Raw genomic sequence first — 57671 nt, forward strand, 5'->3', positions numbered from 1 at the left:
CCGGCCCGTGAATAGCACTGACAAACACAGGGTCATACAAGGCGGCCAGCAACAGGCCAACAACAGCGGCGTTGATGCCCGCCATAGCCTGGCGCATCGCCGGATAACGGCTAAGCTGCTGCCACCACGGCAGTGCCGCAAACAGCAATAAAAATGCCGGCAGAAAAATGGCCACAGTGGCTAGCAGCGCACCGGGTAACAACGACGTTGCCGATACCGCCCCCAGATAAGTCGCCAGGGTAAACAACGGCCCGGGCACAGCCTGCGCTGCGCCATATCCGGCCAAAAATGCCTCATCTGACAAAAAGCCTTGCGGCACCAGTTCAGTTTGCAACAAAGGTAATACCACATGACCGCCACCGAACACTAGAGCCCCTGCCCGATAAAAGCTGTCAAACAAACTTAGCCAACTGTTGTTAGTTAGCTGAGCTAACAGCGGCACTGTCGTAAGCAATACCACAAACAGCAATAAACAAAACAGCGCACCGCCTTTGCCGGTTGTTGGCATTGCCTGAGGTGATGCCGGCGGCGGTTGCGGTAGTATGGCTTTACCAATGATAGCCGCCAGTAACATAACCGCTATCTGCACCAGTACGCCGGTCAACAGCAACATTAACACCGCGCTTAGCAATGCGATACTGGCCCTGGCAGGGTCCGGACATAAACTCTTACCCATGCCCCACAAGGCTTGCGCCACCACCGCTACCGCGACAATTTTTAAGCCACTTAGCCACAGCGTATCTGCGCTTTGTGCAAAACCAAGATAAACAAAGGCAAAACTGAGCATAAGTATGGCTGAGGGCATGGTAAACCCTAACCATGATAACAAGGCACCGCGATAGCCGGCTGCGTTAAGCCCTATAGCAATACCAACCTGAGAGCTGGCAGGGCCGGGCAAAAATTGACATAAAGCCACCAGCTCAGCATAACGTTGCTCGCTGTACCACTGCAGCTTTTCGACAAACTCGTGACGGAAAAAGCCCAGGTGTGCCACCGGACCGCCAAAACTGCTGCAGCCCAAGCGAAAAAAAATCAGAAATAGCTGCCACAGTGAGACAGAAGCGGACACAGAGGCGGACGAAATGGTCAAAATATGCTCCATGCGGTGGATTTAAATTACAATGCTTCAGGCCAAGCCGATTAAGGTTATGCCAGTGTCAGCGCCCTGTGCAAGTAAATATAACAATGTAATAAAAACAAAACCCCGCGACGCGGGGTTTGTATAACGTTGATAACAGCTTAGTTTTTGCCGTATTTTTCTGCCAGGTACAGCCAGGTTTCCAGCACCGTATCTGGGTTAAGCGATACGCTGTCGATACCCTGCTGCATTAACCAAGCGGCAAAATCTTCGTGATCCGATGGGCCCTGGCCGCAAATTCCAATATACTTGCCTTTGGCTTTGCAAGTTTTAATGGCCATTTCCAGCAGCTTGTATATGGCCGGGTTACGCTCGTCAAACAAGTGTGCTATCAGGCCACTGTCCCGATCCAACCCCAGCGTTAACTGAGTTAAATCGTTTGAGCCAATCGAGAAACCATCGAAGTATTCCAGAAACTCTTCTGCCAGCAAGGCATTAGATGGTAGTTCACACATCATTATTAAGCGCAGGCCATTATCACCACGCTTTAAGCCATGCTCGGCCAACAAATCAATTACCGCACTGGCTTCGCCTAAGGTGCGCACGAACGGGATCATTACCTCTACATTAGTAAAGCCCATCACATTGCGTACCCGCTTTAACGCTTCAACTTCTAACGCAAAGCAATCACGGAAGTCTTTCGAGATATAACGCGAGGCGCCACGAAAGCCGAGCATTGGGTTTTCTTCATGTGGCTCGTACTGGCGGCCGCCGACTAAGTTAGCGTATTCGTTCGATTTAAAGTCTGACATCCGTACTATGACTTTTTGTGGCGCAAAGGCACAGGCCAGTGTGGCAATGCCTTCGGTCAGCTTAGCGATATAAAACTCGACCGGATTGGCATAGCCGGCAATCATCTCACTGATAGTGGCTTTAAGCTCAGGTGTTTGGTCAGCAAAATTAAGCAGCGCTTTTGGGTGCACGCCTATCATACGGTTAATTATAAACTCCAACCGTGCCAGGCCGATGCCGGCATGTGGCAACTTGGCAAACGAGAACGCCCGCTCCGGGTTGCCCACGTTCATCATTATTTTTAAATCCAGCTTGGGCATTTGGTCAACCCGGCTGCTTACCACTTTGTATTCCAGCTTGCCGTCATAAATAAAGCCGGTATCGCCTTCAGCACAGGACACGGTAACCTGCTGGCCAGTGCTAATTTTACTGGTAGCATCACCACAGCCAACTACCGCCGGAATACCCAGCTCGCGTGCGATAATGGCAGCATGGCAGGTACGGCCACCGCGATTGGTAACAATGGCTGAAGCCCGTTTCATAATCGGTTCCCAATCCGGATCAGTCATGTCGGTTACCAACACATCGCCCGGCTGAATTTGGTCCATCTGCTCAATGCCTTTTAGCACCTTGGCGGTACCGGCACCGATGCGCTGGCCAATGGCGCGGCCTTCTACCAGCACTGGCGCTTTGGCCAGCAGCTGAAAACGCTCCATACTGTTGCTGTCTTCACGGCTTTTTACTGTTTCCGGCCGTGCCTGCACGATATACAGCTTGCCATCGTTACCGTCTTTGGCCCATTCGATATCCATTGCCCGGCCATAATGGTTGGCGATGATCACCGCTTGTTTTGCCAGCTCTTCTACCTCGGCATCGGTTAGTGAAAACTGCCGGCTACGCTCAGGCTCTATATCAACTATTTTGACCTGCTTGCCGTGGCCTTGCTCGCCGGAATACACCATCTCGACTTTTTTACTGCCTAAATTGCGTTTAACCACCGCCGGGCGCCCCGCTGCCAGCGTTGGTTTGTGTACGTAGAATTCGTCCGGATTAACGGCGCCTTGCACCACCATTTCACCCAAGCCGTACGATGAGGTAATAAACACCACCTCTTCAAAACCAGACTCGGTATCGATACTAAACATCACGCCTGATGCGGCTAAATCTGAGCGCACCATTTTTTGCACACCGGCAGATAAGGCTACGCCACGGTGGTCATAACCCTGATGCACGCGGTAAGAAATAGCGCGGTCATTAAATAATGAAGCAAAAACGTGTTTAATAGCGACAATCACCGCATCATAGCCACGCACGTTTAAAAAGGTTTCCTGCTGGCCGGCAAAAGACGCATCTGGCATATCTTCAGCGGTAGCAGATGAGCGTACGGCAAAAGACACGTCCTGAGCCGCATCGGGGTGTAGCTGCTGATATGCCTCGCGAATGGCCTGCTCTAACTCCGGCTGAAACGGTGTGTCGATAACCCATTGGCGTATTTGCGTGCCGGCTTTAGCCAGGGCCGTAACATCGTCGACATCCAGACCGTCAAGCAGCTGATAAATGCGCTCGTTAACGCCGCTTTGTTCAAGAAATTGGTTAAAAGCATAGGCTGAGGTGGCGAAACCGCCCGGCACCTGTACACCGGCATTGGCCAGGTTACTGATCATCTCGCCAAGGGAAGCGTTTTTACCGCCAACCCGGTTTACATCGTGCATCCCCAGGTTTTCATACCAAATCACAAATTCTTGCACAGTTCATCTCCAATTTTTGTCGCGTGGCGTGTAAGCTTACAGCAAGCATTACAAGGCGGGATGATTTTACACCGGCGCCGGAATGAATTAAAACCCTAATTTTCAATGTAATTTTATAACTACAAATGGAGCATCTGTGCGAACAGCCTTTTATATATCAGACGGTACCGCCATCACGGCAGAAGTGTTTGGTCATGCCTTACTTACACTTTTTCCTGCACAATTTGAACACGTTACCATTCCATTTGTTGAAACCAGTGATATGGCCGAACAAGTAAAGCAGCGAATTAACGATCGTTATAAAACAACGGGACAGCGGCCGCTGATCTTCCAAACCTTTGTAGACGATGCGCTGCGGCAAATAATTAACAGCAGCAATGGCATCTGCTACGATTTTCTCAATACCTTTGTTGAACCCATACAGCGCGAGCTTGGCGTGGCGCCGGTACCTAAAACCCACCGTACTCACAGTATTCACGAAAAAACCTATGATTTTCGTATCGATGCCGTCAACTATGCGCTGGCTAATGACGATGGCTCTAACCTAAAAAACTTTGATCAGGCTGATATTATCCTGGTGGGTGTTAGCCGCTCGGGTAAAACCCCCACCAGCCTGTATTTAGCCCTGCAATACGGTATTAAGGCGGCAAATTACCCTTTTGTTGAAGAAGACATGGAACAGCTGCGCCTGCCAGAGATGCTAAAACGCAATAAAGCCAAGCTATTTGGCTTAACCATTACACCAGAGCGGTTAAGCCAAATTCGCGAGCAGCGCCGGGCCAACAGTCGTTATGCCTCACTGCGCCAGTGTCAGCTTGAGCTGGCAGAGGTAGAGAATTTGTATTTGCACGAGCAAATCCCGTATTTAAACTCGACACATTTATCTATTGAAGAGATCTCAGCAAAAATCATTGCCAAAACCGGACTGAAACGGCATAAGTATTAAGCTTTAAGGCCGGCCTGATGTAGCAGTTCGTCAATTGGCAGTGCAGCTTCGCCGCTTTCCAGCCGTTTTATTTGCTCAACCAACACACTGTTTACCGGTGCCGCTATTTGCTGAAGTTGTGCCATGCGCACCACTGCACCGTTTAAAAACATAATTTCAGTACGCTTATGGCTGCGAATATCATCAGACATTGATGAGCGGGCGTGCGCATCTATAGTCAGCATTTTTCCGGCAACGTGGCGAAACACCGCGGTAGGTAAGCGTAAAAACCAGGGTAACAACACATTGGGAAGTGCCGTGTAAGCTAGTGGCTTAACGCCAGCGTTGCGACAAATAGATAACCACTCCTGCATAGCTGCAGCCAGTAGCAAACGCCATTTTCGGTCAAGTAATTGTTGCAATAGCGGTAAACCGCTAATGGCATTTAAAGCATTATTTAAATTTAACAATAATTTACCGTATTCTGCTGCAGTTATGTTGGCGCATAACTGTACCGGCAGTTTTAACTGTTGCAGCGTCTGAATAATATAATTTACTACTCCGTAGCTGTTTTGCTGCCAGACAATGGCGCCAGCACTAGCACGATGGAATTGGCCAGCGCTGCTTTTTACCACATTAAAGGGTACTATGGCACGCACTACCGGATTGGCTAAATCCTGATTTAACATCTCGCCGATACCAATACCATTTTGCATTGCAACCACCGGCACATCGGGGCGTAAAAAGCGTTTTAGTTGGCTCAGCATCGGCACCAGTGCGGTAGCTTTTACCGTAAGCAACACCACATCGCACTCAATTAAACTGTTAAGCGAGCTGTAAAAGGCAACCGGCTGGGCAAAATAACTGTGGTGATCAAACGAAGTGACACTTAAGCCATGGGCAGCCAGTTCCAATGCCATAGTTTCACGACCGAAAAATTTCACATCGAGTGCATTGTCCTGACATAAGTGGGCACCTAAATAGCAACCGATGCTTCCTGCCCCCACTATGCCGATACAATAACGCTGACCAGCCGTAGAAAGCTGGCCAGCGTCTTGAGCCTGTTCTGATAACACTTACGCTCCTGTGAGCGCGTGATTATTTACGCGCTGTGCGTAGAGTATCGGCAATCAGGAAAGCTAATTCCAGTACCTGGTCAGCATTTAAACGTGGATCGCATTGGGTGAAGTAACGTTTACCTAAGTCATGCTCACTTAAGCCATAAGCGCCACCGGTGCATTCCGTCACGTGCTCACCGGTCATTTCCAGGTGAATACCCCCGGCATGGCTGCCCTCAGCCTTGTGTACGGCAAAGAAATTACGGATCTCACGCAATATGGCTTCAAAATCACGGGTTTTATAGTTGTTGCTGGCTTTTACTGTATTGCCATGCATCGGATCTGAGCTCCACACTACGCTGCGGCCCTCTTGCTGCACGCGCCGAACTAATGCCGGTAACTTGTCAGCCAGTTTGTCGGCGCCCATACGGGTGATTAATGTTAAACGACCGGGAATATTGTTCGGGTTTAACGCATCAATCAGTTTAATCAGATCGTCAGGTTGCATGCCCGGGCCAATTTTCACCCCAACCGGGTTATGGATGCCACGGAAAAACTCGATATGAGCGTGATCTAACTGCCGCGTGCGCTCGCCTATCCACACCATATGCGCTGAACAGTCATACCAATCACCAGTGAGTGAATCACGGCGGGTTAACGCTTCTTCATAATTTAACAGTAGCGCTTCATGTGAGGTATACAGCTGAGTTTCGCGAATTGATGGCGAGTTTTGTCCTGTTATACCGCAAGTCTCCATAAAGCGTAATGCTTCCTGAATACGCTGAGCCACATCCTGATAGCGATCCTTTAGCGGGTTAGACTCTACAAAACCCATGTTCCACTTACTTACCTGATGCAAGTCAGCTAAACCACCTTGGGCAAAGGCACGTAACAAGTTTAATGTTGCAGCAGAGTGGTGATAGGCGGTAGTCAGCCGATTAGGATCAGGCTGTCTGGCCGTATCAGTAAACTCAAAACTGTTAACGATATCACCGCGATAACTGGGCAATGACACGCCGTCGATGGTTTCGAAATCGCTGGAGCGCGGCTTAGCATACTGGCCAGCCATGCGAGCGACTTTTACTACCGGCAAACCACCGGCAAAGGTTAATACCACAGCCATCTGCAGTAAGACCTTGAAAGTATCTCGAATTTTCGGTGCATTGAAATCGTTAAAGCTTTCTGCGCAGTCGCCGCCTTGCAGCAAAAATCCCTGTCCCTGAGCAACCTGGCCGAGCTGACTAAACAGATCGCGTGTTTCCTGAGCAAAAACCAGAGGTGGATATTTATGTAACTGCTGTTCAACACGATTGAGTAAATCACGATCTTTATAGCTTGGTTGCTGTTGGATCGGTAGGTTGCGCCAGCTTTGAGGCGTCCAGGTGGTCACGATGATTTTCCTATGCTTAATAACCTGCCCAGCAAGTTATAGACTTCTGGACGTAAATTCAATGCTGACTTTGGCATAATTTATGACTTTTTCGGTCTTAGTACCCGAACACACTGCTTTGAGTAGTTAAACCTGCAACTTGGACTGGCTAAGTTCAGCAAGTAAACCGTCACACCCCTGCTCTATCAGGTTAAGTACCAGCGTGAAACCTTTGCCACCACCGTAGTATGGATCAGGCACCTCTTGCAATGCTGGATAGCGCGGGTTGTATTGCATAAAAAGTTGTAGTTTATGCTGCAACTGCTTAGGGCAGCGGCGCTGCAGTTCGAGTAAGTTAGCATTGTCCATGGCTAAAATTACATCATAGTAGTCAAAATCGCCGTCTTTAACCGGCCGCGACGTAATACCTTCGAAGCGATACCCTACAGCATTACCTTCACGCACACTGCGCGGATCAGGCTTTTCACCGCGGTGCGATGCACTCGTGCCGGCCGACTCTATTTCTATGTCAATGTTCAGTGCTTGAGCCTTATGCCTCATCACCGCGTGCGCTGTGGGAGACCGGCAGATATTCCCCAGACACACGAACAGAATTTTCTTTGCCATCGCAGATCATCCTTAATTTTAATGATGCTTATGCTACCACAGCAGCAATTAAAGGTTAATTGTTGCAATATGTTAACCGTAGGTTCAGTATACGTTTTTGCCGACATGGAACTTGAGCATTTTTCGGAGAGAAGTAAATGGATAAGTTTGTCAAACTTATCGTGCTGACAGAACAAGACAATATGCACAATATTGCAATATTAGCCGAGTCTGTTGGCATTAATGTGCAGCAACAAAGCCGGTTACAGTTTCAACAAACTAGCGTAATTAAGGCCGGCACCTTGTTAGCCTGTCCTTACCAAAATAATGATTTAAACAAAAAAGGTATTTCAACTGAGTTGCAGAACATATTGCAAAAGGCTCCACTGTTTTTTTTCCAGGCTGAACGCAGTTTGCTCAACCCGACGCAGGCACTGCTCAAAGGTGTCAGAGGCGTAATATACCGCGATGAGCAACTTGACCGGGTGTTAACTGCGTTAAGAACCATGATGGATGGCCAGCTCTATTATGCCAGACCTGTTATGTCAACCTTGTTAGATGAGCTGCTGCGGGAAAGGCTGCATACGCTAGCTGAACCTGGCAAAATTTTAGACAACAACTTGCTGACCAGACAGGAGAAAAAAATTATCCAGTTGGTCGCTGAAGGTGCGCGAAATAAAGAAATCGCCGACAATCTCAATATCAGTGCACATACTGTTAAAGCCCACATGTCGGCTATTTTTCGTAAAACCCAGGCCCGTAACCGCGTGGAATTGTTGCGCTGGTTACAGCAACCTGGGCGCACGGATCACCCCGCGTCGCTCAGATTTTCCTGAGCTTCAGCGCGCCAGAAGCCACGTTGCTGCCCTTGTTTTATTAATTCAACAACGGCAGTTTCTATAGCTTGTTTAACACAATATTGCACCGGCTCATTAGTTGAATACCCGGCTTCAGCTTCAGCCAACCGGTTTAGCGACACATAACGAAACAGACCAGCACGTAATTCTTGCGAAAACACCTTTTTATTGCTCGATACCGACAACAATACCTGGCCGGTGTGAACATCAACCGCACGCAAATAAATAGTCACCTGATCTTCACGGTATAACTCAGAGGCTCCTACACCAAAATATTCAGCGCCCAGCCCACCGGTGGTAAGGTTGGTTTCATAACTGATAATGCCACCTTCGAACAATAAACGTGCGTCCTTTAATGGTGGTAATTCTGTTGCCTGCTTGGCAGAGGCATAAATTTTACGTTCGGTAAGCAGGTTTTGTAATCCCTCACGCTCTAACGGGGCAAACCAACCCGATTCCAGCAATATTTGCGTCAACATTGAGGTTGCGCCTTGTGTTACAGCGGTAGAGAAACTCGACACATTACCTTGCGGCTTGTACTGCCCAGTTTGATCACGAAAAATATACACCGATACCGGTATGGCCACTTTTGGCTTACTGGTCTGTTGCATGGTATGCATTAGCGTGCTGGTTTGATTAATACTGGCGGGCGTTATATTAAGATCAGGTTTTGACAGCAACGAACATCCCTGAAGTAAGGTTATCAACGCAAAAAAAACAACTCTCATTTAGCCTCCTATCGCGGGAATAGTGATAAGAGTAACTTCACCGGTTTCCAAATTAGTAATATTGACAATCACACTGCCGTCGGTGTCTGTAATAACCTCAATCATGAATTCGCCGGTGTTGTATACACCTTCAACCAATTCGCCATCGGCAATGCGCCGCGTTAATGAATTAATTATGTTGCGTTCTAGCGCATCACGGAATTTATCGACAAAAGAAGCCTCAGTTCGCTCTGCAGAAAAAGCATTTTGGCTTTGGGCTTTTTGCAGTAAGAAATTACCATTTAGTGCATTGCCGCCGAAGCTGGGGTTTACCGGTTCATACACCAGTTCAGTGGCACTGCAAGGCAAGCTCAGCAGCAATAATGCCATACTCATCCACTTCATAAACATCCTTCTACATCTTAGGTTGGTGATCGCCCAATATCTTGGCGGTTTGAATATTAGCCAGTTCATTAATACTCAGTAATATTGCTTGCTCTGCCATATGTTTCACATCGTTATACCGGCGGCCAAAGTGAGTCTGATATATTTTTGTTTGATTCATTTCAACCCACAAATAAGTGCCTGCCTGCGGATAAACCTGTTCAAAGATGACAACCGTAACACCTTCCGTTGCTGGCATGTCACGCCAATAACCGGCGTAGTGATACAGGAAGTCCTTCCCAAATCGGGAAATAGTACGGTCAAGTACCAGGCCATCAAGTTCGATATCATTCGCGTAGGTCGGAATGTAAAGCAGCGGCAACAACAATAATATGCATATCAATTTCATTGGTTAGCTCTAACAGAAAAATGCCCCGGTCAGAAATCCCGGGGCCAATACTTAGTTCTGTGCTATTAGTTCTGTGCTATGAGTTCTGTAATACTAATTCTGTACTACTACGGCTGTGTTAAAATCTCCGGTCTGAGTCACTGACATCAAATTACCCTGACCAGTTTGTCCACCTAGTACAAGGTTATCGTTGCCCAGCTGAGTAATCGACACCAATCCACTGTCACCGCCTAATGCAAAATAGCCATTGTCACCAGCCACCCAGTTACCGTTGCCGGACTGAAGAATATCAAGGCTGTTATTGTTCCCGGCGACTAACATATCAACAAGGTTAATATCACCGTTTTGTTCAACTGCAATTGCATTCGCTGAGACCTGTTGCTCACTGGTGAGCAGTAACTGGTTTTCATTGCCAGATTGATCGACAAACAGATCATTGTTATCACCGATAATATCAATAATGGCATTATTGCTGTCGCCAAATTGCTGAACATTAGCAATATTAGCGGCGCCAGACAGTGCAACACCGGCGACATTATCGTTACCACGACTATATACAGTGACCGCATTGGCGTTACCAATTAATGCCATATCAGTGCTGTTACCATCACCGCTTTGGCGGATCTCTACATTGTGACCATCACCTTCAGTAGTAAACGTGGCCATATTTACATTACCATCCTGCCAGATATCTACCTGATTATCATTACCGGTCAAGCCCAGTGGCGCGTCTACTAAATTGCCATCGCCACGCTGATCAATAAGCACCAAATTTTGCTCTCCGGCCAACGGATCCAGTAAAAATTGGTTAGCATTGCCATCCTGATTTACGTCAATCAGGTTGTCATTTCCACTTACGTCATAAGCGATAAAAACGTTACTATCGCCGCTTTGTTGCACAAAAGTGCTATTGTTGTCTCCGGTGAGGCCAACAATCCCCGCCACGTTGGCATTACCCATTTGTTCAGATTCAAAGGTATTGCGACTACCTGACAAATTAAACATACCCGCTTCATTATTATCACCGGTTTGAATGCTGAGTAAGCTATTTTCATCGCCACTAAAACCAGCATTAGCCCAGTTTGCCGAGCCTTGTTGATTAATGTCCGTCTGATTCAACTGGCCGCTAAAGTTAACAAAAACTTCGTTAACATCCCCCATTTGCACACTGGCTACGTCATTGTTGTTGCCGGCAACAATTGTCTCAGCCTGATTATAAAAACCATCTTGAACCGCTGTTACTGTGTTGGCCTCACCGGAAACATCAATAAATGCAATATGCCAATCATTTAACTGCTCTGTCCTTATTTGGTTGCTACTGCCGTCAACTAATTGGTAGGCTTCCAGCCAAACACCATTCTGCATAGCAGATGACGTATTCGCTGCACCATTTTGCTCAATCGCTACAACACTAATCTCACCACTTTGCGTCACTTCAGCCAGATTACCTTCAGCTGCTGCAATGGATGTTTGACTAATAACAACTTCATTACTCTGCGCTGCAGCTGGCGCAGACATGACCAATGCAACGGCCAACCCCAATAGATGTTTGCGTGAAATAGTAACTTTCATATATTGCTCCCTGATTTTTTTATTTCCAGGCGACAAAACATCGCCGGATGTTTTAGTACTGCACTATAGATATCGCTTCACCGGCTCCGGTCTGCTCAACCGTTAAGTGCCGACTGCCCCACTGCTCAACTTGAATAAAGTTGGTGTCCCCACGCTGTAAAATAAACGCGCTGTTGTGACCACCTGATTGTTTCAGGTGAGCTTGATGCCCTGAGCCCTCTTGTCGCAATAATAGTTGGTTCAATACACCTTGTTGCAGCAAGACAGCGAAGTGCGCATCACCAGATTGCGACACGAGAGCAGTATTCAGCTCACCATACTGAGCAATAGTTGCCACACTAGCTAATGCTTGTCGTTCCAGCATTGAACTCAATTGAACAGATAACTCGGCTTGCGTCTGACAATGCGTTAACAACAAGCACAGTGATACAACGGATTTATATACAACTTGCACAACAGCCACCTTAAGTCGGTATAACGAAATCTAGGCTAAAGCACCCGAAAAAAGGCGCAATAGGAGTAAATAACTAATTTTACATTTTATTATTACATAGGTTAATTTTTAATATAGTTATATATCAGCAACATAACCATTTTCATTCACATTTAATCGGCCTACCAGGTTAGTACTTTAGGGCTATTTTTACTTGTTTGTTTATTATTTGTTAATATTCATGCTATTCATAATTAGTGCTAAAAAGCATGAAATTTATAAAATTAATTAATCTGGGGTGGTTATGAGCAAGAAAAAAATACTTACAATAGCAGTTGCTGCGGCATTGCTTACAGGCGGCGCAGCTGCACAAAACGTTACAACAGTCAGCAATAATGATGTGCTGGTAATGTTTAAACCCGGCGTGTCAAAACAGCAGCGTGAAGCAGCGATAAAACAGCACGGTGCCAGCTTGCGACAGCTCGACGCGCAGGGCCGTGATGTCAAAATGCGCTATGTCGCAGATGGCCGCATCATTAAAGTAACAACACCAAAAAACACCAGCCGAGATGCGTTGATTAAGAAGCTGGCATCACACCCTGCAATTGAGGTTGCCGAACCTGATTTTCCGCTGCGGGCTCTGGCAGTGCCAAACGACTCAAGCTTCGGTGAATTGTGGGGGTTATTGAATACCGGGCAAAGCGGCGGCACCGCAGGTGCGGATATTAAAGCCACGGATGCCTGGGATATTTCTACCGGTAGCCATGACGTTATCATTGGTATTATTGATACTGGCATGGATTACAATCACCCTGATCTGATTGATAACCGCTGGGTCAATCCTGGTAACCTGCCAGGTAGCACTTACGGCTATTCCGCATTAAATGCAGAACTGGATCCGATGGACAGCGATAGTCACGGAACACACGTTGCTGGAACTATCGGCGCATCAGGCAATAACGGTGTTGGTGTAGCCGGTGTTAACTGGAATGTAACACTGTTACCTTGTCAGTTTTTAGGGCCCAGTGGTGGCAGTACTGCTGGCGCTATTGAATGTATCAACTACTTTACCGATCTTAAAGTCAATCATGGCGTTGACATAAAAGCGACGAACAACTCCTGGGGTGGCGGCGGTTTTTCTGAAACATTACGTGCCGCGATCCAGTCTGGTGGTGACGCTGGTATCCTGTTTATCGCCGCGTCTGGCAATGATGGTGGTAACGCTGATTCAGCACCTATGTATCCAGCAGCTTATGATTTGGATGTGATTGTCTCAGTAGCCTCAACTGACAGAAACGATAACATGTCTGGTTTTTCTAACTACGGCGCGACGTCTGTTGATTTGGCGGCGCCAGGCTCAGATATTTTATCCACGGTGCCCGGCGCCAGCTATGCATCTTACTCTGGCACATCAATGGCATCTCCACACGTCGCAGGCGCTGCGGCCTTACTATGGTCTGTAAACCCAGATCTTAGCGCCGCCGAAATGAAAGCCATTCTGATGAACTCAGGCGATAGCTTGCCGGCACTGGATGGCAAAACGGTGTCAGGAAAACGCATAAATTTGGCCAACGCCATGCTGGAGGCGGATCCAACGCCGTCCTTCAAACTTACACTGTCGCCACGTAGCCAACAAATTACTGCTGGTGAGAGTACGCAGTATACCCTCGACATCGGTAATATCGCTGATTGGATGGGTGAAGTCGCACTTAGCCTGGATGTAGCGCCAGAACTTAATGGCGTAAGTTTGTCGGCATCAACTGCCCAGCCAGGTCAAAGCTTGACACTCGATGTTACCACCACAACTGAAACAGCTTGGGGTAGTTATCAGTTCACTGTGACAGGTACTGACTCAGCAACAGGTGAATTGGTTAAATCCGTTAATGCCAGCCTGAATGTATTACCACAAGGTCTGCAAGACTATCCTTACAGTAATGACACTGTTATTGCTATTCCAGATAACGATGCAGCGGGTATTAGCAGTGTGATAAATGTGCCACAGGCAGGCGCCGTGTTTGGTGTTAATGTCGGCGTTGATATTACTCATACCTGGCAAGGTGATTTACTGGTAATGCTGCGCTCTCCTACCGGAACTGAGCACACGTTACATAATCGTACCGGCGGCAGCGCAGACGATTTGGTGCAAAGCTGGCAAGTAAGCAGCTATAATGGTGAGAGTATGCAAGGCGATTGGACACTACTGGTATCTGACAACGCAGGCATTGATACTGGCGCGTTGAACAGCTGGCAGCTAACACTGACCGCTCTGTCTGACGATGGCACACCACCAGGGCCTATTGCTCCTACAGCAGATTTTAGCTATGTTAGCAGCGGACTTAATGTCAACTTTACCGATTTATCTACTGATCCCGATGACGATATCAGCATCTGGAGCTGGCAGTTCGGTGACGGAAATACCTCTTCTGCAGCTGCACCGCAGCACAGTTATACCGCGGCGGGTACGTATCAGGTAAGTTTAATGGTTACAGACAGTACCGGGCTTACTGACACCCTGGTGCAAGCTGTCAGCGTTACGGCTTCTGATAATGATCTTGCGTTAACACTGCACCGCTCAGTACGCACGCGTACAGGCTCAACTATTGTAGACCTGCGCTGGACCGGCACCGCTGATACTGTAGACATTTACCGCGACAACCAATTGGTAACGTCAACCGATGCCAATGGCCGTTATCGCGATCGGTTTAATTCACAAGCTGCTACAGTTAGCTATAAAATTTGCCTGGCAGGCACTGATAGCTGCTCTGCCGATCTATTGGTTAATTTTTAACGTACACCTGTAGTGCCTTCAGAAAAGCGGCTTCGGCCGCTTTTTTTATGGTTGAAGTTATATCGTTCGCAGGTACTATTAGAACAGCTATAAGTAATCAATAGCGCTAAGGAGTTAGGGTGTTAACACAGCTACATCTTGTTGAACAAAACCTGAATCAGGTGATCTTGGGTAAAAGTAGCCAGGTGCGACTGGCATTATGTTGTTTACTGGCTGAAGGGCACCTGCTGCTGGAAGACTTACCCGGAATGGGCAAAACTACCCTAGCCCATGCTTTGGCCAATAGTTTGGGTTTAAGTTATCGTCGGGTGCAATTTACCAGCGATTTGCTACCAGGTGATTTGGTCGGCATGAACATTTACGATACCCGGTCACAACAATTTCATTTTCAACCAGGGCCGGTATTCAGCCAGGTACTGCTGGCCGACGAGATTAATCGTGCCAGCCCAAAAACACAAAGCGCGCTGCTTGAAGCGATGGAAGAAAAGCAAGTCTCTATTGACGGTGAAACACGCGCTCTGCCCAAACCTTTTTTTGTTATTGCCACACAAAACCCGCTGTTTCATGCAGGCACCTCGGCGTTACCAGAGTCACAACTGGACCGCTTTATGTTCCGCTTGTCACTTGGCTTCCCCGACAAACAAGCCGAGCACTTATTGCTCCAGCGCGACAGCAGTACTTCCCGATTAGAACTACTGACTGAACAACTAAGCGCCGAGCAATTAAAAACCCTGCAAGCGCAAGTGCCTGAAGTAACGGCATCAGATCACCTGCTCGATTATCTATTATCGTTGGTACATGCCAGCAGACACCGCAGTGATATGTTGCCATTGTCGCCCCGCGCCTCTAAAGCCATATTACGAGCCGCCAAAGCGTTCGCACTCATAAATCAACGTGATTTCGTTAGTGCCGAAGATGTACAACAGGTTTTTCCGTACGTAGCCGAGCATCGGCTAGACCCCGCTTCGGCGGCACAAGAAAGTCGTTTAAGCCAATTATTGCTGCAACAGACACCATGCCGGATCTAACAATTAAACAGCGACTTTATCGTTATTACTGGCGGTTTATTGAGCGCTACTTACAAAAGCGCCAACCAGCAGCAGCGCACGTTACGCTGGTGCAAAAACTGATTTTTATTTTACCAACACGCTACGGTTGGTGGTTTTTATTTTTAATCTGCCTGTTATATCTGCTGGGAACAAACTATCAAAACAACTTGATTTTATTACTCAGTTATCTGCTGCTGAGCCTATTTTTGCTTAGCATAGTGCTCAGTTATCAAAATTTAAGCGGTTTAACACTACATTGCCCTACTGCAGCCGAAAGTTTTGCTGGTGGCAAAGTTCAGCCTGCTATTAGCCTAAACTCGGACAAACCGCACTATATGTTGCAGCTAAACCTGCTGCCTCAACGTGAGGAAGTCTTGCTTGCTGAGTTGCCCGCGGCGGTTACGCTAAGTTTAAATGTTTCCAAGCGAGGCCGATATGTATTACCCAGGATCAGAGTTAGCAGCCAGTATCCGCTAGGTCTGTGGCGGGCTTGGAGTTATGTTGCACTACAACAACATTTTTGGGTGTATCCTGCTGCAGATGGTGATAGTGCTGCACTGCAGCACGCCACAGAAGACAAATCAGAACCGGCCAAAAACGAAAGCGGTGATAACCTAGCAGCGTACCGCAGTGGCGAAAGCGTGCGTCATCTGATTTGGAAGAGATTAGCCCGCGATCCGACCAATCCGGTGGTGAGGCAACAGCAAAACAGTATGTATTCTGAGCCAGATTGGGTCGTTGTACCAGCGTTATCCGGCGAAGCGTTAGAACATGCCCTGCGCCGCGCTTGTCTGCAATTGCTTAAGCTGGAGCAAAGTGGCAGCCGTTATGGCTTAAAGTTGCCAGCGCTAACGGTACCGCAAGCACAAGGCCCACTGCATTTACAGCGCTGCCTGCAGGAGCTTGCATTATGTTAGGGCAGAAACGGTTATTGCTAATCTGGTCTGGTATTCAGTTTGCATTATTAGTGTTACTGCAACAAGCCTTCGCTGGCTGGGTCAGCGCTATTTTTTTACTGTTGATATTGTACCGGTTATTCAGCGTGCTGCAGGCAAAGCGGCCTGTTAGCTTGCTACTGGTCAATATAGTTGCTGGCATTATCGCCGTAGGTTTTTTTCTGCAGTTAAAACAAGCCGGTGTATTACATTTTATGTTGCAAATATTGCTGCTTGCGGCAACGGCACGATTGTTAGCACTGCAGCATTTATATGAAGCCCGCCAACTGGTTTGGGTGCATTATTTTCTGCTGGCTAGCTGCTTTATCCTACACCAGGATATGGTTGTTGCTGTATTTATTTTATTGGTAGTACTGGCTAACCTTTATAGCCATTTCCGCCTATTTTCGCCAGCTTCAGCCAGGTTAAACGGTGTACAGCTTAGCCGGGCGATGTTAATAATTCTGCCACTGTGGCTGGCGATGTTTTTGTTATTTCCACGCCTTCCACCTTTTTGGCAAATTCCCAACACCAATGTTGCCAGCACCGGTCTGAGTGACAACCTCGACCCCGGTAGTATTGAAAAGCTGGTACAGGATGACAGCCTGGCATTTAGAGTTGAATTTGATACCGGCCTGCCGGCGCGGCAGCTATTGTATTGGCGGGCTCGCTTATATGAAGATTTCGATGGCCGAAGTTGGCAGGTAAATAGCTGGCGAAAAGATGCCAGCCGCAACAGGTATAGTAGCCGTATTAACAACAATAATTCTGCCGTGCAGCGTTATCGTATTATTGCCGAAGCTAGCCAGCAAAGTGGTTTGTTTGCTTTGGCAACGCCGGTTGGCAGTAGTCAAAATGTGTTTATCGCCGCTAGCGGCATGCTAAGCAGCCTAAAGCCTGTTAGCCAGCGTCTAAGTTATCAGGTTAGCAGTGTACTGGATCCCATAGCCCGGCTATCTGAACAAGAACAACTGATGAACTTGCGCTTGGCGCCAGGTAATCCGGCAACCGAGCAATTTGCTCATTCACTAAAACAACAATACCCACAACCAGCGGCATTGGTACAAGCATTAGCCGAGCATTTTAGCCAACAGCCGTTTTTCTATAGTCTTACCCCACCGCGATTGGGCGCCAACAGTGTCGATGGTTTTCTATTTGACAGCCGTACCGGCTTTTGTAGCCATTATGCTTCGGCTAGCGCCTTAATCTTGCGCTACGCTGGTATTCCAGCACGAGTCGTTGGTGGCTATCAAGGCGGCGTGTGGCACCCTCAGCAAGGTTATTTGGCGGTTCGTCAGCGTGAAGCGCATGCCTGGGTCGAGTATCTGGATAATGGCGTTTGGCAACATTTTGACCCTACGGCAGCTGTGGCACCAGAGCGGATCCTCAATAACCTGGACAGTATATTGCCAGATGACGAACGCGCGCTACTATATGCCGGCTGGCGTCAACTTGAAATGCTGCAGACATTGAGACTGCAACTGATGCATTTAGACTATTACTGGTCGGTTTGGGTGCTGGGCTTTAATGACACTAGCCAGCAAGAATTATGGCGAAACATAAAGCAACACTTACCGACAATCGGTTATGTCCTACTCCTGTTGCTGATAGTTGGCCTGTTAGGCGGGGTAATATTTACTGTCCGCTCCCGCAAACCCAGCCATGACCATTTAGCCAGCCAGCTGTTGTATAAACAATTAGCCGACGTGTTGTCCAACAAACCGTCTGCGCAACCAATATCGAGTTATTTACGCCATGTTGCGAAAACTCATCCGGCGCATTATGAATGGCTAAACCAAGTAATTACTCTGTATGAACAAGCCGTGTATCAAAACAATAATGTAGCGCTACAGCAGCTAAAAAACGTGCTGCAGCGCCAGCATACTGAATTAAGAGATTTGCGACGTGCCATTAAGAATACGTAGTGCAGTTTGCAAATGTTCGGCACAATGAATGCCTAGATCCGTTAGATAGCCCCCATCATCTTGTGTAACCAAGCCTTTTTCATGTAGGCGCTTAATCGCTTGCAGCGTATTTTCGTCAGCTGATTTGTGTACTTTAATCCCCTCCATAGCGCTATCGAGATTAAACAGGGTTAACACGCGGATTTCAGCATTAAGTAACGGTGATATTGGCATAGGTGAGTTCCTGCTCTGTTGTTTTACACAACATAGCTGGCCTGCTGCCAAAAGCAAAGCATTGAATAGAAAAAGTTAGCATGAAAAAGCCCGGCGACATCGCCGGGCAGTGCGTGCTAAGCAGCTATTTTCAGCATTATGGCAGGATATCCGCGCCGATCGGCGTGGTTAAAGGCTGAGCTTTAAGTGGCGACACCGGCTGATTTTGCAACTGTTGTTGTAAATAACCAATAGCACGCTCTAGTTGACTATCAGTACCGTTGAAATGTGCATACGGCAGGTTATCTACCGCTATATCAGGTGTTACGCCGTAGCCTTCAATAATCCAGCGACCGTCCAATGCAAACTGCGCCGTTTCGGCAACTCTGGCCATACCATTATCTGCCAGGCGGTTGCGGCCAGACAACCAAACGCCGGCGCCGGCCGTACGTTTCCCGATAAGTGGGCCAAGGTGCTGTGCCTTTATACCAGCGGCAAAGGTTTCGCCGTCAGAATAGGTTAGCTGATCGGTTAACACCACTAAATGTCCGCGGAATGCTTGCTGCATATTGGTATAAGCAGCGCCCTGAGTAGGCTGCCAAAACGCCCAAGCACGACGCAGCAGCTTTTCAATTATCCAGCTATCGATATTACCGCCGCGATTACGCCGCACGTCAATAATTAATCCGGGTTTATCATAATGGGCATAAAATTCGCGGGCAAAGTTAGCAATGTCATTTGGGCCCATGGCATACAGATGCAAATAACCAAACTGGTTATCACTAGCCAGCACTACCTTTTGCTGGTTGCCAGACACCCAATCCTGATAGCGCAATAAGCTGTCATAGCCGCTGCTAACGGGTTCTACCATAGTTTGCCACTGCAGTTTGTCACGCGTTAAATTCAGCAAGACCGGCTTACCCGCTTGATTGCGCAGCAAATTGGTTAGGGATGCTAGCGTCGTTACCGTCTGACCATTCACCGCAGTAATAATGTCCCCGGCTTTAGCCGCAACACCTGGCTTGGCCAACGGTGCTGCTTGGGCCGGTAACTCGGTATCAGTACGATAAATATGTTTGATGAGCAAGCCACCCTTGGTGGGTATAAGTTCGGCGCCCAGGCTGGCCGCTTTCGCTGTTGAATCATCAGCGCGATACTCACCGCCACGCACCTGTGAGTGCAGTACATTTAACTCACCCATCATTTGGGCGAAAATATCATCCAGCTCATGCCGATCGGTTACACGTTGCAACAACGGTTGATATTTGGCTTTACTGGCGTTCCAATCCAGACCCCGCATACCTTTATCAAATAAAAAGTCGCGATGCATGCGCCAACCATCGGCAAACATTTGTTGCCATTCCTCTACCGGATCAATACTTAACTGCCAACTGGCGACATTCAGTTTTGCTTTATTCAACTCTGACGTCACTTTAGCTGCTGCTTCTACGACATACATGTCACCGGCACCCTGGCCGCTATGTTTACGCATAAACAGCTTTTTGCCGTTAACCGCCAACTGATAATCACTGACGTCACTGGCAAACACCTCAGCTTTTGCCTCCGTCTGGCTAAACTCAATTTGCTTAAGTACCGGCTTAGCACCAACGCTGGCGTCGCGGTCCAACACATACAGTCGCTTGTCATTCAGCGCCAACTGCTGATAATTGCCGGCTGCAACCGGCACCTGCCACAGTCGGCTGCTTATGCCATTCCAATCAACCCGGCTAGCCTTTTTCGCTGTCAGGCTTGTTTTAGCCTGAGCATCATCGCAGCTAACAACTTCCTGTGCTGGTTGAAACGCAAAGCACGCTTGCTGCTTCAAACTAACAGCAAACACTTGACTACGTTTGTCAAACATTGGTCCTAGGTTACGATCGCCCCACGGATGACCTGGAGTGGCGATAAGCTGGCGGTTTGAAATAAAATACAACCAAAGGCCATCAACGCTAAATGCCGGAGAAAAAGCATCATACTTTTCCGAAGTGATCACTGCACTTTGCTGCTCTAGCACGCTATAAAGCACGACTTGTGACCGGCCTTGATCTGCCGGATTCAAGGTAAATGACAACAATTTGCTGTCAGCGGACCAATTAATATCATCATAACCAGACAGTCCAATACCACCTTGGTAGACCTTGGTGTTGCGGCCGGTTGCCAGGTTTAACAGCCACAGATCGCCATTTTTATCATCATGTGCCAATTGCTCGCCATCAGGTGATAACTTTAGCTGCCAGCGCCAAACACGGCCATCTGAGGTTAATTGCTTTGCATTGTCTGAGCCGTCAGCGGCAAAACGCCAAATTTCATTCTCACCGCTGTGGTCATTGATGGCGTATACCCAGTTGCCATCTTTAGACAACACGGCTTCGCGAGAACGGCTACCAGCCGGCGTACTTATTTGAACCAAACGTTGCTGACCTGGCTGCACCACCGCAAGTTGGCTGCGCGCTGTTACCACAACTTTGTCACTGTCGTCATGCTGAGTATGATAATGCGCTGAATTAAAATACTGTAATGGCTTAGCGATAATACGCTCTCGCTGCTGTACTAAGTCAGATTGGATCTGTAGTGGCAAACTACGACTTTGGCCGTTATCGAGTTGCAGCAGCTGCAAATCAGCGCCTAATTGGTATAACACCTGACCGTTTGACACACTTATGCGGCCAATACGCCAGTCTTTGTGAAAGCTATGCTGGGTTATATCGTCACCATTGCCAGCCACAGACCATATATTGCTATTACCATCGGCGTCACTGACAAAGTAAACCCGACCTTGATAAAATACTGGCTGGCTGATATTACCATTGTGATCTGCAGCCAATCGGACAGCTTCGTTCTTGCTTCCCAGTGCCCATTGCCACAACTCACCCATAGCACCACCACGATACACTTTGGTGTTGTCACCGGTAAGTTGAATGCCAAAGCGGCCAAAAAACACCTGACCACCCTGCTCATCAATAGAACCGCTTGCCGCATCGGCAAGTGGCAGTGTATCGGCCACTAAGGTTTGTGGATCTACCGTCTTTAGCAGCCAATAATTAGCCGGCCCTGCCGCACTGTCAGTAGCATATAAAATACGGCCATCCGTTAACCATTGCTGGATCCGCACCCTGCTATTTTCATAGCTAATGCGTTTTGCGACGCCTCCGGACAGCGGCATCAAATAAATTTCGCTGGCACCATCGTAATCCGCTACAAATGCCAGCTGTGTGCCATCAGGCGATATCAATGCTTGGGTTTCTTCAGCCATATGGCTGGTTAGCCGGCGGGCATTGCTGCTATTGATGCTGGCTTGCCATAAGTCGCCTTCAGCAGTAAAGACCAGTTGGTCTTGTTGCAACACGGGCGAGCGGTAATAACCTTGTACAGCATACAATGGCAAAGACAGCATGCTAAACAATGCCGTACTAAGCAGGGAGTAACGCAATTTCATAGTGGCCTCGTTTTTTATTTAGTGTTTGTTATGAGTACGTTGCGGCTTCACGTTAGCAGAAGCGGCAACGTACACCAAATAAAAACGGCCAGCTGTCAGTTATTACTGTTCAGCTAATACATCGGCCAATGCTTTAATACACAGCGCGACATTTTCCCGCCGCGCGCCGTAGCCCATCAGGCCAATACGCCAGGCTTTACCCGCTAAATCGCCAAGGCCGGCACCTATTTCCAAATTGTATTGCTCAAGCAACTGTTTACGCACAGCGGCATCATCTATGCCGGGCTGAATATACACACTGTTTAGCTGTGGCAAACGATACTGCTCTGCCACCACAAATTTAAGCCCCAAATCTGCTAAGCCTTGTTTTAGCAATTGGTGCATATCGCGATGCCGTTGCCAGCTTTGCTCAAGACCTTCAGCGGCTAACAAGCGCAGTGACTCGTGCAAGGCATATAGCGCATTTACCGGTGCAGTGTGGTGATAACTGCGTTTGGTACCGCCACTCCAATAGCTCATCACCAGGCTTTGATCTAAAAACCAGCTTTGCACCGGCCGTGTGCGCGCTTTTATCCGCGCCACCGCTTTGGCTGAAAACGATACCGGTGATAACCCAGGTACACAGGATAAGCACTTCTGGCTGCCAGAATAAATCGCGTCAATACCCCATTCATCGACACGCAGTTCAACACCACCTAAAGAGGTAACCGCATCAACGATAGATAAACAAGCATATTGCTGCGCCAGGGCACACAACGTTTTGGCGTCGGATAGAGCCCCGGTAGAGGTTTCGGCGTGCACAAAGGCTAAATATTTTGCCTGCGGGTTGGCTTTTAATGCTGCATCTACCTGTTCAGGGTTTACTGGCTCGCCCCAGGCATTATCCACCACTATTGCCGTGGCACCACAGCGTTCAACGTTTTGGCGCATTCGCTCACCAAACACCCCATTGCGGCACACAATAACCGTGTCGCCCGGCTCCAACAAATTGACAAAGCAGGTTTCCATGCCAGCACTTCCCGGTGCCGAAACGGCGAGTGTCATCTCATTGCGGGTTTGAAAGGCATATTGCAGCAACTGCTTTAACTCATCCATCATGCCAATAAACAACGGGTCCAAATGCCCGACTGTTGGCCTGGCTTGAGCAGCCAAAACTTGCGGGGACACATCAGATGGCCCCGGGCCCATCAAAATACGTTGTGGTGGCAAAAAAGCGCCGATTTTCGGTGCCGGTATCAAAGCCTGTCGCATAGTCACTCCGAGTCAATATTTTTGCTTACCATAACAAAATGGCCTGCCGATACTAGTGTTGTTGCGCTATGGCCGCTATTCAAACGATTAATAGTGCCGCTAAAGCTGCCGTGTACAGTATAATACGCGTTTTTCGCCCCGCTGGAGCCCTATAATGAGTGCACTACCCGCTTGCCCAAAATGCCATTCTGTCTATACCTATGAAGATGGCGCGCTGTTAATTTGTCCAGAGTGTAGCCACGAATGGTCCGCTACAGTGGTTGAAACCGCAGACAATCTGAACGTGCGCGATAGTGCCGGCAACGTACTGCAGGACGGCGACACAGTTACGGTTATCAAAGATTTAAAAGTGAAGGGCTCATCAGCGGTAGTAAAAATTGGCACTAAAGTAAAAAATATTCGCCTGGTAGAGGGCGATCATGACATTGATTGTAAAATAGATGGCTTTGGTGCCATGAGTTTAAAATCGGAATTTGTGCGAAAAGTGCAAGATTAAAATCACGGTTATAAAAAGAGGCCAAATATATGGCCCCTTTTTATGTCAAACATTAGCGAGTGTTAGAACGACTGACCACGTAGCGCAGCAATACGTTTTTCCAGGGGTGGATGGCTTAAAAATAATTCAGACTTTTTCGCCCCACCAGCAATGCCAAACGCCATCATGCTGCCCTCTAAACGCGATTCATGGTTTTGTTTTAAGCGCTCCAATGCAGCAATCATTTTATTTGGACCGCCCTCAAGTTTGGCCGCGCCGGCATCTGCACGGTATTCACGTTGACGCGAGAACCACATCACTATAATGCTGGCTAACACGCCGAAGACCATTTCCAGCACAATAACCGTAGCAAAATAGGCCAAGCCACCGCCCTGGTTATTATTGCCGTTGTTATTCAACATACCGGCGACTAAGCGCGCCAGGAAAATAACAAAGGTATTTACCACGCCTTGAATCAGCGTAAGAGTGACCATGTCGCCATTGGCAATGTGCGACACTTCATGCGCCAACACAGCTTCAACTTCGTCTTCACGCATGTTGCGCAGCAAACCAGTGCTAACCGCGACTAAGGCATTGTTGCGGTTCATGCCGGTGGCAAATGCATTCATTTCCGGCGAGTCATACACTGCTACTTCCGGCATGCCAATACCGGCATTTTTTGCCTGGCGTGCAACGGTGGTCATTAACCACTGTTCAGTAGCATTGCGCGGCTGTTCAATTACCACGGCGCCGGTAGAGCGCTTCGCCATCCATTTAGATATTGCCAGGGATATAAAAGAGCCGCCAAAACCAAACACGGCTGCAAACACCAACAGGCCGCTAATGCTGCTGCGATCTACGCCCAAAAAGCTGAAGACGATATTAAGCACAATGCTCAACACCAGAATAACCGCTAAGTTAGTGGCTAAAAATAATACGATTCTTTTCATACTGCGAACCCTCAATTGGCATACTGCACTTTACTATATGGGCTTAGAGCCCGTTTTCAACGCGTTTCGCTAACCAGCTACGGCGATAATTTGTAACTAAAGGTGTCTGTCGTCTGGCTTTTCGCTACAATATGACCAACTTAACGGAGTAAAACATGCAGTTATTACTATTAAGCAGCTCACGCGCCAACAACAGCGCCTATCTGGCACCTTATATCAACTGGATAACGCAGCATCTGCAAGGCGTGGACGAGTTGCTGTTTATTCCTTATGCCGGCATCAGCATTACCTATGACGACTACCTAGCCACAGTGCAGCAAGCATTGGCACCACAGGGCATTACGGTACGCAGTATTCATCAGTTCAACGACGTCCGCCAGGCCGTGGCACAAGCACAGGCAATCGCGGTTGGCGGCGGCAATACATTTCATCTGCTTTATCAGCTATATCAACACGATATAGTTCAACTTATTAAGAAACGCGTAACCGATGGCATCCCCTATATTGGGTGGAGTGCTGGCTCAAATATTGCCGGGGCGACTATTCGCACTACCAATGATATGCCAATTATAGAGCCGCCTTCGTTTAACGCGCTTAACCTGTTACCGATACAGTTAAATCCGCATTATACCGACTATAAACCCGATGGCTTTCACGGTGAAACCCGCGATATGCGCCTGGCAGAATTTATGCAACTAAATCCGGACACGCCGATTATTGCCCTGCCTGAGGGAAGCGCTTTGCGCATGCAGCATGGTGTTGTGCAGTATCTTGGTACATTATGCGGTTATTACTTTTGTCATGGCCAGAAGCAAACTATTGCTGCGAATACTGAATTTGATGCATCATTTGCGCCAATTTAATCAGGCCGAGTTGTATGAATTATAAATTAGGGCCCTATGTGCTCGATCCGACATCGTTGGTAATTTCCTGTCAGGGTCAAGCCGTACACTGTGACGATCGGATAGTGCTGTTGCTTAAACTATTAGCCGAACGCTACCCGGAACCCTGCGAAACACAATGTTTATTAACCGAGCTGTGGCCTAAACGTGTGGTAAGCATCAGCTCTCTGGCAAAACTAGTGTCAGACAGCCGGTTATTTTTCAAAAATATTGGCCTTGCCACGCCAATAATACAAACCGTTCATGGCCGGGGTTACCGCCTCACGCACGACATTGCACAAAACCTCAAACTCCAAAATGCGTATCAGCCACCAACCGCAACAATAGGCGCGGCTCGGACTGACAAACGCCTGCGTTTTCGCTTTACTGTATTAGCGGTTGCCGCTATACCACTGTTGGCTATTTTGGCGATAGCAGCAAAAATGTTGCCTACCGACAGTGCAGTCCATTTAAAAATTGCTGAGCCGGACAATATCAGCGGACGCATACTGTGGGTCGATGACCATCCGGAAAACAACAGCGCTGAAATTGCCTACTTTGAACAAAAGCAGTTTGCCGTTTATAAAGTGACATCCAGTAAAGATGCGCTGGCGTTACTGAGCATGTATCAGTATCAGGTAATTATTTCCGATATGGGCCGTAACGCTAATCCGGTTGCCGGTTTGCATCTGGCGGAACTAATACGCGCCAAAGACATTAACACGCCATACATTATTTACACCATAATGCCATCAGCCGGACAAAAAAATACCGCGGCGTCTTATGGTGCCAATGCTGTGGTAGTAGATAAAGACGTCCTCTATAGCACCGTGCATCACTTTATAAACCATCAGCAAGTAGCTGATAACAGCCACTAAGCTTGCAACCATCTACAAATATCTTACTAACTTTCAATGACTTCATAAATTTTCATAACTCTTCAATGATATTCGTCACCTAGCGCTATTAAGCTGACATCAGTTGCTTATGCTGCCGGTTGGTTTAGGCATGGTTATGTATCAGGAGTTATGATGAAACAAAATTTTATAAAAGCAATGTCAGGCATTATTGCCACTGTGCTAATCAGCGGATGTGGTGGTGGCAGTGAAACAACAGACACAGGTACGGGTAATCCTAACCCACCCGTCACTCCGCCACCTGTTGTCAGCTTGGTTGTGCCAGAGCAGGTACTTAACTCTTTGATTATTGACGCAGACGGCGACGGCGACAACGACCTGGTGTTATCTGCCTATGCCGGGAACGGTTTTGCCGCCTCGCAGTTACTAATCAATGATGGTAGCGGTAAATTTGCCAATAAAAATAATGCATTGCCAGCTTATCCAGCACCAGCAGAGTCTGTTATTTATCATGCCAAAATTGATGCTAATGGTGACAACGTCGATGATATCGTTGCCTTGCTGTTAATCGGGCTTTATGAACAAACCCGTTTACAACTTTATCTTGGTTCAACCAGTGGAAACTATACCGCTGCAGACACGATCAGCGATGCCAATTTGAATGGCTGGGGCGAAATACACGTAGCGGATTTCGATAATGATGGCAAAGAAGATTTTCTGCTGGCACATAATTCTAATGGCAGTCAGTGTGATACACAGCTATATGACAGCAATTGCTGGGGTGGACGCATTTACCTGAATAACGGTAGTGGTAGCTTTGCTCCGGCGAGCATCACGCTGTCAGATCCAGTCCTGGCCAGTCAAACTGTACACCCCACACTCAGAGCTGTTGACTTGTATCCTCCAGTATTTTCTATCAATGAATTTCAACCTTATGTTGCAACCTGGAACCTGCTCACTGCTGACATTGACGGAGATGATCTGGTTGATGTCGTGCAACCCACTTTTGGTGAGCGTAAAGTGCCCTCTTATATCAACCAAAGTACACCCGGCAACCTGAACTTTGAACTGCGTTATTCTGACACTAATCAGAACAGTAATAGTGGTGCCCTGCTCGATGTGAATCGTGATGGCTTTGCCGATTTTGTCGCGTCATCTGCAATATATTCCGGTGGTGATTCGGATGCTGAAACGGTCGCTATCTTTGTTCACCTGAACAACGGTATCGGTGAGTTTTCCCGCCATCGCGAAGATATGTTTGCCGGTGACGCACCACGATTGCAGCATGGTCGGGAGTGGTTAGTCGCTGACTACAATAATGATGGCTTTGACGATTTATTTATTGCCGATCATGGTCGTGACTTTGCACCATTTCCGGGATATACCAATACGCTGTTAATCAACACTGCTAACGGTTTACAAAACACTACAGCTACAGCTTTAAGTGCTGTTAAAAGTTATTCTCACGGCGCTACCGTCGGCGATGTTAATGGAGACGGCATCGCCGATCTCTATATAAACAATGATCAGCGTCTTGAAAGTACCCATGCTCAGGCAGCTAAAAAAGAGCCGCGGCTATGGCTTAATAATGGCGATGGTAAATTTACTGCGTCAAATCAGGATTTATAGTTGTAAACTCTGGAAAAAATTTGGCAGCCGGCTGCATTAACTCAGCTGTGCTGCCAAGCTTTGCGCCAATTGCACTGCGAGTTCATTTAGTCTGTTTTGCTCTGGCGCAAAAGGTACCACCCCCAAGCAAGGTGCGGTAATTCGTTGGCGTAAATCGGCAATATTCTGCTCAAGTAAAGCCATTTCCGGGTCAATGCAGTTGGCCACCCAGCCTAGCAGCTTGCAGCCACTGCGCTCAATTTCGCGCACCGTTAACATGGCATGGTTTAAACAGCCGAGTTTCATACCTACCACCAGCAGCACCGGCAAGTTATGTTCAGCTACCCAGTCTGCCAGACAACGTTTGTCATCTATAGGCAATAACCAACCACCGGCACCTTCAATCAGCAGTCGCTCTGCATCCAGGCTTTGCCAGTTTGCCAGTGCGTTATTCAAAACCTTTTCGTCGATGTGTCTTTTTTCGTTGAAGGCGGCCAGATGTGGCGCTACCGGCGCCTGATAACAGATTGGGTTTATCTGTACATAGGGTAACGCGATACCAGAATACTGCTGCAACAGTAACGCGTCACTATTTTGCCCCTGCTTATCAGCCCCTGCCGCAAGTGGCTTTACACCCAATGCAGGGATATTTAGTCTGCTAAACCCTTGCAACAGCAAACTGCTGATAAAAGTCTTGCCGGCATCCGTGTCGGTGGCCGTTATAAACACTGAGTTAACTGCCATGTTTCACTCCGCTTATCATCAACGCCTGATAACTGGCCGGCAGTCCCAGCATAGTGCGGTGTATCTCATAGGCTCGTGCCAGTTGTTGCCAGTACCCCTTGCCGGTTAAACCACTGCGCCGCCCAGCAACCTGATTGGCGCCCAACAGTTTTAGCTCGCGGGCTAACGTTTGTACGTCGGGGTAATACAGCGGATAACGGCGCTGTTCAAACTGCCAGTTGACGCCTGCAGTGGCAAAAGCTGCCTGCTTTATGCTATCAACGGCTAAAAACCGGCTGACATGCGGATAACTGTCTAAACCAGCAAATGCCTGGGCCAATTCGGCCAACGTGCCCTCTACCAGCGTGGTAATAACAACTTTACCACCGGGCGTAAGCACCCGGCTTACTTCGGCAAAAACCGCGGCTGGCTTGGCACACCACTGCAGCATCAGGCTGGAAAATACCGTATCCACGCTATTATCTGCCAGCGGCAACTGCTGCGCATCGGCTTGTAGGTAGGTTTTTGCCAGTGCTGCCTGCGCCGCCTTTGCCAGCATACCGGCACTTAAATCAACCGCGGTAAAGGTGTTACAGTAATCGGTTAAACGCGGATGAAGCCAACCCGGACCGCAGCCCAGGTCAAGCAAATGCCCGCGTGGCTCTTTTGCTAGCATAGCTAATGCATCCAGCGCTACTTGTTGTTGTAAACGGGCCCCCTGCATATAGCTTTGTGAGGCCGCGCTAAAACTTTTGGCCACTTGCTGGCCAAAGCCGCTGGCACTGTATAACCTGTCTTGCATTACAGCACTCATATTAACTGCCTTAACTGCTGTACTAATTGTTGAATATCCTGCTCAGTATGATGTGCACTCAGCGTGATACGTAATCTTGCACTGCCTTGTGGTACTGTTGGTGGTCGGATAGCACTAAGCCAAATGCCGGTGTGCTTTAATGCCTGGCTGACACTAAGCGCCCGCTCGCTGCTGCCCAGCACCACTGCCTGAATGGCACTTTGGGAGTCAAGCTGCGGTAAATCACTGGCCAGATTGCGAAACAGCGTAATATTGCTATGCAATTTGTCACGACGCCAATCTTCCTTGCGGCACAGCTCAATGCTTTTTAGTACAGCCGCACAAAGCGCCGGCGGCAATGCCGTGCTGTAAATATAATGCCGGCCAAATTGCTCGATGTAATCAATAACGGTTTTACTACCCGCGATAAAGGCTCCGCCAACACCAAGCGCTTTACCAAAGTTAGCCATAGTACAAAAAACATCTGCCTGCTTAATACCCTGTGCAGTGGCTGTGCCCATACCTTCTGGCCCCGACACGCCCAAACCATGGGCATCGTCCAGCAGCAAGGGCGCATTAAACTGCTGGCACAGTGTCAGCATAACCGCCAGATCCGGGCTGTCACCATCCATACTGAACACACCTTCGGTGACGACCATAGGGCGCTGAACCTGGCTCAGCAAAGCTTCTAGTGCGGCCACATCGTTATGTACAAAGCGCTTAAGATTCGCATCACTGTGCAAAGCAGCATCAATTAACGATGCATGGCTTAGTTTATCCAATAACAGGGTGTCGGCTTTGTCGCTCAGCGTTAGCAACATCGCCTGATTAGCGGCAAAACCGGACGAAAACAGCAGTACCCGCTCGAAACCCAGCCAATCACATAAACTATCACTAAGCTGCTGATGCACGCCATGCTGGCCGGTGACCAGCGGTGAACCCGTGCTACCAGCGCCATAATGCCGGGCGCCGTCGGCAAATGCCTGCAGCACCTGGGGCTCGGTGGCCAGGCCTAAATAATCATTGCCGGAAAAATTGATATATCCTTTTCCGGCAATGATTAACTGGCGGCCATTGTAGCGCTCAAGCGTAACCGGAGTGCGCAGCAGTTGCTGTGTCGCGCGCTCGTCGAGCGCCCGTTGCAGCCGGGCAACTCTGTCGGCATACATGCTTACTGTGCCGCGTGAAACAGTGGCGGGTTAGCCTGTTCTTTTATCGCATCAGCCAACGCCAACGTGTGGGCTTCATCCGATACATCATGGCGCTGCTCTGGCTTAATGCCCAGCTTAGCAAACAGTTGCATGTCGGCGTCAGCTTCAGGGTTATCTGTGGTAAGCAGTTTATCGCCATAGAAAATTGAATTGGCGCCTGCAAAGAAACACAGTGCCTGCATCTGTTCATTCATACGTGAACGCCCCGCAGATAAACGTACATGGCTTTGCGGCAACATAATTCGCGCAACAGCAATAGTACGGATAAATTCAAAAGCATCTAAGTCATCGACATTTTCCAGTGGCGTACCCGCCACTTTTACCAGCATGTTAATAGGTACACTTTCTGGGTGTACCGGTAGGTTGGCTAACTGCATTAACAACGCAGAGCGGTCATTGGCACTCTCGCCCATACCCAAAATGCCGCCGCAACAGACTTTCATGCCTGCATCACGCACATGGCTTAACGTATCTAAGCGGTCTTGATAAGTACGGGTTGTTATAATTTCACCATAAAACTCCGGCGAAGTGTCCAAATTATGATTGTAGTAATCTAACCCTGCGCCAGCTAATGTTGTGGCCTGCTCACCCGTTAGCATGCCCAATGTCATACAGGTTTCTAATCCCATCGCTTTTACGCCCTGAACCATTTCAATAATGTAAGGCATGTCGCGCTGTTTAGGGTTAGTCCAGGCGGCGCCCATACAAAACCGGCTAGCGCCCTTCTCTTTAGCCGCCTGGGCCTGGGTTAATACTTTTTCGACTTCCAGCAGACGTTCACGCTCGAGGCCAGTATTATAGTGGCCGCTTTGCGGGCAATATTTACAGTCTTCTGCACAGGCTCCGGTTTTGATCGACAGTAAGGTACTAACCTGCACTTCATTCGGTTTAAAATGCTGGCGATGTATGGTTTGTGCCTGAAACAATAAATCGTTAAATGGCAGTGCGTAAAGCGCATTTACTTGCGTCAGTGTCCAGTCATGTCGAACGTCGGCCTGCATAAATATCCCTGATAAAATTGAGCTTAGAATAATTTTCAGCTAGTCTAACCGCCACCTTTACGTTGTCAACGCCGACCAGACTTAAAGCTTTACTGCAGGTTAAATAATGAGCATAAATTTAGCATTCGATCGGACTCATATCTGGCACCCTTATACGTCGATGCAAAATCCGCTGCCAGTTTATCCTGTTGTAGCGGCCGAGGGCTGCGAGCTGATACTGGAGAATGGTCAGCGGCTAATCGACGGAACGGCGTCTTGGTGGTCTGCGGTACATGGTTATAATCATCCGCAATTGAACGAGGCCGTTACCACACAGCTGAGTAAAATGGCGCATGTGATGTTTGGCGGATTAACCCACCAGCCGGTGGTGCAATTGTGTCAGCAATTATTGGCAATGGTGCCACCTAATTTAACCAAAGTATTTTTAGCCGACAGTGGATCAATTGCAGTTGAAGTAGCTATTAAAATGGCGTTGCAGTATTGGCAAGCCAGCGCAACCCCGCAAAAACAGCAGTTGATTAGCCTGCGCAAGGGCTACCATGGTGATACCTTTGCCGCTATGGCGGTATGTGATCCAGTTGATGGTATGCACGACATTTTCGCGGCCATGCTGCCACAACACTACTTTTTACCAGCGCCACAAAGTGGGTTTGCAGCTGACTTCAATCCAGACGATATAGCCCCGCTTGAACAGCTGTTGGCCAAACACCATACTGAAATTGCCGCCTTGATCCTCGAGCCCATAGTACAAGGTTACGGCGGTATGCGTTTTTATCATCCTGAATATTTGCGCCAGGCCAGCGCCCTTTGCAAGCAATACCAGGTACTGCTAATTGCCGATGAAATTGCTACCGGCTTTGGCCGCAGCGGTAAGTTGTTTGCCTGTGAGCATGCCGCTATTCAACCCGATATTATGTGCGTAGGCAAAGCCCTCAGTGGCGGTTATATAACCCTGGCCGCCACACTGTGTAGCGATGAAGTTGCACGGGGTATTAGCGCAAGTTCGGCCGGTGGCTTAATGCACGGCCCTACGTTTATGGCCAACCCTTTAGCTTGTGCCGTGGCAAGTGCTAGCTTAACGCTTATTGCCCAAGGACACTGGCAGCAGCAAGTGGCTAACATAGCAAGCCAACTTAGCATCGAGTTAGCAGCCTGCCGGCAATCGGAGTTGGTAAAAGATGTACGGGTGCTCGGCGCCATCGGCGTGCTGGAAATGCATAACAAGGTAGATGTAGCGGCGTTGCAGCAACGTTTTGTCGAGATGGGCGTGTGGATCCGGCCCTTTAATAATCTAATTTACATTATGCCGCCCTTTATTATTCAGCCAGAGCAGTTGAGTAAGCTCACCGCTGCCATGCGCAGTGTAACCGGCGTTTAAATTTGTAAGTATAAATAAAGCAACAAACCAATACTGGTTAGCAATAGCAAGATAATATTAAGATGTAGATGGTCGCCCCGCCGGCGCAGCCGCAGGCGGTTTAGTGCAATACTCATCGCGCTTACCACCACCACTACCCATAGCAAATACTGCAGATAAACCGTTAAGATTGGGTGCCAGTCGGTGCGTATCTCAATGCCCCAATAACGCACTAATCCGGTGTCTAACTCAGGGCTGGCGTAATGCGCTACGACCAGCCCGGCAATAAATACCAACCAGCCAGCAATTGCCAACCAGCTAAAAGCCCGGCACAAAAAATCCGGTCCCTGGCGGCGCTCATATTTTTCCGGTTTTTGCGACTCAGTCATCAATTTAATTGTCCTGCCAATTTTTTCTTGTGTTGTGCGCATGGCTCAGTATCATTACAGCCTTTACGCAGTTGTCTAAGTTTACACCCTCTGGAGTTTGTTGCATGACGCACGCCGTTATTAAAGATGTTTTAGCCGGTCGCTATGCCGTAGGTGAGTCTGTCACCGTTAAAGGCTGGATCCGCACCCGCCGTGATTCAAAAGCGGGCATTTCCTTTTTAGCTATTCATGATGGCAGCTGCTTCGACGCTGTGCAGGCAGTTGCGCCAGCAGAGCTGAATAATTATGAGTCAGAGATAAAGCGTTTAACCACCTCATGCTCGGTAGCCGTAACCGGCACCATAGCGCGCTCAGAAGGTCAAGGCCAAGCCTTTGAATTACAAGCAAGCCTGGTTGAGGTGCTTGGTTGGGTAGAAAACCCGGACACCTACCCCATGGCGCCAAAACGTCATAGCATGGAATATCTGCGTGAACATGCGCATTTGCGCCCGCGCACCAATATTATGGGTGCAGTAACGCGCGTTCGGCATTGTCTGGCGCAAGCGGTGCATCGTTTTTTCCACGAACAAGGCTATTACTGGATCAGCACGCCAATTATCACTGGTTCAGACGCTGAAGGTGCTGGTGAGATGTTCCGCATCAGCACGCTGGACATGGAAAACTTACCGCGCACTGACAAAGGCAACATTGACTACAGCAAGGATTTCTTCGGTAAAGAAACCTTCTTAACCGTATCTGGCCAGTTAAACGGCGAAACCTATGCTTGTGCCATGTCAAAAATTTACACCTTTGGCCCAACGTTCCGCGCTGAAAACTCTAACACCAGCCGTCACTTGGCCGAGTTTTGGATGATAGAGCCAGAAGTCGCCTTTGCCGAATTAAAAGACATCGCCCAGCTGGCAGAAGATATGCTGAAGTACGTGTGTAAAGCCGTACTGACAGAGCGCGCCGATGATATGGCCTTTTTTGCCGAGCGTATCGACCCTACCGCCGTAACCCGGTTACAGCAGTTAGTTGACTCGTCGTTTGTGCGCATGGATTACACCGACGCTATCGAGATTTTAAAAACCTGCGGTAAGAAGTTCGAATACCCAGTGGAATGGGGTGTCGATTTGCAATCTGAGCACGAGCGCTACCTGGCTGAAGAGCACATTGGCGCACCTATCATTATGCAAAACTACCCAAAAGACATTAAAGCCTTTTATATGCGCTTAAATGCCGACGGTAAAACCGTAGCGGCCATGGACGTATTGGCACCGGGTATCGGTGAAATTATCGGCGGCAGCCAGCGTGAAGAACGGCTGGAAGAGTTTGATAAGCGTTTGGCTGAAATGGGTCTGGATAAAGAAGACTACAGCTGGTACCGCGACCTGCGCCGCTACGGCACAGTGCCACACGCTGGTTTTGGTTTAGGCTTTGAGCGTTTAGTGTCTTACGTTACCGGTGTAGGTAACGTGCGCGATGTAATCGCCTTCCCGCGCACGCCGGGCAACGCTGAGTTTTAATAACTCTCAAATACACAAAAGGCGCGTTAAACAGCGCCTTTTTTATTGCCTGTAGCGGCCAGCCATTTACTCATTTTCTCTCTGGCTTCAGCTTGACTGTAAGTTCTTCCTTCAAGTACTGCCCCCTCTCCCCTTGAGAGCCCTGCAAGCAACACAAGCCGGCGCTGTTGCAGTTTAATTTCTTTCCGGCTTGTACTTGCAAGTTGTCAGGCAATCCAAAGAGCACTGCAGCTCTTTGGATTTGAGCTAATTACAGATAGGAGAAATACTCGGTCGGCTCGGGTGTATGGCGTTTGGCCGGCTCGCCGTTTGGCGTGCCTAGGTATAAAAAGCCGACGATTTCGTCGTCTTCGCCCAGCTCCAGCGCTTGTTTAACGAAGTCTAATTGCGAGTAAGCACCGGTGCGCCAGATGCCGCCAAAACCCTGCGCAAAAGCGGCCTGTTGCATCGCCATTACCGCGCAGGCGGCAGAGTGCTGCTGCTCTATTAACGGTATTTTGGCGTGTTCTACCGCTTTGGCGATACAGATTATCACCATCGGAGCCCGTAACGGTAATTGACGGGCGCGTTCTAACAGCTCATTTGCAATTGCAGGATCGTCCTCTACTGCGGCTTCAGCAAAGATATCGCCTAACCGACACAACGCCTGACGGCCTTCGGCGATAACAAAGCGCCAGGGCCGTAAATTGCCATGATCTGGCACTTGCAGTGCCGCACGTTTAATGTTGTCCAATGCCTCGCCCTCAGGCGCAGGCTCTGTTAAGCGAGCAGAAGAAAAGCGGCTGGTGAGTAACGTTAATGCATCCATAGTAGACCCCGACGGTAATAGCAGCTCACAGCCTAGCAAATTAACCGCAACCTTTACATCAGATTATGCCAAGGTTGCGTTTGTCTGCCGGGCTTTCAATCAGTTTGCTGAAATATAATGCGCTTTTGCCAACAGCACCTGTTGATACAGAGCCAGATATTGCTCAGCAGCCCATGGCCAGCTAAAGTTCTGCGCCATGCCATTTTGCTGCACCCGCCGGTAGCTAGCGGGCTTACTAAATAATTGTTCGGCTTGTTGCAAAGCCGATATCGTACTGCTGATATCCGGCTCGATAAAACCAATACCGGTGGCACCGCGTGCCGGCCAGGGCTTAACCGTATCTTTTAAACCGCCGGTTAGCCGAACCAGGGGTACTGTGCCATATCGTAGGCTATACAGCTGATTCAGGCCACAGGGCTCAAACAACGATGGCATCAGGAAAAAATCCCCTGCAGCTTCCAACTGATGTGCCATAGCGTCACTAAAACCCAACACAAAGCGACATTGCTCTGGGTATTGTTGCTGCAAAGCCGTTAAATCCCGACAATAGCGACTCTCACCAGTGCCCATTATGACCACTTGCGCTGGAGTATGTGCCAACCACTGGTTAAGTGCCGGTATTAAATAGTCATAGCCCTTTTGTCCGGTCAAGCGGCTGACCGCGACAAACAGCGGCGCTTGACTGGGTGCCAGCTGCAATTGCTGGCGCAAGGCGGCCTGGCATTGTGCTTTGCCTTTTAAATCATCCGCATCGTAAGGTGCGGCCAAGTAGCGGTCGTAAGCAGGATGCCATATGGCATAATCACATCCGTTTAAAATGCCGCTAAAATCAGCAGCGCGGCGCTGATATAGCACCGATAAGCCTGCAGCCATCGGCTCTTGCATCAACTCGTCGCGATAACCTTGACTGACAGTATTAATTTTGTCGGCATGTTCCAGAGCAGTCGCCAAAAAATTAAGCTCGTGATGTTGCTGCGGCGCTATAGCCAACTGTTCACGCCAGTAAACTGCACATTTTTCCTGATAAGCGCCATTATGAATAGTGAATACAAACGGTATCGCAGCTAACGTTGAATATTGATAATGCTGCTTTAAATAATAGGCTGCGGCCGCACTTTGCCAATCATGGCCGTGGATAAGGTCAAATTGTTGCCCGGTCTGCAACGCCCACTGCAACGCCGCTTTACAAAAAAAGCTAAAGCGCAGTGGGTTATCGCTGTAACCCTGCTCACCATCGTCGTACGGCCTGTCGCGGCGGAAAAAATCGTGATGCTCTACTAGCGCAATATCGACACCTTCCACACTTAGCTGATGAACTGCACAGCCAAAGTCACGCCCACCAAGGTCAAAATATACCGAGTGCGAGCTATCCGTTTCTAATGCATAAAGTGGCGTATAGCGCGGTAAAACCACGCACACGCTGTGCCCCTGCGCAACCAGGCTCTGAGCCAAGCCCCGACAGGCATCGGCAAGGCCTCCGGTTTTAATCAGGCCCTCATACTCACTACATATAAACAATATCCGCACAACGTTTCCTTAGTGTTGCCTTGCGCTTAATCAAAGCCCACCATAGCGCCTTTGGGAATAACAATTACGCCGCTGGCGGACACATGAAAGCGCTGCTTATCTTGCACCGGATCTTCACCGATAATGGTGCCAGGGGCAATTTTAACGTCTTTATCAATAATAGCGCGGCGAATACGGCAGCCCCTGCCAATATCATTGTTACCCATCAGCACACATTTTTCGATATAACTGTGGCTATGCACATGCACGTTAAAACCTAAAATAGACTGATAGACAATAGAGCCACTGACAATACAGCCCGACGCCACCATAGAGCTTATCGCTTGTCCTGTGCGGTTAGCTTCATCATGGACAAATTTTGCCGGCGGCACCGGCGGAGTGTAACCGCGCAGCGGCCAGTACTTGTTGTATAAATCAAACGGTGGCTCTACCGATATAAGATCCATATTTGCTTCGTAATAAGAATCTATGGTGCCAACATCTCGCCAATAACCGGCGCTGCGTTCATTTTCACCACGGATTATATTTGATGAAAAATCATACACATAAACATCACCAGCCGGATACAAACCGGGAATAATATTGTGGCCAAAATCGTGTTTAGAGTCGGCTTGCTCAGCATCGGCCTCCAATACATTGACCAGGGTTTTGGCTTCAAAAATATAGTTACCCATCGAGGCCAATACAAAATCCGGCCGGCCCGGAATGGTTTTCGGATTGGTTTTCGGCTTCTCTTCAAAACCAATCATTTTGCCGTTGGCGTCTACTTCGATTACACCAAACTCATGCGCCTGATCGACCGGCACAGGTATAGCCGCAACGGTAAGCCTGGCATGATGCTGCCGGTGAAAATCCAGCATCTGCCGAACGTCCATTTTATAGATATGATCACCACCAAACACACAAACATGCTCAGGATCAAGGCCGTGAATTAAATGCAGATTCTGGTAAATAGCATCAGCTGTGCCCAAATACCAATGTTTACCTGTTTGCATTTGCGCCGGTATCGGATCGATAAAGCGGTTAGTTAAACCTGTTACCCGCCAGGCCCGGCTTAAATGCTTCATCAACGAATGTGATTTAAATTGCGTAATAACAAATATTTGCAACAAGTCTGAGTTAACAAAATTGTTCAATACGAAGTCAATAATACGGTAATTACCGCCAAACGGTACTGCAGGTTTTGCTCTGACACCAGTTAAGGGCGACAAACGTGTGCCCTCACCGCCTGCCAGTATCATGGTTAATACCCCGGACATAGAAACTCCCTGTTGTGCTTGCTGTGTGTTTTTATTCAAGGTGCAAGGCTGATACCAGAATAGCAGCCTGCAACACGAAAAGCCTAGAGTTCACGCAGAATAACGTTTTGTAGCAACTAACCTTACAACAAGTTAATGACTTAAGCATGACAAAGGCACCATATTGGTGCCTTTAATTTGCAATTGCACCACAAAGGTGCTTACTGGCACTGAGATTGTGCCAGCTAAAGCGCTAACTCTAAATGGTTGCCGCCAACTCTGCGCCCTGACGAATCGCACGTTTAGCATCTAGCTCGGCTGCTACATCAGCACCGCCAATCAGGTGTGCGTTGATATCGTGTTGTTGCAGTGTGCTCACCAAGGCTCTAAGCGGCTCTTGCCCGGCACAAATAACCACATTATCAACATTAAGGCAGCGCTCTTCACCTGCAATATCTACCCAGAGCCCATCATCATCAACTTTGACATAGTTAACGCCGGCGATCATCTCTACACCTTTTTTCTTTAAAGATGCCCGATGGATCCAGCCTGTCGTTTTACCCAAACCAGCCCCGACTTTAGTTGTCTTGCGTTGCAACAAATAGACTTTGCGTTCAGCAGGTACAGGCAACTCATCAGGCAGTAAGGCTCCTCTGGCCTGATAGCTTTTATCAATACCCCAGTCTTTTAACCAGGCTGCTGGCTGCATCGTCAATGAATGCGGCTCCGTAAGGTACTCAGCCACGTCAAAGCCAATGCCGCCTGCACCAATAACCGCAACATGTTTGCCTACGGCTTTATGGTCACGCAATACATCTAAATAACTCAGTACTTTAGGGTGGTCACTGCCAGCCAAGCCAATATCACGCGGTACTATGCCAGTAGCTAATACCACTTCGTCAAACCCTCCTGCCACCAGCGACTCTGCAGTTTGAGGTGCATTTAAGTGCAGCTTAACAGCATGAAGTTCGAGCATCCGGCCAAAATAACGCAACGTTTCGTGAAATTCCTCTTTACCCGGAATTTGCTTGGCATAGTTAAACTGGCCGCCTATTTGGTGCGATTTATCAAATAGATGCACCTCATGGCCACGCTGTGCAGCATAGACACTAAATGCCAGCCCAGCCGGTCCGGCGCCCACTACAGCAATTTTTTTACGTTGTACTGCCGGAGTAAAATTTAATTCGGTTTCATAACACGCCCGTGGATTCACCAGACAACTGGCGCGTTTGTTTTGAAATACATGATCCAAGCATGCCTGATTACAGGCAATACAGGTATTAATCTGATCGGCCTGATTAGCAGCCGCCTTGTTAACGAAATCCGGGTCAGCTAAAAACGGCCGTGCCATACACACCATATCAGCCTGGCCATTGGCGAGGATGTCTTCTGCAACCTGCGGATCATTAATCCGGTTTGTGGCAATAATAGGAATGGCTATTTCAGCTTTTACCCGCTCAGTTACCCAGCTAAAAGCGGCGCGCGGCACCATAGTGCCAATAGTAGGTACCCGCGCCTCATGCCAGCCAATACCGGTATTAATTAAGCTTGCACCGGCATCTTGAATTGCTTTAGCTAGAGCAACCACCTCTTCATAGCTGTTACCGTCTTCCACCAAATCCAGCATGGATAAACGATAAATTATGATAAAGTCGTCACCACAGGCCGCTCTTACGGCCTTAACCGTTTCAATGGCAAAACGACAGCGGTTAGTAAAGCTGCCGCCCCACTCGTCTGTACGCTGATTAGTTCGCGAGCAAATAAATTGATTAATCAGGTAACCTTCAGAACCCATAACCTCCACGCCGTCGTAACCCGCTTTGCGGGATAATTTAGCGGCATGGGCAAAGTCTTTAATCGTAGCGCGCACCTGTCGTGCAGACATCTGTGAAGGTTTAAACGGTGTTATCGGCGATTTAATGTTGCTGGGTGCCACACTAAACGGATGATAACCATAACGGCCAGCATGCAATAACTGTAAGCAAATCTTCGCACCATGTTGATGCACAGCCGCAGTGACCTGTTTATGCTTACCGGTTTGCCACCAGAAGCTAAGCTGGCTGCCAAAAGGCACCAGATTGCCACGAAAGTTAGGGCTAATACCGCCGGTAATTATCAGGCCAACGCCGCCTTTTGCCCGCTCAGCATAAAACGCCGCCAGCTTAGCAAAGCCTTGTTTCTCTTCTTCTAGCCCCGTATGCATCGAGCCCATAATGACGCGATTTTTCAGCTGGGTGAACCCCAGATCAAGTGGTTGTAATAGTTTTTGGTATGCCACATCGCCCTCTCTGGTCGTACCTGTTAATTAAGGCAGACTTTAGCTGCTTTGACTGCCGATAGCAAGCCAAGGCTGCTTCGGCATCAAGTGTTACACATTTACTTACAAATTCCACTTAGCCTTTAGCGGCAAATTGTTTAGCATACCAACATGCATAAATTGTAATGTTTAAACAGGGATCCATTATGACCGAAAAAAAATCAGGCTTAATTCGCCGGTTGTTCAGTGCTATAGGCCGGGTTTACCGAGGCTTTCGCTCTGTCATCCTTAATCTGCTGTTTATCTGTATCGTGGTGTTAATTGCGGTATCGGTATTTAGTGGTGACGACAAAGTAGAAGTACCGCCCACAGCAGCGCTAATACTTAATTTAACCGGTGATTTGGTTGAAGAAAAGCGCTGGACAGATCCCGTTGCCACCGCGATTAATGAAAGCCTTGGTGGCCAGGAAGAAGCACCCGAAGTGTTGGTAAGTGACGTGGTAAAGGTGATTAATAAAGCCAGCACCGATAACCGTATTCAAACCATGGTGCTGGATTTATCCATGCTGGGCGGAGGCTCGCTGGATAAAATGCAGCGCATTGGCGACGCTATCACCACCTTTAAAGCCGCGGGTAAAAAAGTGTTCGCTTATGGCGGCTTTTACGGCCAGACCCAGTACTACCTGGCAAGTTACGCCGACGAAATAAACCTCAGCCCAATGGGTGCGGTATTGTTAGAGGGTTATGGCAGCTACCCAATGTATTACAAAAATGCGTTGGAAAAACTGAAAATTAACACCCATGTGTTTCGTGTTGGTACTTATAAGTCTGCTGTTGAACCGTTTTTACGCAACGATATGTCTGCCGAAGCTAAAGAAGCCAATATTGCCTGGTTAGCTGAGTTATGGACCGATTATAAAGTTCAGGTCGCCAAGCGCCGCGGTTTCGAAGTAGATAACTTTGACGAAACTTACGACGCCTTGTTACAAAAACTGCAGGCTGCGGAAGGTGATTTAAGCCAATATGCCGTCGACGCGCGCTTAGTTGATGCGATAAAAACACGTGAAGCGTTTCGTCGTGATTTAATCGCCATTGTCGGTGAAAATGATGAACACACATATAACCATGTCACCTTTGCTGATTATGCCAAACTGGTTATTCCAGCTCAGCAATTCGATAATCCACTGACTGACAAGGTCGGCGTTATTGTTGCTCGCGGCGTTATTGTCGATGGCCATGCCAAAGCCGGTGCTGTCGGTGGCGACTCTACTGCTGCACTGCTACGCAAAGCCAGAAACGATGACAAAATAAAAGCCGTCGTGCTGCGCATTGACAGCCCTGGCGGCAGTGCTTATGCCTCAGAAGTTATTGGCCAGGAAATTCGTTTACTACGTGAAGCAGGAAAACCGGTAATTGCTTCTATGGGTGCGGTAGCTGCATCAGGTGGCTACTGGATAGCCGCGCCAACCAATGAAATCTGGGCAGCCCCTACTACTATTACTGGCTCTATCGGTATTTTCGGGTTAATACACACCGCTGAAAACGCACTGCCGTCTCTTGGCTTAAATGTCGATGGTGTCGGCACCACTGAACTGGCAGGTATTTCTGGTGGTTTACCGCTGTTTCAAGGTTTGGATAACAAAGCCAAAGACTTGTTTCAATTGCTGATAGAACGCGGCTATACCGAGTTTCTAACTATGGTAGGTGAAAACCGCAATATGAGTAATGCCGAGGTTGATAAAGTGGCACAAGGCCGCGTGTGGACCGGCACAAAAGCACTGGAACTGGGTTTGGTTGACAAACTGGGTACACTGGATGACGCAGTAAAAGCGGCAGCAGAAAAAGCCGGTCTGAACAACTACGACATTAAAGTAGTACAGCAAGACTTAAGCCCAAGCGAGCAAATGATTAAAGAATTGCTTGGCGAGGCGAAAGCGCAAGGTTGGCTGCCAAATAACGCAGTAAGTGCAGAGCAAAAACTACTGGGCAAATTAACCCAACAGTTAAGACAGGATTTTGTCTTACTAAACCAATTTAATGACCCTAATGGTGTATATTCTTATTGTGTAAGCTGCAGCATTAACTGACAGTTATAGCGAAGTCTATTACAATGCCCGGCACGTACCGGGCATTTTTATTTTCAGATAAACTTGAGCATTATGAGCAGAAAACGAATCTATGTCGCTTATACCGGCGGTACCATCGGTATGCAGCATTCAGCCCAAGGTTATGTGCCGGTGCCTGGTTTTTTAACTGATACCGTAAAACGCATGCCAGAGTTTTACCGGGCAGAGATGCCGTTGTTCGACATTCACGAATACCATCCGGTGATCGATTCGTCCGACATGACGCCAGAGCATTGGCGATATATTGCGGAAGATATTCAGCAGCAATATCAACGCTATGACGGTTTTGTAGTCTTACATGGCACCGATACCATGGCCTATACGGCTTCGGCACTGTCGTTTATGCTGGAAAACCTGCAAAAGCCGGTCATTATTACCGGCTCACAAATTCCGCTGGCCCAAATGCGCTCCGACGGCCAGGTTAATTTGCTTAATGCGCTTTTTGTTGCGGCAAACTATCCGATTCCCGAAGTGGCGCTGTTTTTCAATAATCAGCTATTTCGTGGCAACCGGGCAACCAAAGCCGATGCCAGTGGCTTCAATGCCTTTGCCTCGCCTAATTTTTCACCGTTGCTTGAGGCGGGTATACATATTAACCTGGTTGCCGGGCGCTTAAGCCAAACCAAGCTGGCCGCGCCGTTAAATGTGGCGCAGATCGTCCCCCAGCCCATTAGCGTGGTAACCTTGTATCCCGGTATAAGTACCGATGTGATCCGCAATATGACAACAGCGCCGGTACGTGCACTGATCATTAAATCCTTCGGCGTGGGCAATGCGCCACAGCGGCCAGAGTTGCTGCAGATCTTAACAGATGCCAGCAAGCGTGGGCTCATCATCGTTAACTGTACCCAGTGTTTTAAAGGCAAAGTCAATATGCAGGGTTATGCCACCGGTAATGCATTGGCACAATGTGGCGTGATCAGTGGTTACGATATGACGTTAGAAGCGGCGTTAACTAAGCTGCACTATTTGCTAAGTAAAGACTTAACCTCAGAGCAGATAAGACAACAGATGCAACAAGACTTGCGCGGAGAGCTGACCGCGGATTAATCCGCGGCCAGTGGTGTCAGGTTAGTTAAATAACTGCTGTATTCTGGCTAGTAAGGGCAGCTCAGCCGGGCTTAACGGGCCAAACTGTAACCAACGCTTTAACAAGCTATGTTTATCCAGTTCACGGCCTTGGTTATGTTTATCCGACAGTAACATCAGCTGAACCTGCTGACGCTGTGGCGCCTCAGTGTCAGGTGATGGCGCTTCACACACTAACTCAAGAGCAACCGTCAACTGCTGCCGGGTAAACTGTTGCTCTTGCTGCGCGGCAAAGCATTCTCGGTAGCCAGCCGGTAATTGATCTGCACTCACACTAGCGTCACGTAACAGCTCAAACATCCGGTTAAAATCGCGCTGCTGCTGAGATTGCTGCCAACGCTGCTGTTTTTGCTTTAGTTTATCCAGTAGCTGTCGCACGGCCTGCTGCGTTGCAACGCTTTGTGGTGTCATAGCATTTAGCTGCTGTTGCACCGCATCAAACGCGCTGGGCTCCGCGGCTAATTCAAGCTCAACAATGACTGCCGACAACACCGACTCAAATTGGGCGACTTCGGCTTGCTCCGCCTGTTTTTGCTGTTCGAACTGGGCTGAGCGCGCATTAAAAAAGCCATCACATACCGCCCGAAATTGTTGCCACAATTGCTGATCTTGCTTGCGCGCGGCGCTGCCTAACTGTTTCCATTGTTGCTGACATTCTTTTAGCACTTTGGCGGTTTGATTTTGCTCACTCAATTGCACCGCTGCCTGCGCTTTGGCTATAAGTTGCTGCTTGGCGTCAGCTACCTGCTGCTGTGCCGCAGCTAACTGCTCTCGCAGTGGCGTCAAGGCTAAATTAAACTGCTCGTTTAGTACAACAAACTGCTGTTTGTCTACCGCCCCAGCTTGTTGCCAGGCTTGTTTTAGCTGTTGCAACTGCATTTCAAGGGCTTTGGCATCCATCTGCTGTTGTGCTAACTCTTGTAGCTGAGCAATCAGTTGTTGCCGCTGTACCACGTGCCCGGCCCGCAGCGCATCCTGCTCGGCAAAGTAAACCCGACAAGGAGCAAACGCCTGCTCACACGCCTGGTCAAATGCGGCATTCAACTGCGGCTCTAACGTTGGTTCAGCTTTACCCAGGCTATTCCAGGTTGCACGTGCTCGCTTTACTTCATCTGCACGTTGGCGGATCTGCGACGGCGTTATATCCAGCGGTAGTTGTTGTATTTGTTCAACTAACTGCTGCTTACGTGGTGTGGCAATATATCCTTGCCAATCTGCCAATTCTAGTTGCTTGTCGCGGGCAAATTCATAGTCTTTATTAAGCTGTGCCTGCTGTTGAGCCGTTAACTGCGCATAATCCTGCTCTATCCCTTTGAAAAGCCCAAACAGTACTTTGTATTTGCCAGCGCTATATAAACGGCGATATTGCGCCAGCTTACTGCGGCATTGACGCTGATATTTATCTGTCTGGGCGTTAAAATCCGCGGCCAGCTGTTGCCATTGTTGTGCTAACGCCAATTTTGCTTGCTGCAAGTCAGCAGGAATGGCAATGGGTATGGCTTTTGTCAGTCGCTGCCAGTCTTGCTGATACTGCTTCAATTGCCCTGTCAGCGCCTGATAGACTTCGGCTGTTTGTGGTACCGGCACTGCCGCCCAATCTGCCACAATTCGAGTTAACTGCGCCAGTTGCTCTGCCAGCAGTGGCAACTGATTAAGTTGCTGCTGCATTGTTGCCAGCCGCTGCTGCAATGGCGCTTTTGCACTTATATCGGCCGCTTGCAGCTCGTTGGCCAGGGCATTAAGTTGCTGTTCAAGCTGCTGCGCAGCGTTGATATCTGTTGTCTGTAATGCCTGGTGCAACAGCTGCTGGATAGCATCAAGTTTGGCTGATAACTGCTGTTGTAACTGCTGACGTTCTGCCTCAACACGTAGCTCTGCCTGCTGTCGATTAAATTCTACCAACCTCGGAGCAAGCCATTGCTCAATTTGCAGGCATATTTTTTCATATTTGCTGCGATATTCATCCGCTTCAGCGCCCAGACAGTCGAGTTCGGGTAGCACAGCTTGCCATTGCTGCTGATACTGCGCTAACTGCGCCGGTAAATCAGCCAACGCCGAACGTTCTCGCAGCGCATTAAGTTTTGCCAATAACAACGTCAGTTGCTTACGCAGTTGCAATGGTTTTTGTTTTTGCTCATGTAATTGCTGTAATTTGTGCTGCACATCGGCTAATAATTCGCCTTCACATTGCTTGGCCAATTTTTCCAGTGTTTTTTCGTCCGTTACCTGGCTTAGCAGCTCGCGCTTTTGTGCTAAGGCTAATAAGGGTTCTTGTAATGCTTTTACGTTCAGCTCTGGTTTATTTAACCGTTGAAGCAAGCCAAACTTAATGCCGGCATCGGTCTCTGTTTGCGCCAATTGCTCTAAAATAGTGCTGCGATTACATTGCGCAATAAATTGCTGCTTTAACTTCGGCTCTACCTGGTTATTCAGTAGCTGCTGGATCACCGTTTGTTCAGCCAGTTGTTGTAAACGCTCGGCACTATCGTGCTTACTGGCCTGCCACCATAATGAAAAATCATTTAATTTTAACAGCGCCGCTTTGCGCACTGCCTCTGCACCGTCGTTAAAGGCAAGTTCATGCAGCACACTTTTATGCGCCTGTTCGTCACGGTTAAGTTCTTGTATTGCTTGCTGGCGCACGGCGGCGTCGGCATGTTGCCACTTCGGTTTAAAAAAACGTTTAAAGATCATCGTGCGAGAACCTTGCAATAGACGGCTGAGTTTCGAATTGTTTTTTCAGTTCGGCTTTAGATTTTTGTATCATCTGGCCATCGGCACCAATAGTAAAAAGCTCTTGCGATTTTAATACCTGTGCCTGATATGCCATAACCAGTTGCAGACTTTGTTCGCGCTGCGTTTCGCTCATGATATTGCCATCAGCCCAACGGCCAGTGGCAACCGATTCCGCCAGCTTTTCATAAGTGTCAGGCGACATCGCTTGCACCAAAGCAGTAAAATTCATTTGCGTCTTCTCAATAGCATAATGCGAGCGCGACTAACCATATACCAACAGAAACCCAGCCCGATAGCACCGCCAGCAATATATTGCTGCACACTGCCTGCGTCAGGATCCCACCAGTACATTAAGCCAAAACCCGCCAAGAATAATAACAACGCAAACATCGAGTGATTAACCAGGCTTTGCGCTTGATTTAAAGCCTTATCGCGCTGCAGCGATTCGCGCTTCTGCGGTGTTAACCCCGCGATATCACCATTGCACTTGTTGCAGTTAGCACTTTTATCGGAAATTTTATGTCCACAAAAAGGACAGGAAATAATAGCCATGGTACTCCAACGTTTATTCTGACAGCGTAAGCCGCCTACTGCATTGCCTGGTATATTTTACTCATGATGCTGCCATACATACCAGTTTCAAATCGATCACCGGCAAAATAATAGCCAGTTTCACCTTCAATAAGCAGCGGGCTGTGCTTTTTATTGGTCAACAGCACCACTACCAGGTTGTAATACGGGTCAATCAGGGTCGCAGTTCCAGTCCAGCCGGTATGGCCAAACGCATAAGCGCTGGCATAAGGACCAAAATGCCAGCTAAGATCGCCTGCGGTTGCCGTGCGCCAGCCCAATCCGACCGTATGATCAGCAACCGAAGGCCGGACAAACTGTTGCAACACCGCCTGACTAAACACCGGCGTTAAGTTATAACCACCATGCAGCGCTAACATCGCCAGCTTCGCGGTCTCTTCTGCGGTGGCGAACAGCCCCGCGTGCCCGGCTACTCCATCAAAGGCATAACGGGCTTTTTCGTCATGAACATCACCCCGTACCACACCACGTTTATCTGCCGGAAAAATCACCCGGCCTCCACGGCTGTTGCCATCAATCTCGGTAGCAGCAATATGCTCAGGGGTGAAACCATGGCGCAGTGGATTAAACAGGGTATGAGTTAACCCCATTGGCTGATACAACGCCTGTGCCAGATACTCGTCCTGCGTCATGCCAGTGATACGTTCGATAATCAGCCCCAGCAGCATATAGTCAATGTCGCTGTATACAGCTTTGCCACCGCGTTCGCGCTCAAACGGTACTTTGCTGGCGATAAGCTGCATGCTACGGGCACGGTTAGTGGAATAAAATGCCGGGCCATGGCGATTATCCGGCCGGTGAAAATGTACCTCGGGCGGATAACCCGCATTGTGGTACAACAAATCGCTCACCAAACGACTATCACGGCCATCGCCCTGATACTCGGGCAGATAGTGTTGTACCGGCGCATTGATCTCGAGCTTGCCGGCGCTGACTAACTGCATCAGCGCATAATTTGTGGCATACATTTTGGTATTAGAGGCTAAATCAAACAGCGTATCGGTTTGCATTAGCTGTGGCGTTGCCAGTGCACTACCATCACTGTGGTAGCGGCTGGCATAGCCATAGGCAGTGTGTTTAATAATGTTCCCGTCTTTAGCAATCACTAACACTGCGCCGGGGAAACCTTGCGCAACTTCACGCTGAATAAGCGCGTCCAGCTCTTCCAGCTCTGCCACAGAAAAACCAGCCGCTTCAGCTGTGCCAGTTAACAACTGCGGATAAGGCAGCACCAGGCGAATTTGCGCGCCTAAAGGTTCAACATCAAGCAGGGCTAACTGGTTCAGTCCATTACGTGTTACCGAGCTAATATCAAGCAGAAGATGTTGGCCAAGTGCGGCATCCGGTTGTAGCGCTAATACCTTACCGTTTATGCTCAGTGTCACCTTACTGGCTGTACCTAGCTGCAACAGCAGTTCACCCTGCCCTTTATAAGCAATAAAACCGGCACGGTTATTTACTAGCGCCCGTTTGCTTTGGTTGTCAGGCCAGTTTACATCAAGCTGGCCAACACCTTTGCCGGCGCTAAGCGCGCTGCGCTGCTGTTCAGTCTGAGCACTAATGGCTACAGGCGAAATCTGCAGCCAGTTTGTCACTGCAGCACAGCTACTTAACATTAGCAGCACTGATGCTAGCGACACGCGGTTAATGGCACTTAGCATGGCTGCTAACTTAACGCAATTTATCGACAACCGCTAAAACAGCCGGCAGCATGTCCTGGCCCAATTTCATTGAGCGTACATCCGACCAACCGTAGGCTTCATCCGGCAAATTAGCGTTGTCTTTAAACGGCATTTCTACCGTATAAGCCAGACAGTTAAACTGCTCGCCAACCCAGGCAGTTGCAACGGTCATATTAGCTTTGCCCGGTTCATCTAAATCATAACCGAACTCAGTTTGAAACTCTGGTGTCACGGCCAGCAACGTTTGTTTGAATAGGTTTTCCAGCTGGGTAATACGGTCGTTGTACGACGGTACGCCTTCGGTGCCGGCAACAAAGTTGTAAGGCAGGTTTTCATCACCGTGCATATCGAGAAATAAATCGACGCCGGTTTCGAGCATTTTTTGCCGTACCAGAAACACTTCCGGGCTTTTTTCCATCGACGGAGTAAGCCATTCACGGTTCAGGTTCATGCCGGCAGCATTGGTGCGTAAATGGCCACGTACCGAGCCATCCGGGTTCATGTTTGGCACTATGTAAAACACGGCCTTAGCCAGCAGTGCGCGCGCTACGCCATCGTCCTCATCCAGTAAACGGTCTAGCAGGCCTTCAATAAGCCACTCGGCCATGGTTTCACCCGGATGCTGACGCGCAGTGATCCAGATTTTCTTTTTGCCTTCCTCTGGTTCACCGACAATCAGCATGCTCATGTCGCGGCCATCCAGTGTTTCGCCCAGTTCAACCAGCTGACAGTTGTAATCACACTGTGCCTGATGCAGTAAATCCATATGGCGCTCGTAGCTATAAGGAGCAAAATACGCAAAATACACCGATTCAGCTTCAGGAAAGTGTTTAATCGTTAACGCCTTGCCATCATATTCAGTGTCTACCCGGAACCAGGTTTGCCGATCGTACGAGGCAACTGCCTGATAGTCTTTCCAACCATCCGGATAGGCGGAGTCACCCGCATTGGTAATAACCAGCGTGTGCTCCTGGGCATGCTCGGTGCTTAAACGAAAATGGAACCATTGATAAAAATCAGACTGGTTATCTTTGCGGATAGCCAGTTGAATATTGTCCGGGCTGTCGGCTTGTAATACTTCGATATTGCCGCTGTCAAAATTGCTGGTGATTTTCATAACTCAATCCGTAGGCATAAAAAAGGCTAAAAGAGTACCACAGCCGCAATATGCTGCAACGTTGTGGTAAAGACATGGTTCAGATTCTAACAGGTTAAGCGTAAAGAAAAAGCCGCTAAAAAGCGGCTTTTCGATAAAGACACAGATTAACGCGCTACCGGCAGCGTTGGGTACTTAATGCCGGCCATGTCGTTCATTACCCGGATAACCTGAGTGCTGTAACCAAACTCGTTGTCATACCACACATACAACACACAGCGGTCGCCATCGACGATAGTGGCTTGCGAGTCAACCACACCGGCGTAACGTGAACCGACTAAATCAGACGACACAATCTCAGTTGAAGCAGTAAAGTCAATTTGGTCCTGCAACTCGGAAAATAACGAGGTGCGCTGCAAAAAGTCGTTCATTTCATCACGGCTGGTTTCGCGGTTTAAATTCAGTGATAAAATCGCCATCGATACATTCGGCGTTGGTACCCGTATAGCATTACCGGTTAACTTGCCTTTTAGCTGAGGTAAGGCTTTAGCCACGGCACTGGCGGCACCAGTAGAGGTTAATACCATATTCAGCGGTGCTGCACGGCCGCGGCGCTCGGCGCTGTGAAAGTTGTCAATCAGGTTTTGATCGTTGGTGTACGAGTGCACCGTTTCAACGTGGCCGTTACGAATACCGAACTCGTCTTCCAGCGCTTTTAACACTGGCGTAATGGCGTTGGTAGTACAGCTGGCAGCAGAAACAATTTTATGCTCGGGTAAAATCATGTGCTGATTTACGCCATAAACGATATTAGGTACATCGCCCTTGGCCGGCGCAGTTAACAACACTTTAGCGGAGCCTTTGCTACTAAAGTGAATGCTCAGCTCTTTGTCATCTTTCCAAATACCGGTGTTATCAACCACCAACGCATCTGAAATACCATACTGGGTATAATCAACCAGCTCTGGTGAATTAGCGTAAATAACTTTAATAAAGGTACCATTGGCTTTAATACCCTGGTTTTCTTCATCTACGGTGATACTGCCGTTAAAGGGCCCATGGATAGAATCACGGCGCAGCAAGCTAGCGCGCTTTTCTAAATCGCCTTTTTTACCGCCGCGCACCACTATCGCGCGTAAGCGTAATTTGGTGCTTGGGCCAGAACGCTCCAGCATTAAACGGGCTAACAACCGGCCAATACGACCAAAGCCATATAAAACAACATCGACTGGTTTTACTTGATCTTCATGATCCAGCAGCTCTGCCAGCTCACGGGCTAAATACTGCTCCAGCTCTGTACCATTGGCGGCATTTTTGTAAATATAGCCATAAGCCAGCTTACCAATATCAACCCGACCTGGTGCCAGGTTCATTTTACTGATGGCTTCAAGTACCGGAAAGCTTTCACGTAAGCGCAGTTTCTGCCCTTCAAAACGTTCAACACTTTTATGGGCTTTAATAATGTCGATGGTCGTAGCATTTACCAGCGGGCGGCCATACACCACCACCTCAATCCCTTTGTTACGGTACAAACGGCCAATAATAGGCTGCATGTTTTCGGCGTATTCCTGGCGTTCCTGCCAGCTCTTCTGGTACTGCTCTGCGTGCGTTAGGGTCATGTGTCAGCCTTTTACTTCAGTAAGATGAATTAATAGGGATGCCAAAGCACGGTCTGCGCCGCTGCTGCTTTGCCGGCGCGTATTGTAATAGAAGTTGAAAGCCTACGACAACAGTTACAGCTTTTTTATTCTGCTGTCCCTTTAAAGCTTAGTGATACCGAATTAACACAATAACGCTGACCGGTAGGTTGCGGGCCATCCGTAAATACATGACCTAAGTGCGCATCACAATGGCTACAGACAATTTCGGTACGCTCCATACCATGGCTGGCATCACGCTGGTAGCTTACCCTCCCCTCAAGCGCCTGATAAAAGCTTGGCCAGCCGCAGCCGGCATCAAACTTAGTAGCAGAGCTAAATAATTCTGTACCACAACAAACACAGTGGTAGCTGCCCTGTTGTTCGTTGTGCAACAAAGTACCGCTAAACGGATATTCTGTGCCTTTTAATCGGGTAATGCGGTATTGCTCATCGGTTAAACGTTCACGCCATTGTTGCTCAGTAAGTTTCATTGGCATTTTCCACCGCCTTTGTCGTTGTTGCGTATGGCGCAAACCATCGCATAATTTGCTCAAGCGTACTGCGCCAGTTATCCCAGACATGTCCGTAGGGCACTTCAACATAGCTCACGTCATACCCTTGCTTTACCACTTGCCGATGAAAGGCACGTCCGGCTCGGGTGTTGTCATTACGCGTACCTACCGTAATAAACATTTTTACTGCAGAGACCGTAGCTTGTTGATATACCTTAGCCAAAATTTTCACATGTTTATCGCTGGCTGGTGATTGCATGGCCAGGTGAGTAAAACTTTTAGGTAGCAATACGCCAAAACATCCCGCATTCAGAGCGCCAAACGACAAACCCATTATCATGCTTTTACGCTCACTGAATTGCAGCCTGAAGCGCTGCTCTATCACAGGTATTAATTCTTGCTGAAAAAATCCGGCATAGTCGGCGTTGCACATAAATTGGCTATGTCGGCGGTTAATAGTCAGATCATCCGGATCGCGGCTATCTACAAATACGGCAATAACCGGTGCAATGTTGTTTTGCTGCATCAGAGAAACCAGCAATTGATCAAACTTGGCGTCTTGCAGGTAATTTTGGCCATCTGTCACAAACATTATTTGTGCAGCCTGAATGTCGGCGCTATTAAGCGGCGCAAGTACACGATACTGTAACGAGTAGCCAAGCTTTTCGCTGTATATAACCAGGTTATCTGACAAGCTGTAATCGGTAGGCGTCGCCATTATTGTCTGACACCAGATAAGCAGTACCAGATAGCTATATTTCATGGCGCAACCTGCTGAGGGGTTACTCAGCAAATAGTTTGGTGATATTACGATAGTAGTGGGTTGCAGGGCGCGCCTTTGGTCTTTGCAACGCATCCAGCAATTGGCGGAAATGGGCATCAGTGTCGGCCAACACAAAGCTATAACCGCCCGACCCGGCCACTAAAATGTTCATGCTCAATTGTGCCGTTCCATCATTACTACGAATAAAATTCAGACTATCGCGCACCGCGAAATTTGCCACACTGTAGTTAAAAAATTGCAGGGCAAACTCTTGTTGCTGAAAAGACGTAGGAAACTCGGTACGAGCAGAAAAGTAACGGCTATAAGCGCGTGACACTACGTCGCGTTTGGCCACGGGCAATGTTGAAGTAGCATTGATGGTAAAATGCAGTTTGCAGTGGCCGGCCGTTTTTTGTTCAATCATGTTCCAGCACGGCTTATTTTGCTCGGCAGAAAAATCAACCATTGGTTTTGCAGAAACAGCAAAACATGATAGCAGGCAACCCAACACAAGCATCCGTGTCATTACTGGCATAACTCCTCCGCGACTTCTTTATAAAACAGCAACAGCATAAATACGCAGCGCCAAACACCTTTATAGTATGAAAATTTTATCAATTCAATTAATTGGCAAAAATAGCGGCTATTTCTTTCTGTTATACCTCGTTAAGCCGGTTATCCCTAGCGTATTAAACCTACAGCGGTAAAAATTCGGCAGGGTTGGTAACACCTGTACCTGGTTAATGAGTAACGACCTGGGCCCGCGAATAAGCTTCAACAAACACATCGCTATTAAATTTATTAGCAAAACACTTAAGAAAACGTCAAATTGGTTAACTTACTTGGATGTGGCGTCATAATTTACCGCATTAAACTGGCTATTGTAATCGGCATTCAATACTTTTGCTTTAGCAAAGGCAGCTTCGGCCTCCTGATACCGTCCGGCACTAAAATAACCATATGCCAAGCCATCGTATACCTCAGCATGATGTGGGTACATATCAGTCAAATACTTAAAAAAATAAATGGCGTCATTAGCTTTGTTTGCAGCAATAAGTTCTCGTGCCAAATCAGTTATTGTCTTGCCGATAAATGTTTGATAGCCCGCTTGTTGGTAAGCTACTACGAATTGCTCATTAAATAGTTTTTCTGCCAGCCGCAGATACGTTTGACAAGCAAATATCGTGGCCGGTAACTTTACCTCTGAATATTGACCTGAGACCACAAGGCTTCGAAGTCGCATAGACAGCTCTTCCGCGACCAGCCTGTCTGTATTTGCTAGTACAAAAACCCAGGTGTCATATCGCATTATTCACCCAGCGTCGCTGGGGAAAAGAGCAACGAAATATCTATTTAAAACAATTTGATGATTCATTTTGGCTTTTAGCAGAAAACCCCGATATCGGTAAAACATGCGATGAAATCAGAATCGGATATCGTAAATTCCCTCAAGTTAGCCACGTCATCTTTTATCAACAGATTGGCAGTCAACAAAGTAAAATCATCCGTACTCTTCATAAGAGTATGGATGTTAATCCGATACTTGGCGCATAACACCGTGCGCATGTGCGCGAACTTGTGAGCGTCAGGGCCGTAGGCCCCGAATGCCGCACCTTGTTAGAACTTACTCTGTTACCTCACGCTGCAACAGAGCTAGCAAATTACCTGTTTTACCTGACCAAACGCCTTGGGCTAATTCAGGGCTTAGAATTTGAATTAACAGCCAGCCGTCTTGGCCTGCTTTATTTAAGATCGCCTCAAAATCTGGTAATTCCTGCTTTTTTAGACCAGACAGAAAGCCCTCTTTGCTTTGAATTTCAAGCGTTTTATATTCATACTTTTTCATCTTTAGTATTTCCTGAGGTTCTAGATCAGAAATAGGTATGTCAAACGCAGCAGCTAAAGCCTTTTTAGTTTGCAACGATGCTGAGGCCTCTTTCTCAATACGTTGTATGGTCCTCAGGTTTACACCGGCAGCCAAAGCCAATTCTTCTTGTGACCATGACTGCCTATTCCGAAGTTCAAGAACCAATCCTGCATTTATTTTCATACGTATCCATAATCTATTTGTTGGTGAGGCAACTTCATGCTCTACCAAAAGTCAGGAAACTTTTACGACTAAACAGCGATAAAAGGGTGACAACTATACGACACTTCTACGACAGTGCTGCTTTTTGTTGTAACGCCCAAATTTAGCGCGGAAAGCCGCGCAGCGGGTTGACGTCCCAGCCAGCTCTTTTTGCTGGCGATAATATTTGCTTGTTAGGCATTTGCCTGCTTAGTGGTGCGGGCTAAAAAGTAAAAACATACAGCCAACAATAGATAACGTGGCAGCGTTGTTACGATGTTATTGAGCATCTGAGGCTGAGATTGCACCACAAAATAAAGCTGCAATAACACCAGAGGCGCGAGCAACAACGCATAAAAAATGAAATCTGGCTTGCTGATTACCAGCTTACTGGCAAAAGCTACCACTAAAAATGCTGCCGCCAACGGCACCGCGATGGTGAACAAGTCGACCAGAGTGAACGCAAGTAAGCCTGATACTTGTGCAACAGGTTTTAGAATGTCAGCTGGTATGGCTACCGCAGCACCAATACCTGCAATAGCAATTGACGCATAAGCCAGCGCAATACCTAAAATGACTGCGATTACTCGATTTTTAATTTGATCCATCTACTTACTCCTTGTTTGCCTAACGCCCAAATTTAGCGCGGAAAGCCGCGCAGCGGGTTGACGTCGCAGCCAGCGCTTTTTGCTGGCGATAAAATTTGTTTGTTAGCGTCGGTACTCAACGCTATCACCAGAAACCGAAATAACATTATCACTAACAAGCTGATTCAAATAGCCTTGTATTGCAAGTTCATTGCCTTTGATTCGCATGTGAGAGGCAATATGGTTACGTAGTGATGCGACTTTTTTAGGCCTTTTATCCTTGGGTTTTGATGTCAAACTTTGGAGCAGCTTGGCACTGATATTTTCCACCGTAGCAAGCTTGATATGCTTGCAGGTACGGCCATTAGCTTTTATGTGAGCAATTAGTGGAGTAAACCCGTTGTCATTTGAGATTATGTCGAAAGTTACGTCTTTACCGGCAGTGCTATCATACCGCCCAAGATAATAAGACAAATGAAAATCCAAGTTATTTGACTGCGTTGCCTTAAGCTGAACGATGACTATTTCCATTGGTACATCGTATTTTTTCTCACCGAAATCAATTTTGGGTTGTTTAGCACCAAGAAATACAATGATTTTCTGATAAGCCGAAAGGTCAATTTTTTCTAAATTACCGATGTTTTCGTAATCAATAAATGCCCACTTCACTGTGATCTCTCCTTTTTAGCGCTAACGCTTATTCGGCGGGTCGACCTGTGTTTAAACACAGGTCGACCCGCCTTTGTAAATTTAATGTGCAAAACATTACACCGCTTCTATAAAACTTACAATTACTTATCGGCACAGCTTATATCGGTGCTGGCGACAAGAACGGGTCAGCCCGTCTAACAAAACACGTTTGGCTTCTGCACTTAATTGGATATAAATACAGCGATGTGAGTGCAATGATAGATACCAGATAGAATTTCTGCTTTTGGCACTACGCAGCCATTTCGACATCCATTACTCCGCCGGATAAAACCAGGCGTATACTATTAAGCCGTCTTGCACTTCATATACTACTACTACCTGATAAGCCTGCTCAGCCATGCCGTGTACTTTTTCATGGTCGATAACCTTATTACCTACCACCATACGTTGCAGCACTTCGGCGCGCAGTGCAGCTATGGTAAAGCGCTCGGTTTTGTAAAAATCGGCCAGCGCTTCACGGCCTTTTAAAGCAGGTTCTGTTGCTGGCATACGGTAAATGGCAATATCCGCATGGTAGCAAGCGATAAAAGCAGCGAGATCTTTAGCGTTGTAAGCATCCAGCTGGCGTTGTACCGGGACGGTAATATCAGTCATGTTGTTTAAACTCTCCGCTAAAGCACCGTTTGGGCTGTTGTATATCGAGGGCGCTGATGAAGTAACATTTCACAAGGTTTAACTTGACAGCATCATTTGGTTTACCTTTAATGCTGTGATGCAATGATATTTATAGCTTCAGAGTATGTTTGACAAGGGATAAATTATGACGAATTTACGCATCACCGGCTCTGTAGGTATTTCAGGCCAAAACAACGTCAATGATGTAAAAGCAGTGCAATTGGCATTAAATTCTTTGGGTAATTTGCTATCTGCGACAAAAAAACTTGTAGTAGATGGTCGCCTGGGAACTAAGCCTGAGACAACAAAAACTGTCGCGGCTATCAAACTGTTTCAGCAACAGCATGTGGGCATGGCAAAG

General features: G+C 48.1%; 53 protein-coding genes (2 of these 53 running past the window's edge). 16 read left to right on the forward strand and 37 right to left on the reverse strand.

Annotated features, from left to right (window positions below; all coding sequences use genetic code 11):
* Both chrA and ppsA read right to left on the reverse strand, forming a co-directional pair.
* Positions 1-1090, reverse strand: the 5' portion of a protein-coding gene (chrA, locus tag I4W93_RS05250; RefSeq protein WP_224673274.1) for a chromate efflux transporter. Its footprint begins 116 nt before the window's first position; the window shows 1090 of its 1206 coding nt (coding positions 1-1090); it begins with the start codon at positions 1088-1090; the stop codon falls past the left edge of the window.
* Between the two features lie 149 nt (positions 1091-1239).
* Positions 1240-3618 carry a phosphoenolpyruvate synthase gene (gene ppsA / locus I4W93_RS05255; protein WP_205310440.1) on the reverse strand — a complete coding sequence of 793 codons (2379 nt, stop codon included), beginning with the start codon at positions 3616-3618 and terminating at the stop codon, positions 1240-1242.
* Positions 3619-3754: 136 nt separating this feature from the next.
* Here ppsA and ppsR point away from each other — a divergent pair, with 136 nt between their 5' ends.
* Entirely contained in the window at positions 3755-4564 is an 810-nt protein-coding gene (gene ppsR / locus I4W93_RS05260; protein WP_205310439.1) for a posphoenolpyruvate synthetase regulatory kinase/phosphorylase PpsR, read from the forward strand.
* On the opposite strand, the gene I4W93_RS05265 is transcribed toward ppsR, so the two are convergent.
* The 3 genes from I4W93_RS05265 to I4W93_RS05275 all read right to left on the reverse strand — a co-directional run bounded on the left by I4W93_RS05265 (position 4561) and on the right by I4W93_RS05275 (position 7597).
* Positions 4561-5619 carry a 2-dehydropantoate 2-reductase gene (locus I4W93_RS05265; RefSeq protein ID WP_205310438.1) on the reverse strand — a complete coding sequence of 353 codons (1059 nt, stop codon included), beginning with the start codon at positions 5617-5619 and terminating at the stop codon, positions 4561-4563. The genes ppsR and I4W93_RS05265 overlap by 4 nt on opposite strands.
* A gap of 22 nt (positions 5620-5641) precedes the next feature.
* The gene (locus I4W93_RS05270) at positions 5642-6991 is read right to left on the reverse strand and encodes a class II 3-deoxy-7-phosphoheptulonate synthase (protein WP_224673275.1); all 1350 of its coding nucleotides are present in this window, start codon (positions 6989-6991) and stop codon (positions 5642-5644) included.
* A gap of 126 nt (positions 6992-7117) precedes the next feature.
* Entirely contained in the window at positions 7118-7597 is a 480-nt protein-coding gene (locus I4W93_RS05275) for a low molecular weight protein-tyrosine-phosphatase (protein ID WP_205310437.1), read from the reverse strand.
* 137 nt (positions 7598-7734) lie between these two features.
* On the opposite strand from I4W93_RS05275, the gene I4W93_RS05280 reads away from it, so the two are divergent.
* Positions 7735-8412 carry a helix-turn-helix transcriptional regulator gene (locus I4W93_RS05280; protein ID WP_205310436.1) on the forward strand — a complete coding sequence of 226 codons (678 nt, stop codon included), beginning with the start codon at positions 7735-7737 and terminating at the stop codon, positions 8410-8412.
* On the opposite strand, the gene I4W93_RS05285 is transcribed toward I4W93_RS05280, so the two are convergent.
* The 5 genes from I4W93_RS05285 to I4W93_RS05305 form a co-directional block, all read right to left on the reverse strand.
* Positions 8385-9161 (reverse strand): CsgG/HfaB family protein, encoded by a 777-nt coding sequence (locus I4W93_RS05285; protein ID WP_205310435.1) that lies wholly within the window; start codon positions 9159-9161, stop codon positions 8385-8387. The two genes, I4W93_RS05280 and I4W93_RS05285, sit on opposite strands and share 28 nt — an antisense overlap.
* The gene (locus tag I4W93_RS05290; RefSeq protein WP_205310434.1) at positions 9162-9545 is read right to left on the reverse strand and encodes a curli assembly protein CsgF; all 384 of its coding nucleotides are present in this window, start codon (positions 9543-9545) and stop codon (positions 9162-9164) included. It abuts the gene before it with no gap.
* 10 nt (positions 9546-9555) lie between these two features.
* Complete coding sequence (locus I4W93_RS05295) at positions 9556-9933, reverse strand: curli production assembly/transport protein CsgE (RefSeq protein WP_205310433.1); 378 nt, start codon at positions 9931-9933, stop codon at positions 9556-9558.
* Between the two features lie 93 nt (positions 9934-10026).
* Positions 10027-11505, reverse strand: coding sequence for a hypothetical protein (locus tag I4W93_RS05300; RefSeq protein WP_205310432.1), 1479 nt, complete (start codon positions 11503-11505; stop codon positions 10027-10029).
* Positions 11506-11557: 52 nt separating this feature from the next.
* Positions 11558-11959: a curlin subunit CsgB gene (locus I4W93_RS05305; protein WP_224673276.1), complete on the reverse strand. Its 402-nt coding sequence runs from the start codon at positions 11957-11959 to the stop codon at positions 11558-11560.
* Positions 11960-12242: 283 nt separating this feature from the next.
* Here I4W93_RS05305 and I4W93_RS05310 point away from each other — a divergent pair, with 283 nt between their 5' ends.
* The 4 genes from I4W93_RS05310 (at position 12243) to I4W93_RS05325 (ending at position 18635) form a co-directional block, all read left to right on the forward strand.
* Positions 12243-14726, forward strand: a complete 2484-nt coding sequence (locus I4W93_RS05310) for a S8 family serine peptidase (RefSeq protein ID WP_205310430.1) — start codon at positions 12243-12245, stop codon at positions 14724-14726.
* Between the two features lie 119 nt (positions 14727-14845).
* Positions 14846-15754, forward strand: a complete 909-nt coding sequence (locus I4W93_RS20495) for an AAA family ATPase (RefSeq protein WP_205310429.1) — start codon at positions 14846-14848, stop codon at positions 15752-15754.
* A complete protein-coding gene (locus I4W93_RS05320) occupies positions 15742-16692 on the forward strand; it encodes a DUF58 domain-containing protein (RefSeq protein WP_205310428.1) in 951 nt (316 codons plus the stop codon). Before I4W93_RS20495 ends, I4W93_RS05320 begins: the two co-directional genes overlap by 13 nt.
* The gene (locus I4W93_RS05325) at positions 16686-18635 is read left to right on the forward strand and encodes a transglutaminase TgpA family protein (RefSeq protein WP_205310427.1); all 1950 of its coding nucleotides are present in this window, start codon (positions 16686-16688) and stop codon (positions 18633-18635) included. The genes I4W93_RS05320 and I4W93_RS05325 overlap by 7 nt, the downstream gene beginning before the upstream one ends.
* On the opposite strand, the gene I4W93_RS05330 is transcribed toward I4W93_RS05325, so the two are convergent.
* From I4W93_RS05330 to I4W93_RS05340, 3 genes are all read right to left on the reverse strand, one after another.
* Positions 18600-18848 (reverse strand): TIGR02647 family protein, encoded by a 249-nt coding sequence (locus I4W93_RS05330; protein WP_205310426.1) that lies wholly within the window; start codon positions 18846-18848, stop codon positions 18600-18602. The two genes, I4W93_RS05325 and I4W93_RS05330, sit on opposite strands and share 36 nt — an antisense overlap.
* 136 nt (positions 18849-18984) lie before the next feature.
* Positions 18985-22263 (reverse strand): S41 family peptidase, encoded by a 3279-nt coding sequence (locus I4W93_RS05335; protein ID WP_205310425.1) that lies wholly within the window; start codon positions 22261-22263, stop codon positions 18985-18987.
* A 102-nt stretch (positions 22264-22365) separates the two neighbouring features.
* Positions 22366-23514: a pyridoxal-phosphate-dependent aminotransferase family protein gene (locus tag I4W93_RS05340; protein ID WP_205310424.1), complete on the reverse strand. Its 1149-nt coding sequence runs from the start codon at positions 23512-23514 to the stop codon at positions 22366-22368.
* A 154-nt stretch (positions 23515-23668) separates the two neighbouring features.
* Between I4W93_RS05340 and I4W93_RS05345 the strand changes: the two genes are divergently transcribed.
* The gene (locus I4W93_RS05345; protein ID WP_205310423.1) at positions 23669-24010 is read left to right on the forward strand and encodes a zinc ribbon domain-containing protein YjdM; all 342 of its coding nucleotides are present in this window, start codon (positions 23669-23671) and stop codon (positions 24008-24010) included.
* Between the two features lie 62 nt (positions 24011-24072).
* Here the strand turns inward: I4W93_RS05345 and htpX are convergent, their stop codons facing one another.
* Positions 24073-24939, reverse strand: a complete 867-nt coding sequence (htpX, locus tag I4W93_RS05350; protein WP_205310422.1) for a protease HtpX — start codon at positions 24937-24939, stop codon at positions 24073-24075.
* 155 nt (positions 24940-25094) lie between these two features.
* On the opposite strand from htpX, the gene pepE reads away from it, so the two are divergent.
* The 3 genes from pepE to I4W93_RS05365 all read left to right on the forward strand — a co-directional run bounded on the left by pepE (position 25095) and on the right by I4W93_RS05365 (position 28306).
* Positions 25095-25802, forward strand: a complete 708-nt coding sequence (gene pepE / locus I4W93_RS05355; protein WP_205310421.1) for a dipeptidase PepE — start codon at positions 25095-25097, stop codon at positions 25800-25802.
* A 14-nt stretch (positions 25803-25816) separates the two neighbouring features.
* On the forward strand, positions 25817-26698 hold the full coding sequence (locus I4W93_RS05360; RefSeq protein WP_205310420.1) for a response regulator: 882 nt from the start codon (positions 25817-25819) through the stop codon (positions 26696-26698).
* 153 nt (positions 26699-26851) lie between these two features.
* Positions 26852-28306: an FG-GAP repeat domain-containing protein gene (locus I4W93_RS05365; protein WP_205310419.1), complete on the forward strand. Its 1455-nt coding sequence runs from the start codon at positions 26852-26854 to the stop codon at positions 28304-28306.
* Positions 28307-28342: 36 nt separating this feature from the next.
* On the opposite strand, the gene bioD is transcribed toward I4W93_RS05365, so the two are convergent.
* The 4 genes from bioD to bioB are packed head-to-tail and all read right to left on the reverse strand — an operon-like array spanning position 28343 to position 32013.
* Positions 28343-29029 carry a dethiobiotin synthase gene (bioD, locus tag I4W93_RS05370; RefSeq protein ID WP_205310418.1) on the reverse strand — a complete coding sequence of 229 codons (687 nt, stop codon included), beginning with the start codon at positions 29027-29029 and terminating at the stop codon, positions 28343-28345.
* Complete coding sequence (gene bioC, locus I4W93_RS05375; protein ID WP_205310417.1) at positions 29019-29822, reverse strand: malonyl-ACP O-methyltransferase BioC; 804 nt, start codon at positions 29820-29822, stop codon at positions 29019-29021. The genes bioD and bioC overlap by 11 nt, the downstream gene beginning before the upstream one ends.
* Entirely contained in the window at positions 29819-30970 is a 1152-nt protein-coding gene (locus I4W93_RS05380; RefSeq protein ID WP_205310416.1) for an aminotransferase class I/II-fold pyridoxal phosphate-dependent enzyme, read from the reverse strand. The genes bioC and I4W93_RS05380 overlap by 4 nt, the downstream gene beginning before the upstream one ends.
* A 2-nt stretch (positions 30971-30972) precedes the next feature.
* Complete coding sequence (bioB, locus tag I4W93_RS05385; protein ID WP_205310415.1) at positions 30973-32013, reverse strand: biotin synthase BioB; 1041 nt, start codon at positions 32011-32013, stop codon at positions 30973-30975.
* Between the two features lie 106 nt (positions 32014-32119).
* Between bioB and bioA the strand changes: the two genes are divergently transcribed.
* Positions 32120-33391 (forward strand): adenosylmethionine--8-amino-7-oxononanoate transaminase, encoded by a 1272-nt coding sequence (gene bioA / locus I4W93_RS05390; RefSeq protein ID WP_205310414.1) that lies wholly within the window; start codon positions 32120-32122, stop codon positions 33389-33391.
* Here bioA and I4W93_RS05395 read toward each other — a convergent pair.
* On the reverse strand, positions 33388-33759 hold the full coding sequence (locus I4W93_RS05395) for a hypothetical protein (RefSeq protein WP_205310413.1): 372 nt from the start codon (positions 33757-33759) through the stop codon (positions 33388-33390). The two genes, bioA and I4W93_RS05395, sit on opposite strands and share 4 nt — an antisense overlap.
* A gap of 104 nt (positions 33760-33863) precedes the next feature.
* Between I4W93_RS05395 and asnS the strand changes: the two genes are divergently transcribed.
* Positions 33864-35264, forward strand: coding sequence for an asparagine--tRNA ligase (gene asnS / locus I4W93_RS05400; protein ID WP_205310412.1), 1401 nt, complete (start codon positions 33864-33866; stop codon positions 35262-35264).
* A gap of 250 nt (positions 35265-35514) precedes the next feature.
* Here asnS and I4W93_RS05405 read toward each other — a convergent pair whose 3' ends face one another.
* From I4W93_RS05405 to I4W93_RS20500, 4 genes are all read right to left on the reverse strand, one after another.
* On the reverse strand, positions 35515-36072 hold the full coding sequence (locus I4W93_RS05405; protein WP_205310411.1) for an NAD(P)H nitroreductase: 558 nt from the start codon (positions 36070-36072) through the stop codon (positions 35515-35517).
* A 99-nt stretch (positions 36073-36171) separates the two neighbouring features.
* Complete coding sequence (locus tag I4W93_RS05410; protein WP_205310410.1) at positions 36172-37599, reverse strand: glycogen synthase; 1428 nt, start codon at positions 37597-37599, stop codon at positions 36172-36174.
* A gap of 26 nt (positions 37600-37625) precedes the next feature.
* Positions 37626-38897: a glucose-1-phosphate adenylyltransferase gene (gene glgC / locus I4W93_RS05415; RefSeq protein ID WP_224673277.1), complete on the reverse strand. Its 1272-nt coding sequence runs from the start codon at positions 38895-38897 to the stop codon at positions 37626-37628.
* Positions 38898-39096: 199 nt separating this feature from the next.
* Entirely contained in the window at positions 39097-41115 is a 2019-nt protein-coding gene (locus I4W93_RS20500; protein WP_205310408.1) for an oxidoreductase, read from the reverse strand.
* Between the two features lie 185 nt (positions 41116-41300).
* Between I4W93_RS20500 and sppA the strand changes: the two genes are divergently transcribed.
* Together sppA and ansA are read left to right on the forward strand one after the other, a co-directional pair.
* Complete coding sequence (gene sppA / locus I4W93_RS05425; RefSeq protein WP_205310407.1) at positions 41301-43181, forward strand: signal peptide peptidase SppA; 1881 nt, start codon at positions 41301-41303, stop codon at positions 43179-43181.
* Positions 43182-43253: 72 nt separating this feature from the next.
* Positions 43254-44270, forward strand: coding sequence for an asparaginase (ansA, locus tag I4W93_RS05430; protein ID WP_205310406.1), 1017 nt, complete (start codon positions 43254-43256; stop codon positions 44268-44270).
* A 21-nt stretch (positions 44271-44291) separates the two neighbouring features.
* Here the strand turns inward: ansA and I4W93_RS05435 are convergent, their stop codons facing one another.
* From I4W93_RS05435 to I4W93_RS05480, 10 genes are all read right to left on the reverse strand, one after another.
* Positions 44292-47003, reverse strand: a complete 2712-nt coding sequence (locus I4W93_RS05435) for a DUF349 domain-containing protein (RefSeq protein WP_205310405.1) — start codon at positions 47001-47003, stop codon at positions 44292-44294.
* The gene (locus I4W93_RS05440; RefSeq protein ID WP_205310404.1) at positions 46993-47274 is read right to left on the reverse strand and encodes a YeaC family protein; all 282 of its coding nucleotides are present in this window, start codon (positions 47272-47274) and stop codon (positions 46993-46995) included. Before I4W93_RS05440 ends, I4W93_RS05435 begins: the two co-directional genes overlap by 11 nt.
* Positions 47271-47597, reverse strand: coding sequence for a zinc ribbon domain-containing protein (locus I4W93_RS05445; RefSeq protein ID WP_205310403.1), 327 nt, complete (start codon positions 47595-47597; stop codon positions 47271-47273). Before I4W93_RS05445 ends, I4W93_RS05440 begins: the two co-directional genes overlap by 4 nt.
* A 35-nt stretch (positions 47598-47632) precedes the next feature.
* Entirely contained in the window at positions 47633-49297 is a 1665-nt protein-coding gene (gene pbp4b, locus I4W93_RS05450; RefSeq protein ID WP_205310402.1) for a penicillin binding protein PBP4B, read from the reverse strand.
* Between the two features lie 10 nt (positions 49298-49307).
* Positions 49308-50435: a M14 family metallopeptidase gene (locus I4W93_RS05455; RefSeq protein WP_205310401.1), complete on the reverse strand. Its 1128-nt coding sequence runs from the start codon at positions 50433-50435 to the stop codon at positions 49308-49310.
* Between the two features lie 146 nt (positions 50436-50581).
* Positions 50582-52033: a glyceraldehyde-3-phosphate dehydrogenase gene (locus I4W93_RS05460; RefSeq protein WP_205310400.1), complete on the reverse strand. Its 1452-nt coding sequence runs from the start codon at positions 52031-52033 to the stop codon at positions 50582-50584.
* A gap of 125 nt (positions 52034-52158) precedes the next feature.
* On the reverse strand, positions 52159-52545 hold the full coding sequence (msrB, locus tag I4W93_RS05465; protein WP_205310791.1) for a peptide-methionine (R)-S-oxide reductase MsrB: 387 nt from the start codon (positions 52543-52545) through the stop codon (positions 52159-52161).
* A complete protein-coding gene (locus I4W93_RS05470) occupies positions 52532-53329 on the reverse strand; it encodes an alpha/beta hydrolase (RefSeq protein ID WP_205310399.1) in 798 nt (265 codons plus the stop codon). The genes msrB and I4W93_RS05470 overlap by 14 nt, the downstream gene beginning before the upstream one ends.
* Before the next feature lie 19 nt (positions 53330-53348).
* Positions 53349-53795: a hypothetical protein gene (locus I4W93_RS05475; RefSeq protein WP_205310398.1), complete on the reverse strand. Its 447-nt coding sequence runs from the start codon at positions 53793-53795 to the stop codon at positions 53349-53351.
* A gap of 372 nt (positions 53796-54167) precedes the next feature.
* Positions 54168-54572 carry a tetratricopeptide repeat protein gene (locus tag I4W93_RS05480; protein WP_205310397.1) on the reverse strand — a complete coding sequence of 135 codons (405 nt, stop codon included), beginning with the start codon at positions 54570-54572 and terminating at the stop codon, positions 54168-54170.
* A gap of 32 nt (positions 54573-54604) precedes the next feature.
* On the opposite strand from I4W93_RS05480, the gene I4W93_RS05485 reads away from it, so the two are divergent.
* Positions 54605-54883, forward strand: coding sequence for a type II toxin-antitoxin system RelE/ParE family toxin (locus I4W93_RS05485; protein ID WP_368735593.1), 279 nt, complete (start codon positions 54605-54607; stop codon positions 54881-54883).
* A 70-nt stretch (positions 54884-54953) separates the two neighbouring features.
* Here the strand turns inward: I4W93_RS05485 and I4W93_RS05490 are convergent, their stop codons facing one another.
* From I4W93_RS05490 to I4W93_RS05505, 4 genes are all read right to left on the reverse strand, one after another.
* Entirely contained in the window at positions 54954-55379 is a 426-nt protein-coding gene (locus I4W93_RS05490; protein ID WP_205310396.1) for a helix-turn-helix domain-containing protein, read from the reverse strand.
* A 212-nt stretch (positions 55380-55591) separates the two neighbouring features.
* On the reverse strand, positions 55592-56005 hold the full coding sequence (locus tag I4W93_RS05495; protein ID WP_205310395.1) for a hypothetical protein: 414 nt from the start codon (positions 56003-56005) through the stop codon (positions 55592-55594).
* 102 nt (positions 56006-56107) lie between these two features.
* Positions 56108-56653 carry a PIN domain-containing protein gene (locus I4W93_RS05500; RefSeq protein WP_205310394.1) on the reverse strand — a complete coding sequence of 182 codons (546 nt, stop codon included), beginning with the start codon at positions 56651-56653 and terminating at the stop codon, positions 56108-56110.
* A 294-nt stretch (positions 56654-56947) separates the two neighbouring features.
* Positions 56948-57289 carry a nuclear transport factor 2 family protein gene (locus tag I4W93_RS05505; RefSeq protein ID WP_205310393.1) on the reverse strand — a complete coding sequence of 114 codons (342 nt, stop codon included), beginning with the start codon at positions 57287-57289 and terminating at the stop codon, positions 56948-56950.
* Positions 57290-57455: 166 nt separating this feature from the next.
* On the opposite strand from I4W93_RS05505, the gene I4W93_RS05510 reads away from it, so the two are divergent.
* Positions 57456-57671: the start of an NlpC/P60 family protein gene (locus tag I4W93_RS05510; protein ID WP_205310392.1), read on the forward strand. 597 nt of this gene lie beyond the right edge of the window; 216 of the gene's 813 nt are visible here — the first part of the coding sequence; it begins with the start codon at positions 57456-57458; its stop codon lies off the right edge, out of view.

The sequence above is a fragment of the Rheinheimera maricola genome (genome assembly GCF_016918075.2).
In the GTDB taxonomy this organism is placed as follows: Bacteria; Pseudomonadota; Gammaproteobacteria; order Enterobacterales; family Alteromonadaceae; genus Alishewanella; species Alishewanella maricola_A.

Coding starts and splice junctions, on each gene's coding strand:
- I4W93_RS05295 (WP_205310433.1), bottom strand. CDS start 9,933: ATGAAATTGATATGCATATTATTGTTGTTGCCGCTGCTTTACATTCCG.
- I4W93_RS05340 (WP_205310424.1), bottom strand. CDS start 23,514: ATGCGACAGGCTTTGATACCGGCACCGAAAATCGGCGCTTTTTTGCCA.
- msrB (WP_205310791.1), bottom strand. CDS start 52,545: ATGAAACTTACTGAGCAACAATGGCGTGAACGTTTAACCGATGAGCAA.
- bioC (WP_205310417.1), bottom strand. CDS start 29,822: ATGAGTGCTGTAATGCAAGACAGGTTATACAGTGCCAGCGGCTTTGGC.
- bioD (WP_205310418.1), bottom strand. CDS start 29,029: ATGGCAGTTAACTCAGTGTTTATAACGGCCACCGACACGGATGCCGGC.
- htpX (WP_205310422.1), bottom strand. CDS start 24,939: ATGAAAAGAATCGTATTATTTTTAGCCACTAACTTAGCGGTTATTCTG.
- bioB (WP_205310415.1), bottom strand. CDS start 32,013: ATGCAGGCCGACGTTCGACATGACTGGACACTGACGCAAGTAAATGCG.
- I4W93_RS05330 (WP_205310426.1), bottom strand. CDS start 18,848: ATGCCAATATCACCGTTACTTAATGCTGAAATCCGCGTGTTAACCCTG.
- I4W93_RS05275 (WP_205310437.1), bottom strand. CDS start 7,597: ATGGCAAAGAAAATTCTGTTCGTGTGTCTGGGGAATATCTGCCGGTCT.
- I4W93_RS05310 (WP_205310430.1), top strand. CDS start 12,243: ATGAGCAAGAAAAAAATACTTACAATAGCAGTTGCTGCGGCATTGCTT.
- I4W93_RS05505 (WP_205310393.1), bottom strand. CDS start 57,289: ATGACTGATATTACCGTCCCGGTACAACGCCAGCTGGATGCTTACAAC.
- asnS (WP_205310412.1), top strand. CDS start 33,864: ATGACGCACGCCGTTATTAAAGATGTTTTAGCCGGTCGCTATGCCGTA.
- I4W93_RS05495 (WP_205310395.1), bottom strand. CDS start 56,005: ATGGATCAAATTAAAAATCGAGTAATCGCAGTCATTTTAGGTATTGCG.
- I4W93_RS05325 (WP_205310427.1), top strand. CDS start 16,686: ATGTTAGGGCAGAAACGGTTATTGCTAATCTGGTCTGGTATTCAGTTT.
- I4W93_RS05480 (WP_205310397.1), bottom strand. CDS start 54,572: ATGCGACTTCGAAGCCTTGTGGTCTCAGGTCAATATTCAGAGGTAAAG.
- I4W93_RS05335 (WP_205310425.1), bottom strand. CDS start 22,263: ATGAAATTGCGTTACTCCCTGCTTAGTACGGCATTGTTTAGCATGCTG.
- I4W93_RS05470 (WP_205310399.1), bottom strand. CDS start 53,329: ATGAAATATAGCTATCTGGTACTGCTTATCTGGTGTCAGACAATAATG.
- I4W93_RS05445 (WP_205310403.1), bottom strand. CDS start 47,597: ATGGCTATTATTTCCTGTCCTTTTTGTGGACATAAAATTTCCGATAAA.
- I4W93_RS05320 (WP_205310428.1), top strand. CDS start 15,742: ATGCCGGATCTAACAATTAAACAGCGACTTTATCGTTATTACTGGCGG.
- I4W93_RS05455 (WP_205310401.1), bottom strand. CDS start 50,435: ATGAAAATCACCAGCAATTTTGACAGCGGCAATATCGAAGTATTACAA.
- I4W93_RS05435 (WP_205310405.1), bottom strand. CDS start 47,003: ATGATCTTTAAACGTTTTTTTAAACCGAAGTGGCAACATGCCGACGCC.
- I4W93_RS05395 (WP_205310413.1), bottom strand. CDS start 33,759: ATGACTGAGTCGCAAAAACCGGAAAAATATGAGCGCCGCCAGGGACCG.
- pepE (WP_205310421.1), top strand. CDS start 25,095: ATGCAGTTATTACTATTAAGCAGCTCACGCGCCAACAACAGCGCCTAT.
- I4W93_RS05300 (WP_205310432.1), bottom strand. CDS start 11,505: ATGAAAGTTACTATTTCACGCAAACATCTATTGGGGTTGGCCGTTGCA.
- I4W93_RS05405 (WP_205310411.1), bottom strand. CDS start 36,072: ATGGATGCATTAACGTTACTCACCAGCCGCTTTTCTTCTGCTCGCTTA.
- I4W93_RS05360 (WP_205310420.1), top strand. CDS start 25,817: ATGAATTATAAATTAGGGCCCTATGTGCTCGATCCGACATCGTTGGTA.
- I4W93_RS05490 (WP_205310396.1), bottom strand. CDS start 55,379: ATGAAAATAAATGCAGGATTGGTTCTTGAACTTCGGAATAGGCAGTCA.
- bioA (WP_205310414.1), top strand. CDS start 32,120: ATGAGCATAAATTTAGCATTCGATCGGACTCATATCTGGCACCCTTAT.
- I4W93_RS05460 (WP_205310400.1), bottom strand. CDS start 52,033: ATGACCCTAACGCACGCAGAGCAGTACCAGAAGAGCTGGCAGGAACGC.
- ansA (WP_205310406.1), top strand. CDS start 43,254: ATGAGCAGAAAACGAATCTATGTCGCTTATACCGGCGGTACCATCGGT.
- I4W93_RS05440 (WP_205310404.1), bottom strand. CDS start 47,274: ATGAATTTTACTGCTTTGGTGCAAGCGATGTCGCCTGACACTTATGAA.
- I4W93_RS05345 (WP_205310423.1), top strand. CDS start 23,669: ATGAGTGCACTACCCGCTTGCCCAAAATGCCATTCTGTCTATACCTAT.
- sppA (WP_205310407.1), top strand. CDS start 41,301: ATGACCGAAAAAAAATCAGGCTTAATTCGCCGGTTGTTCAGTGCTATA.
- I4W93_RS05380 (WP_205310416.1), bottom strand. CDS start 30,970: ATGTATGCCGACAGAGTTGCCCGGCTGCAACGGGCGCTCGACGAGCGC.
- I4W93_RS05280 (WP_205310436.1), top strand. CDS start 7,735: ATGGATAAGTTTGTCAAACTTATCGTGCTGACAGAACAAGACAATATG.
- pbp4b (WP_205310402.1), bottom strand. CDS start 49,297: ATGCTAAGTGCCATTAACCGCGTGTCGCTAGCATCAGTGCTGCTAATG.
- I4W93_RS05290 (WP_205310434.1), bottom strand. CDS start 9,545: ATGAAGTGGATGAGTATGGCATTATTGCTGCTGAGCTTGCCTTGCAGT.
- I4W93_RS05475 (WP_205310398.1), bottom strand. CDS start 53,795: ATGGTTGATTTTTCTGCCGAGCAAAATAAGCCGTGCTGGAACATGATT.
- I4W93_RS05285 (WP_205310435.1), bottom strand. CDS start 9,161: ATGAGAGTTGTTTTTTTTGCGTTGATAACCTTACTTCAGGGATGTTCG.
- I4W93_RS05365 (WP_205310419.1), top strand. CDS start 26,852: ATGAAACAAAATTTTATAAAAGCAATGTCAGGCATTATTGCCACTGTG.